Here is a 57,671-nt window from a genome sequence, read left to right on the forward strand (position 1 = left end):
ATTACTCAGAAAATTTTGCAACGGTAAATAATGTGGTTAATACGCTTTACGATGTGGTTTCGGGTAAAAAAGATGAAGAACGTGATTGGAAACTTTTTAAACTTTTGTTTCACCCAGATGCCAAATTAATTACAGCAGGAAGGAATAATGAAAGAGAATTTCAGGTGAAATTTATGGGTGCTGCAGACTATATGAAAAGTTCTAGCAAATGGATTGCTTCTAATGGTTTTGTAAAAAAAGAAATGCTTAGAAAAACGGAAGAGTATGGCCGTATGGCGCATGTTTTTAGTAGTTATAAAACCTATAATACCGAAGATGAAAATAAAGAAGATTCTGAAATGCGAGGCATTAATAGTATACAATTACTGAATGATGGCGAGCGTTGGTGGATTTTGAATATGTACTGGACTCAGGAAACTTGGTTAAACCCGATTCCTAATAAATATTTAGATTAATTTTTTACACCATTTAAATGAGTGATTTTACACCGAGCATAACTCCTGAAATTGAAGATTTTATTAAAGCTCAACATATATTTTTTGTTGGCACAGCGGCCAGTGATGGACGCATAAATATTTCGCCAAAGGGACATGATTCGCTACGGGTTTTATCGCCTAATAAAATAGTTTGGTTGAACTTAACAGGTAGTGGCAACGAAACAGCTGCTCACCTATTGCAACAAAACCGAATGACTATTATGTTTTGTGCTTTTGAAGGTAAACCTTTGATTTTACGTCTTTATGGTAGTGCCATAACCTACCATGAGCGCGATGCGGAATACCAGGAACATATTGGTTTGTTTGAGAAAAACACAGGCTCTAGACAAATTATTGTTATGGATATAGAATCTGTACAAACATCTTGCGGCTACTCTATTCCTTTTATGGATTTTAAGGAGGAACGCGGTATGCTGAATTCTTGGTCGGAAAAGCAAGGTAAAACCCGTATTGAAAACTACTGGAAAGAAAACAACACCCAAAGTATTGATGGTTTTGATACCAAAATTTTAGAAGATTAAATTCCTTTTGTACGTTCCCACAGATTCGAGATAGCTGCTTTAAAATCTCTCGATTCTGGCTCGAAAGGTATCATGTTTAGTCGGTCGCCTTCTTTAAAAAGTTTCATTTTAAATACTGAAGAGTTCGGATCTTTGTCATCTAATAATGGATAACGCAAATCGTTGTATTGATAATTATTGTCCTCCATTTTATACACACTATAATAACCATTACTAAACCAAGCTAGATCTTTTATATCTTGATAAGCTTCAGGTTTTAAATCGCGTTGTTTTGGCAATTCTACAAAATTAATAAAGCTACTTTTAGTGTCTAAAAGTGAATAATTAGCGATAAAATAACCCGTTTTTGTTTCTGCAATGCCATACCATAATATATTGTTTAAAAGTGCGGGGTTAGAACTGTAACGGTAATATTCTATTTCTTTTTCTGCCAAAGAAGTTCTAAAAACCGAATCGATATACAATTTATTGACCACCGTAAAAAGCATATAAACTGAACTGATCCCTATACCCCATTTTAGCCAAGTTATTCTTTTTATTGACGTGCGCTTAAAAAACATTAAGACAATAATACATACCAAAAAAGGAACTGTATACAACGGATCGACCACAGCAATATTATTAAAGGCTACTCTATAATTACTAAATGGTGCAAACAATTGCGTGCCATAAGGTGTAAAACAATCTAATATGGGATGGGTTAAAAGCGACCAGAAAAACAAACTTACCCAATCGCTTTGGCTTGTTGTATCGATACGTTTTTTGGTGTTATAGACCTTAAAAACAAACCAACCCAAGAAAAAAGCAGCCAAAACAGAAAATAAAATAGAGTGCATAAAACCACGATGAAACAGCATAGCATCAATTTTATTTTGATGAATTAAGCCACCAACAATAACATCCAAATCGGGAATTGTGCCACCTATTGCACCAAATAACAGTGCTTTATTGCCTATTTTCTTACCTAAAACAGCTTGGCCACATGCAGCACCTAAAACGATTTGAGTTAATGAATCCATATTATTTTTTGAATTGAATGGCAAAAGTAAGGAAGTATTTCTATTTGCATACATTCAACTAAAATCGTAACATTACGGTACAAAATTGATAGCATGCACGACGACAAGAATATTTCTGAGATAAAAGCAGACCATGAAACAATTATTGAAAACTCAGAATTGAATATTTGGGAAGCTTTAATTCCTGTAATTCTTCTAATGGGTTTATTGTTTTACAACATCACTTATGAAGATGGCGAATGGTTTGGAGAATATTCTAATCAATTTATTTTGCTTATTGGTGGCGCAATTGCTGCTATAGTTGGTTTTTACAACAAAGTATCTGTTAACCGCATGGTTACCGAAGTTTGGGCCAACCTAAAAAGTGTTTTTGTCCCTATTATGATTCTTTTTTTAGTTGGTGCTTTAGCAGGTACTTGGCTTGTTAGTGGCGTAATTCCTGCTATGGTTTATTATGGTTTACAAGTGCTTAGCCCCAATATATTTTTACCGGCATCTGTTATTATTGCTGCTGTAATCTCTATTGCAACAGGAAGTTCTTGGACCACATCGGCTACCGTAGGTATTGCTTTAGTTGGTATTGGTACGGCTTTAGGTATTCCTCCAGGTATGATTGCTGGTGCTGTAATTTCTGGCGCTTATTTTGGAGATAAAATGTCTCCTTTAAGTGATACCACTAACCTTGCTCCTGCTATGGCCGGAACAGATTTATTTACGCATATTAGGTACATGACCATTACAACCATACCTACCATAATAATTACCCTAATTGTTTTTGCTATTTTAAGCATGAATGTTGATACTACCGGAAGTGCCGATGTTTCAAGTTTATTAATCACTATTGCTAGTACATTTAATATTACACCTTGGTTGTTTTTGGTACCAGTTACTGTAATTGCTTTAATTCTATTAAAAACGAAACCCCTTATTGCTTTAGTAACGGGTGTTTTATTAGCGGCTGTTTTTGCTTTTGTTTTTCAACCAGAAATCCTTAATGGTTTGGGAGATTCTAAAATTTCAACCATCACAACTTCTATTTTAACCGATACCCAAATTACTACCGATAACGAAAAACTAAACGAGCTCTTTTCTGCTGGTGGTATGAAAGGTATGCTTTGGACTATCTATTTAATTACTTGCGCCATGATTTTTGGTGGCATTATGGATGGCATTGGTGCCTTGGCAAGAATTACAAAAGGTTTGCTATCTGTAGCAACCTCTGTATTTGGTTTATTTGCTAGTACAGTAATTAGCTGTTTAGGTTTAAACATTATAGCATCCGATCAATATTTAGCTATTGTAATTCCTGGTAAAATGTTTAAAAAAGCTTATGAAGATCGTGGTTTAGCACCCGAGAACTTAAGTAGAACGTTAGAAGATTCTGGTACGGTAACTTCAGTACTTATCCCTTGGAATACCTGTGGAGCTTATCAATCTGGAGTTTTGGGTGTTGGCATATCAGAGTATTTTATATATGCCATTTTCAACTGGTTAAGTCCGTTTACTACATTGTTGTTTGCAGCCTTAAATATTAAAATTAGACAACTCACTTCTAAATAGAATTAAATTATCAATAAATTTTATTTCAATAGACAAAAACTATTCAATAATAAGAAATTAAAATTTCGGATTTTACTAAAAACCTTAAATGTGTTTTATATTTGTACCCAGAAAACAATTAACAAATAAAAACATAAACACATGGCATTAGTAGGAAAAAAATTTCCAGATTTAAACGTTGACGCAATGAACGATATGGGCGATACTTTTAAAGTAAACGTTCTTGAAGAAGCAGTTAACAACAAGAAAAAAGTAGTTTTATTTTGGTACCCAAAAGATTTTACTTTTGTATGCCCAACAGAATTACACGCATTTCAAGCAGCTTTACCAGAATTCGAAAAACGTAACACTATTGTTATTGGTGCATCTTGCGATACTCCAGAAGTACACTTTGCATGGTTAAGCCAAGCTAAAGATAACGGTGGAATTGAAGGTGTAACTTACCCAATTTTAGCAGATAGTAACAGAAACTTATCAAACATCTTAGGTATTTTAGATATCACTAACGAAACATTTGATGAAGAAACTGGAACTGTACAAGTTGAAGGTGATAACGTAACTTACAGAGCGACTTACATTATTGACGAAGATGGTGTTGTACAACACGAAAGTATTAACAACATGCCTTTAGGTAGAAATGTTGGTGAATACATCCGTTTAGTAGATGCTTTAACTCACGTACAAGAAAAAGGTGAAGTTTGTCCTGCAAACTGGGAAGAAGGAAAAGAAGCTATGGCTCCAAATGCAAAAGGAACTGCAGCATACTTAGCAGCTAACTAGTTAACAAAAATAGTTTTAAGGCCTGTTTGTCTCTCATATTTATTTAGGCAGGCCTTCAAAATTCTATTTAAAACAGCAATAGCTATTTCTTTTAGCCATTAGATCGTTTTAAATACACACTCCAAAAAAAATATAGTTATGATAAATGAATTAGACCAAGATAATTTAGGTGAAATCGTTTCGAGTAATGATACTGTAATTGTTCAATATTCTGCCACATGGTGTGGAAATTGTAGAATTATGAAACCTAAATTTAAAAAATTAGCAACAGAAAACGAAGGTGTATCTTTTGTTATAGTTGATGCTGAAAAGTTTCCTGAATCTAGAAAACTAGCTACGGTTGATAATTTACCAACGTTTGCAACCTTTAAAGGCGGCAAATTAGTTAAGCAAGTACAAACTAATAAATTCGATGTTTTAAAAGAATTAGTTAGCGAAGTAATATAATACAAAGTAGAAGACCTTTCCGCGAAAGCGTGATTAATACCATATAAAAATGAAATTACCAGTAATAAAACATTTAACACAATTTATTGAAGAAAACGACGAAGATTACGTTGTTGAAACTATTGAAACACTTGAAGCTTTAACCGAAGTTTCTTCTCTAAAAGATGAAGAATTAGATGTTATTGGCGAGCTTATTTCTAATATGTACGGCGCCATTGAAGTGAATAAAATGATAAAAGAGGGCATGCCGAAAAAAGAAGCTGTAAACAGTTTTATGCAACGTGTGTTGGGTTCTATCGACAAATAATTGAAAAAGAAAAATTTGTATTTATTTTAAAACCATCTTGTGAAAACAGGGTGGTTTTTTGTTTTAAATGATGTTTGTCTTTGTAGATTTTTCTGCTATCTTCGTTGCTCCCGAATTTAATTCATTAACCAGGATTATATTCCCATTATGTTGGGTGATATTTAATAAAGCCAACCAACCAACCAACCAACCATGAATTTTTATAAATTAATAAAACTAAACCATTCTATTAAAAATCATCGCCTCAAATTTTTGGGGATTTATTTATTACATATTACTAAAAGAAGATATTTAGCAGTACACTTTGATCCTATAAATGCTTGTAATTTACGATGTAAAATGTGTTATTTTACAGATAAAAATTACGTCAAAAACCTGAAAGGTATTTTCCCTGAGAATGAAATAGATTATTTAGGAAAATCTTTTTTCAAAAGAGCTATAAAACTTCAAATAGGCTGTGGTACTGAGCCAACATTATATAAAAATGTTAACGAGATTATCAAAACGGCATCAAAATACAAAGTGCCATATATTAGCCTTACTACTAATGCTAATTTATTAACCAAAGAAACAGTTAAAGAATGGGTTGTAAATGGCCTTTCTGAAATAACAGTTTCTCTACACGGTGTAACAAAAGAATCTTACGAGTCTATGATGACTAAAGGTGATTTTGATAAATTTATAAATGCTCTAAAAATAATAACCGAATTAAAAAAAACACATCCAGTAGTACTTAGAATAAATTATACTTTTAATGAAGATAATTTTGAAGAATTAGCCTCGTTTTATACAGTATTTAATGATTATGATATTGACATCTTACAAATTAGGCCCATTACTAAACTAGGAGATACGGAGTACAATAATTTTAGCCTTGAAAAAGTAATACCTTTATATGATAACATTAATAAAATATTGATTGATGAATCTACAAAACGTAATGTTAAATTATTAAGTCATAATCCTAGTCAGTTAAACAATCGTGTTTCCATAGATAGTGTTATTAATAAGTACATATATTGCTACATATCTCCTACTAGCTTGTTTCGAAAAGATTTTAAATGGAATAATGATACTTATGATAGTTATGCTAAAAGAACATTATTAAAAAAGGATATTTTAAAGGATATGTGCTCTTCAAAAGCTGAATTAATGAAACATACAAGTGATAAATTGAATTACGAGATAAATTAATTTATCATATAGAGCCCTATGCTTGACCTGGAACATCATTTATATTCCAATTCAAATCCATTAAACCATAGTTCAATAACAGAACATGAAAACCTACAACCAGATTGCCGATTTACTAAAAGACCTTAATGTAAAAAGCACATCGATACACTCTGGTTTTCATATTTTTAAATTTAATGAAACCTCCAACATCTCGAAAAAAGCACTAAATCCACATTTTAAGACCTTTTTTACCATCGATTTTTATGCCGATAACTTATCTAAAAGACAAATTGGTGCCACAAAAGTTGATGATTTAACCAATGCAATCGCTTTCAATTCGCCATTGCAATTATTCTCGGTGCAAACTTTTGAAGGTAATCTTGATGGTGATGGGTATTCCCTTGTTTTTGGATCGGATTTTTTTGAACCTAAAAAGCATCAATATGAAATTCAGCACGAGTTTCCTTTTTTTAAATTAAACTCCAATCCATCTTACAAATTAGCATTAATAGATTTACCGTTAATTAAAAACCTGTTCGATACCATTTACGAGGAATTTCATAAAGAAGACACACATAAAGTCGAATTAGTTCGCTCCTATCTTACAGTGCTATTACTTCAAATAAAACGCGTTGCAGGTAATGCCAGTGGCACTATTCCGCTTAAGCGCTACCAAGAAATCACGGCCGATTTTGAAGAATTAATTCTACAAGAAACTTCTAAATATAAAACCATTGCCGCTTACGCAGAAGTATTACACGTCACTCCTATTTACTTATCGGAATGTGTAAAAAAAGCAACAGGCATCACTGCTAAAAAAGTATTATCGAATTACATGACGTTGCGTGCCAAAGCCTTATTGCAGCAAACCACCAGCTCTGTTACCGAAATTGCATACGCTATGGGTTTTGATGAACCTACCAACTTCGTCAAATTTTTTAAAAACAACGAAGGTATCACGCCTGCCGTTTTTAGAAAACTACCTTAAAAAGTATCATTTTCTATGAGTTACTCACCTTATAAATGGTTGTGATCTTTGGTAATTTTGTTCTATATAAAATTAGAATATCACAATGGACCATATAGAACCAAAACCTTTAAGTACAAAATTGCTATTTATTATGGCAACTGCCATAGCCGCAACAGCAGCCAATTTATATTACAATCAGCCATTAATACCATCCATAGGGAAATCGTTAGAATTAAGTGATGGTGTTTTAGGTTTTATACCATCGGCATCACAAATAGGTTACGCTATGGCTATTTTCTTTATTTCCCCTTTAGGCGATGTCATGAATCGGAAATTACTAATCAGAAATCTTTCTATAACCTTAGTAATCGCTTTACTTGGGGTGTATTTAGCACCAAATTTTGCCGTTTTAATAACCGCCACTTTTGTGGTTGGTTTAGGAGCAAACATCACCCAACAATTAATACCATTAGGCGCATCTTTATCAACTCTTGAAAATAAAGGAAAAGTTATGGCGACGTTAATGACGGGTTTAACAACCGGTATTTTATTATCGAGAACGTTAAGTGGTTTTATAGCCGAACATTTTGGCTGGCGTGCTGTATTTTTAGGTGCAGCTATTATTGCTGCTATTATTGGTGTGGTTCTACAAATTGCCTTACCATCCAACAAACCTACGGCCAATTTAAAATACACGCAACTACTCGCTTCTATGTTTACTTTGGTTAAAACAAAACCCGTATTACGCGAAGCTGCTTTTGTTGGTGCGCTTTGGTTTGCTGCATTTAATGCTATGTGGGCTACTATTGCGATTCATGTTATGGACGCGCCTTTTTTACTATCGGTACAACAAGTTGGGTTATTAGGTTTTGTTGGAGCTGCTGGTATTTTTGGAGCCAAAATAGCAGGAAAATGGGTTGATAAAATTGGAGCTCGAAAAGTAATGACAGTCTCTATTTCTCTAGTACTATTAAGCTTTGTAGTATTAGCTCTCGGGCAAAATAATATGGTAGTACTCTGTATTGGTATTATACTATTAGATTTAGGTGTTTTTGGATCTCAAATACCAAACCAAGTTCGTGTATTTGCCATAGATGTAAACGCACGAAGCAGAACAAACGCTGTCTATATGTTATTTTACTATATAGGAGCTGCAGTTGGTTCAGCGGTTGGTGTATCGGTAATTAGTAAATATGGTTGGACGGGTTTAACCATTTTCGGATTTACTCTAGCAGCCATTGCTTTAACCTTTCATGTTACAAGAAAATCAAAATAACACGTATCTCATCTAAAGATCGCATTTTAATAGAAGTAAAAACTTAATACTATACATTATGAGCATTCTAGAACATACCGCATTACAAGACGCCCTAAGCGCAAAACAAGCCGGTTGGGAAACCAAAGCCACAGATGCACAAAAAGCAATGACAACCGAAAATCTTGAAGCTATAATTGCAACTCATTTTAAAGAAAGCGCTATTAATGTTGGCGATAACATGATAGATTTTACCTTAAAAAATGCTTTAAGTGAATGCACAAATTTACAAAACACCTTAGACCAAGGTCCGGTAATACTAACCTGGTATCGAGGTGGCTGGTGTCCGTATTGTAATTTAACCTTACAGTTTTTACAAAACAGCTTACCAGAATTTAAAAAATATAGAGCAAATTTATTAGCCTTAACTCCAGAGTTACCAGACAAATCTTTGTCTACTAAAGAAAAACACAACTTACAATTTGAGGTGCTAAGCGATGTTGGAAACAAAGTAGCCAAGCAATATGGCCTATCGTATAAATTAACAGACGCTTTAGCCGAAGTTTATAAAAACGGAGTAGGTTTAAAAAACTATAATGGCGATGATAGTAGCGAATTACCAATTACAGCAACGTATATTATTGATAAAACAGGACTTGTGCAATATGCATTTTTAGATGCCGATTACCGCAAAAGAGCTTCAATTTCAGAAATTTTAGAGGTATTAAAAACACTTTAAGAGTAACAGTTGAAAATAAATTAGCATTTACGAAATACCACCTTGCGGAAGCTTGGCGGTTTTTAGTTTTAATGAGCACTTGCCCTTAAATCAATTTCAATTATCTTCGTTTTTCACAGGTTAGAACCTACACTCTACTTTAAAGCACAACCATGAAAAATTTGCTAAACTATATTCAATCGCGATTTACTTTAACTGAAACTGATATTCGTTTAGTAGAACGGTATTTTATTAGCGAACAAGTCTCAGCGCAAACCAAACTGCTAGAAGCCGGAAAAACGGAACGCTATGTTTATTTTTTAAGTGAAGGTATTGTAAAAGGATATCAAAACCTAGATGGCAAAATTGTAGTACAGCATTTAGTACCAGAACAAGATTTTTTTACCTCATTAGATAGTTTTATGAGCGAAACGCCTGCTCCAGATTACTATGAAACCATTACCGATTGCAAACTATTGAAAATTTCAAAACCCGATTATAACCTATTACAAACCGAAACTGACTTTTGGAGCGATTTTATAAAAACCGTTACAAACGAACATTTAAATTGTAAGCTCGAACGCGTTAAAGATTTTCAGATATTAACGGCAAAACAACGTTATGAGAAGTTTATAAAACAACATCCAAATCTAGCTTTAAACGTTTCTATAGATAATATAGCATCCTTTTTAGGCATGGAGCCACAATCGCTAAGTCGTATTAGAAAACAAATCACTTTCTAACAAATGTTATTTTTAAAACATCAATAAGCACAGACCTTTGCTCAAACAAAAAATAAAAACATGAGCAAAGATAACATTGAAAATACAAAAAAAGATATTGCATTAGTTACAGGCGGAAACGGCCATTTAGGCAATAATTTAATCCGTTTACTACTTTCAAAAAATCAAAATGTTAGAACCACAGTTAGAGATATCAACAACTCTGCTCCTTTTGAGGGTTTAGATTGCGATGTGTTACAGGCCGACCTTTTAGATACAGCCTCTCTAAAAAAAGCATTTAAAAATGTAACCCACTTATACGCCGTAGCGGCAAACTTTAGCATGTGGGCCAAAGATCCTAAAACCGAAATTTACGATAACAATCTAAAAGGCACCCAAAACCTATTCGACGTTGCGAAAGCCTGCGGTATAAAACATATTGTTTACGTAAGTTCGGTAGCCTCTTTAGATTTTACCACCTTGCCCGCCAACGTTAATAATGGTTATAACAAAGACCGTAGAAATTGGTATTATAATTCTAAAAACGATTCCGATAAATTAGCCTTAAAATTAGGGCAAAAATACGGTATTAGAACCGTACTCATTTTACCATCCGCCATGATTGGTAGTCATGCTCACAAATTAAGTTATTCTAACCATTTGGTGCATCAAATTTTAAAAGGCGAAATTCCTGTAGATACCAACGTAACCTTAAACTGGGTCGATGTTAAAGATGTCGCCTTTGGCGCTTACCAAGCCATGCTGAAAGGTAAAAATCAAACCCGTTACATTCTATCGAATCCTACACACACCACCTTACAAGACAGTGTGAAAATTGCGGCTAATTTGTATCCCGAATTAAAACTAAAAACCCCAAAAACAGTTCCAAAATGTCTATTATACGCCGTTGCTGGGCTTATGGAATTTAGTAGTAAAATAACAGGAAAAGAACCTTTACTCCAAAGGCATTATCTCGATATGTTTTATGGATTAAAACAAGATTATGATATTAGTGCTTCTAAAAGCATTTTAGGTTTTAACCCAAAACCATCTAAACAAGCCTTAGAAGAAGCTCTTCGATATTTAAAAGAAAATTGGAACGCTTAATAATGCATTTCAATATCGATAAACTACACAAAGCCCAACTTTTTGGGCTTTTTTTACGCCTTTTATTCTACAATTACGGATACCCGTAAAATTGATTGATTGGACTGTTATAATTTGCATTCAGTTATAGCAAAACACTAATTAATTAACTATAAACTAGGTTAAATAAAATCAAATAAATAACAATGTCTGAACAAGCCAAAAAGAGACAAAAAAAGAAGTAGGCAAAATTAAAACCCCAATAAATGAAAAAAATTATTTTAATTCTAGCAGTTACTGCTGCATTTACATCTTGTAAATCACCGAGTTTATACTCAGGAGGCTACCAACAACACAACCAAACTCAAACCGTTTTAACAAGTTCTAATTTCAATGTATTAGGTAGCTTTTCAGGAACAGCTACAGAGAAAATAATGACTGGTAACATAACAAACAAAGAAGGCATTGTTTCTCAGGCAAAAACAAATCTACTAAAAAAAGCAAAGTCTGCAGGTGTAGAATTAGTTGGCAGCAGAACTCTTATTAATGTATCTGTAGATATCACGGAAACAAAAAAGAGAATTACAGCAACAATGTCTGCAGAAATTATTGAGTTTAAATAATCAAAGTTGCTAACCATTTCACAAAACTCTCAAAAATGCCTAAAAGTCCCTCCTTTTAGAGCATTTTAATCTCCTTTCCTCCTACTCTTTTTATAATAAAAAAGCATCAAAGCCCTTTTCTATAACTAAAAGGCCTCTTTTACTTAATTTTTATTCTACAATTACGGAAACCCGTAAAATCCATTAAACAAACTTTTGTAATTTGCTATGGTTAAAGAAAAATACGCAGTTATACGTATTGATTCTTTTACAGAAACAAAGTAAATTCGTTGCTTATGTTTTTTAAATATGAAGAAAACATAAAATGAAACAGATGAAGATATTAAAACACATTATACTCGTAGCAACCATTTCCTTAGGTTTTAGCTCTTGCACCGAAGAAGAAGGCGGTTGCGAAACAGAAACCGTTTGTTTTGGCGCAGGAAATTGTATTGAAAGACCTATTGCAGGTTCTTGCTTTTAGTGTTGTTATAAGCTGGATATGATTAATAGAACTGAGTATATATAATAGTTGTACACAATATGAGAAAAACACTCTATCTGATTTTAATAGTACTAATTTCAAGCTGTGCGAATAAAAAGAAAATGACTAAAGAAGAATATTTAGAAAACGGAAAATATATCTGGCAGAACTTTGTTCCTAAATCTGGACAAGCAGAATTTGTACAAGGAGAGTTATTAAGAGCAATCGAAAAATTGCGTGATGAAGCTCATCGAAATGGAAACGGAAATTTTAATGAAAAATGTCACGGAATTCTTATCGGCTTCTTAAGAGAGAAACTAGCCGATAAAGAGCTTTTTGACAAAAACACAATTGAACAAATAAATAGAGATTTAGACAGATTGAATATTGAAGACCAACCATATACTGATGACGATATTTATGACCGAATTGACGACCGAATCGTGGACTGGTATTTATATTATGGAGATGAAATTAAACACGAAAAGAACTCTGAATTATACTGTTAGTGGAAAAAAATACTGTGTACAACAATGGCTATAATTAATACGGGCTTTGGTGCTTAACTCTAAGTTTGAGTATATTTATGAAGTCCCCCAAATCTTTTGGATTTGGCTTTTAAAATGAAAAGATAAAAACAAACAAAAAGATTCGGCTATTTGCTTAAACGGAAACAAAAGTGCCTTTTTATTCCCGTACTAATCATAGCCGAGACCGTTGTGCGTCATTTACCAAAATCGTGTTGAAAGAAAAATAAGCTAAAATCAATGAAAGAAAAAATTACAGACGAGAGGTTTGAAGAAATATTAAATGACCTTATTATAGAATATGCAAAAACGACTACACCTACAATTTGGCATCAAATGGCTATGGAATGGAATTGGGACAGTTCATCCGTATTTTTGAATTGGCTTACTGATAATCCATTAACTGATAAAGGAACCGCATTAATGATATATTGGAAATCGGCACCAAGATATTGGAAAAAATTTAAGGACAAAAAAGACTTAATTTCTAAAGAAAAATATTCCTTGAATGACTTTGAATTTACGGAAAAAATAGAAGGAAATTATTTAAAAAACTTTTATAAACAAAATATATTTGAGTATAATCCCAAAAGTGATGAACAAGGCTACGATTGGACAAATGACTATTTAGATGAGAAAATCGTTAGAGATATACCGAAAATAATGTTCGAAAAAGTGGAAGGTAAAAAAGTTGATGAACCGAAAGATTTTATAGAAGGGTTTCCACCTGAACTTGATTTACTAAAACAAGGAATTTTTGAGAAATACGAAATAGAATAAAAAACGAACGCACAACATTGTATAAAAATAATGCTTAGTTTAGTACCTAATCAAGAGTAAATGCGCGTTTGCTTGCTTATGATTTTCCTTCGGAAAATCCACGCACACAAACAACGCACTATCCTTATACGTAACCGTTGTGGGTAATTGAAAAAATGACGAATAACAATCAAATAATTGAATTTTGCGAATTAGTAGAAAAACGATCTGAAGAAAACAAATCAGCTGTTGAACTTTTGTTTCCTCAAGAAATGTATGGTCAAGTTATTTCTATACTTAGACAAGAATTAGACTCAATGGTTAGGTGTATTTATCTGCTACATCAAGACCAAACTGAAAGAATAAGGTTAATCAATAGAACATTTAATGGAGAAAGATGGAGAGAAGAGAATAATAGACTGATAACGGATAGAAAAATGGTTGACTTATCAAATGAATTAAAAGGTTGGACTAATTCTGTCTATAAGTTTGGTTGTGGTTTTATTCACTTATCAAATTATCATAACCCTGAGAATAATGACCCGTTTCAAGATTTACCAGCTATAGAACGACAAAATATCAAGCAGTTTATGAATGGTTATCACCAATTTGATTTAGATGAAGATTTGAATTTTAGCAATGTAAAACCATATTTACACAAGGTATTTATTAAAATATACGACAATTTAAAATGTTATGTAAATGACTTAAAAGAAGATAAAAACTACCCACAAAAATGGCTATAAGTAATTGCTTGTTCTCGCCTACTCTGAAAAAATAAACTTTCGATGCATAAAAATTATCAAATAGAAATCCCAAACGGAGAAAAGTTTTTGAAAGAACTAAATACAAAACCTTTTGTTCAAATTGATGGGGCCAATATTTTTGAACCAGGATATGATTGTAAACCATTTGCTGAGTTTAATGAAATAGAAAATTTCCCAAACTGTTGTGAGTATCATTCTAGTGTAAAAAATCAATTAGATGATTGGTTTTTAAACTTTCCAGACTGTTGTGAATCTCATAGAGAAATTGCTAAAAAAAAATGGTTTAAAAAAGAGAATTACAACAACTTGCCTGTTAAAATACTAAAGCATTTTGAATATACTGAAAATTTCATTTCAGAATCAATAGAAAAAGAGAATTGGTTTAAAGAAATAACAGATTACATTCAATACAATATTGACAGTTTTGGAATCCCAAATATTGGTGGAACTCAATATTATTCAAGCATCAAAAATTGGGTAAAAAAAACAAAACCAACTAGTTTTGATTTTCCTAATTGGAAAAGAAAACAATTATTAGAGTTTTTAGAAAATCTTGCTAATCCGATTTCAAAACCAAAAACAGATTTGAATATATTGTATTCAATATTTCAAAAATGGTTAAAAACATTTCCAAGTCTTCCCTATTTTATTAGACATAAAGAAAAATTAAAGGGTAAATTTCCAATAAACTATTTTCTTTATGAACCAGAATTTAATCGATTTTCAGGCGAAACAAAATTTAAATGCAGAACACAAGGAGAATTAGTTGAATTATTGATTTTAATCACTAAAGAATCGTTAAAATCAATTAACACACCTGAGTTACTTGAAAAAAAACTAATTTCAAGTAAGGATAAATATGAAATTGATTTACTAAATCAAGAACATATTCTAACCCAAAATAAGCTCTTGACCGATTATTCAAAGAGAGAAGCCAAGTATTTTAAAATTATAAAAAAATGGTTAGCCAACGAAAAGAAATATATAAAATTACTCAAACCTCTTTTAGCTAATAATCAAAACTTAAGCTTGGAAAATAATCCTAAATCAAAAAATGAGGTTTTTATTACTTATAGTTGGGACAATGAAAATCACAAAGACAAAGTTCTTTCTCTTAATAATTTTTTAAGAGATAATGGATTTAATTCTGAAATAGATAGATTCAAAGCAGAACAAGAAACAGCATTAGATTTTAGAAAAATGATGCACAGTATCATAACAGATTATCCGAAAGTCTTAGTTCTTCTTTCTAAAGGCTATAAAGAAAAAGCAAATAATTTCAAAAGTGGTGTTGGAATAGAATATGAAATGATTATTAAAGATTTTGACAATTCACCCAACAAATATATACTAGTTTCTTTTTGTGACTTATCTGATGATATAATACCTGTATTTTTCAGAGAGAAAGAAGTTCTTGATTTAAGACAAAAAGAAAATCAAAATATCTTGTTTTCAAAATTAAAAGATGAAAGTATTATTGAGTTTTCAAAAGTAGCCGAAAAAAAGCCAGTTATTAAAAAGAAGAAAGTAGAAAGTTTTAATGATTTAATAAATAAGCCCGAATAATAAAAACTACCCACAACACCGTGTATAATTAATTGCTTGGTCACTGCCGACTTACGAACATTCCTGCGGAATATTCTATCTGTGATTTATTTGCTAAATTAGGTGCTTAACCACGCAACTAACCATACACATCAACGTTTGTTACGTTAGAACCTTGAATGCAGCTGAATGAAAGTCAATAAAGATAAAATAATAGGAGCAGTATTTTGTATTCCCTTATTTATGCCAAAAGATGATTGGAAACTGAAAGTGAAACTGACAAAAGATGATTTATCTAAAAACTTTGCGTTTGGAAGAGTCATAGAAACAAGTTCTTCTGTTTTAGTGGAAATTTTCAACTACATCGGTTGTGCTAATTCAGATTTAAAACAAGTAATAAATTCTGGAATTATGTATTCACCTATTCAAATATTCTGGGATGGAATTATTAAAAAAAGGTGGAAAATAATCGAACAAACTGAAAACTATGATAAATATAAAGACTCAAACTACAATAACCTTAAAATGGTATTTGGAGGTATCGGATTTAGATTGAGAGATTTTAGTACAAAAAAAGAAACTCCAATTACAAGAGAGGAAGTAAAACTTAAAGAATATGAATTTTCAACTGTATGGTTTCCTATTGATTTAGAAAATAGAATATTAAAACGACTTGAAGAAAGCCGAACGCACAACAAAAGTACTATGGTAAAAAACAAGTAAAACCCAATAATTTTTAGCTAAAGACCTTCTCTAAAAACCATCAAAAAATAGTATTGATTTATAATTTGTAAAAGTCCTATTTCAATCTAATTTTATAAAAATTAAATTCTCCCTCTAAAAATTACAAACTAAAAACATGCATAAAATATTATTAATAGCCATAATTTTCATAACCAGTTTTGGATATACTCAATCTGAAAAAATTATAATAAAATCGGATCAACTTAATGAAGCTAACTATCTAACAGCCGATGATTTCTATTTAACACATTATCTCTATATTGATTTATTTTTACGAGAGAATTTGTTTCCAATGGCAAGTACTGAAGATGTTTTGTCTATATTGAAAGCTATAAAAACGTATGTTTCAGTAGAGATGCCTTTGGAAATTGAGATTGAAAAACCAGGAGATAGAAATTATTTAATAAAAATGGCTATTCTTAAAACAGACGATGGCCATGAGCTTTTAGTGGCATATACAAACTGGAATACAAGAGAACAACTATTTGAAAAAGAAATAGACATCGCGAATGATTCTTATACGCGATGGTATTTTCTAAATGGCAACAAAATGACTTATAGACTAAACATGTCTGATAAGAGTGATTATTCAGCTAAATCTAAGCCTAATTTAGCCCAAGCTTATTTATTGGATGAATTACCAGAAAACGACGGAAAAATAAAAAGTACCATTGATGATATTCTAAAAGAAAAGAACTTAAATATTTCGGACAAAATATTAGCTAATTTGGTTCTCTTAAAGTATCACATGTATTTAAGAGATAGTAGTAGCGTGATGAAACAAGCCAAATACTTGAATGAACTATTTGCAGAACATCCACAAGAACCAAGCATACTAGGTTTAAAAATGGCTTTTAATGCAGCAGAATTTCAAATAGAATTAATGAAGTAAACACGTCTTTTTTTAATAACAAAAATGGAGATTAAAACCAGCCATCACTAAAACTAAATGAAAATCAGATACGTAAGTCTTGAAGATATTGAAAACTTAAAGCGATTGGAAAACAAATATTTAACGAGACTTATGCTTGGGTAAACAGCGAAGAACATATATCCGCATATACACCAATTAATATACACTAAAAAAAGAACAAATTGGCTAATAAAAAGACACCATCTAAAACACTCAAAGAAACAGAACTGCAACCAAAGCCTAAACGCATACGTAAACCAGCTACAGAAGCACAGCTAAGCAATCCGTTTCATGGAGTAAAACTAAAACAGGTTTTAGAGCGTTTGGTAGCACATTATGGTTGGGCTTATTTGGGAGAACGCACTAATCTTCGCTGTTTTATCTACAACCCTACTATGAAATCTAGTCTTGGGTTTTTAAGAAGAACAACTTGGGCAAGAGAGCATGTTGAAGACCTTTATTTAGATATGCTAGACGAAAGAAAAGAAGAAAAAGAAAAAGAAAAAGAAGAAGCGAAATAGATTTAAATAGAATGCTATAAAACATAGTCATGAAGTTAAAAATCCACTTCTATCGCTTAAAATTTATTTTTTAATTGTTCCACAATTTGGTTGCCTCTATAAATGGCACCTTCCATATAGCCACCATAGCTTGGTGATGTTTCTGAGCCAGCAATTATAAATTTACCATTTAAATAGGCTTGTTGATAGACTGGATGGCCATTGTTTGCATGTGGATTTAGAAAAGTAGTATGATCTACATGTAGTAAATCTTCTTTACTCCAAACTTTTTCATCATAATAAAGATAATTTTTTCCAGCTTCACCAAAGAACTTAAAAAGTTGAGCTCTTATTTTTTCCTCTCTGTACGCTTTGGTTTCGTTAGCTAAACCTGCGTTTAAAAAGCCCATTAATGCAAAATGACTATTCTCAAAATCAGAATGGTCATAGATTTCTGTAAAAGGACCTACATTACTAAAACCAACTCCAGACAGTCCTTTTTCTTTCCAAAAAGGAGTTTTATAAACCAATGCAAATTTAATGGAATCTTTCATCCAAGTATGCGTATTATTTGCAATTTCTAAAAGATTGAAGTCTAATTGAGAAGAAAAATGAACCGTATTAACTAAGAGTTTTGGTGGCATTGTAGAAATAACCATATCTGCAGTAAAAGTTGCATTTTCAGTGAGTACGTGTATTGAATTTTCTTTATCGTCAATGCGCACAACCTTCTGATTGCGTTGCAATTCATCTTCGGAAAAATCGTTAGACAGTTTTTCTAAAATAGTTGCCGTTCCGCCAACAATTCTATAACTAATTTCTTGGTTTCCTGGCAATTGAAAACGTTCTGGTAAATTGGTATTTGAAGCTTCATATAAAGCATCACCTTTCGTGTTTTGCTCAAATAAAGAAATTTGTAGTGTAGCACACAACTTTATAAGTTCTTCATTGTATCTCCAGAGCCAAGTAGCGCCTAATTCTACTTTTGTATGATCATTTTTTTTGGTAAAAATTCTTCCACCAATTCTATTATTCGCCTCTAGAATTTGGATAGAGAAGCCTTCTTTTTTTAATTTATATCCTAAATACAAACCGGAAAGTCCACCTCCAATAATTACTATTTTTTTCTTCATTAGGTCAAAGATAAGTAAGATACCCTAAAAAAAACTGAGTTAAAAAAAACTTTAACAACCTTAATTCTAAACTCAGTTTTTAATTTTAGTCAACGTTTCTGCTAAGTTAAAAGCGCAACCATTTCGGTAAACTTCTTTTCTTCAGCGTAAGCTAAAGCCGTTTTTCCTGCGTTATCTTTTATAGTTTTATCAGCATTATGCTCTAAAAGTAGTTTAACAATGTCTACTTTGTTGTATTGTGTAGCAAAGGTTAACGCTGTGGTTCCGTTGGTATTCACTTCGTTTAAATCGGCGCCGTTTTCAATTAAATATTTAGCAAAAGCCACGTTACCTTTAAAACTTACACCAATTAAGGCCGTGTTTCCTGAGGCATCTTTGGCATTAATAGGTGCTTTGTGTTCTACCAATGTTTTTGTTGCAGCTTCGTTATCAAAATAGGTCGCTAAAATTAATGGTGTAAAGCCACGCTCATCAGTAGATTCAGCTAATTTAGGATTTTCTGATAGTAAGTTTTTTAGAGTTAAAATATCTCTGTTTTTTATGCTTTCAAATAAGTTATTAATGTCTTTCATTTGGATTTTTTTTATAAAAAAAGGAATGGTTATAAAAACCATTCCTCTAAAATCTATGTTTAATATTATTATTTTATATCGAAACGATCTGCGTTCATCACTTTTGTCCAAGCAGATACAAAGTCTTTTACAAACCTTTCTTTGCTATCGTCTTGAGCGTAAACTTCCGCGTAAGCGCGCAAAATAGAATTTGAACCAAATACTAGATCAACACGAGTTGCGGTAAATTTAACTTCGCCAGTTTTACGGTTTTTAATTTCGTAGATACCATTGTTAAGTGATTTCCATTCGAAAATCATATCCGTTAAGTTTACAAAGAAATCGTTTGTTAAAGCGCCTTCATTTTCTGTAAACACACCATGTTTAGTTCCTCCATAGTTGGTTCCCATAACACGCATACCTCCTACTAAAACCGTCATTTCTGCAGCTGTTAGGCCAAGTAATTGTGTTTTATCTAGCAACATTTCTTCTGGGCTAACCACATACTCTTTTTTCTGCCAGTTTCTGTAACCATCTGCAAGCGGCTCCATAGACTCAAAAGATTCTGCATCTGTCATCTCTTGCGATGCATCGCCTCTACCTGGTGCAAAAGGAACATCTACAACCATACCGGCTTTTCTAATCGCTTTTTCTACACCAACATTACCAGCTAAAACAATAGTATCTGCAATGCTAATACCAAATTCTGCAGCAATAGGTTCTAAAACAGACAATACGTTTTGTAATTGCGCTGGCTCGTTACCTGCCCAGTTTTTTTGTGGCTCTAAACGAATACGTGCTCCGTTTGCTCCACCTCTAAAATCCGATCCTCTAAAGGTTCTTGCACTATCCCAAGCGGTAGATACTAATTCTGAAATACTTAAACCTGTAGCAGCAATTTTAGCTTTTACAGCTTCAACATTATAATCGTAATTTCCTTTTGGAATTGGATCTTGCCAAATTAACTCTTCTTGTGGTACATCTGGTCCAAACCAACGATCTTTTGGTCCCATGTCACGGTGCGTTAATTTAAACCAAGCACGTGCGAATGTGTCAGAAAAGGCATCAAAATCATTTTTAAATCGTAATGAAATTTCTTTATATATAGGATCCATTTTCATGGCCATATCAGCATCTGTCATCATTGGGTTATGCTTAGTCGTCATATCCTCAACATCTACAGGCATATCTTCTTCCTTAATGTTTACAGGTTCCCATTGGTGTGCTCCTGCTGGACTTTTACGTAATTCCCAATCGTGGTTAAATAACATTTCGAAAAAGCCATTATCCCATTTTGTCGGGTTCGTCGTCCAAGCACCTTCTAAACCACTAGTAACCGTATATCTACCTTTACCAGATTTTGTTGGGTTAGACCAACCTAAACCTTGCTCTTCTACATCTGCACTTTCCGGATCTGGACCTAAAATACTAGCATCTCCATTTCCGTGTGTTTTTCCAACGGTATGTCCACCAGCTGTTAAAGCCACTGTTTCCTCATCGTTCATGGCCATACGCTTAAACGTTTCTCTAACTTGTAGAGCCGTTTTTAATGGATCTGGCTTACCGTTTACACCTTCTGGGTTTACGTAAATTAATCCCATTTGTACGGCTGCTAACGGATTTTCCATAGTATCCGGATGGTTTACATCTGTATAACGCTCATCACTTGGTGCTAACCATTCTTTTTCTGCGCCCCAATACACATCTTTTTCTGGATGCCAAATATCTTGACGACCAAAGGCAAAACCATAGGTTTTTAATCCCATGCTTTCGTAAGCAATGGTTCCTGCCAAAATAATAAGATCGGCCCAACTTACTGTATTACCGTATTTTTTCTTAATTGGCCAAAGTAGACGTCTCGCTTTATCTAAACTGGCATTATCTGGCCAAGAGTTTAAAGGTGCAAAACGTTGGTTACCTGTACCACCGCCACCACGACCATCTGCTAATCTATATGAACCTGCTGCGTGCCATGCCATTCTAATCATTAAACCACCATAGTGTCCCCAATCTGCAGGCCACCAATCTTGGCTATCTGTCATAAAATCGTGTACATCCTTCTTTAAAGCGTCTACATCTAATTTTTTCAGTTCTTCTTGGTAATCAAAATCTGCACCTAACGGATTTGTTTTTGTATCCTGTTGGTGTAAAATGTCTAGATTAAGTGTGTTTGGCCACCAATCTGTTACTGTTTTTTCGGTTGTAGTAATTGCGCCTTGCATAAAAGGACATTTACCCATGTCACCGCCGTTGTTATGATCCATATTATATAAATTTTTACGTTTTAATTTTTGATAAAATTACTCTATTAGCGAACCTGAAAACGATAAATAAAATTGATTGTTTTTATTTTATCATAAGTAATTCTTATACCGAGTTCCATTATCTGTCTCTAAATTTACGCAAACCTAACTTATGGAACAAAAAAAAGCCACTTCAGTTTTGAAGCAGCTTTTCCATATAATCTTAATAAATCCCTAGTAAATTAAGATAATCGTAATATTATAGTACTAATTAATTCGATTTTATATTCCTCTTATATTGAATGTATTATAATTATTGTTTCCTTAAACCCCAATTATATACTTTCTCCTACATGTACGTAGCTTAGTCGTAATTGGTTTAGATTAATTTACGCTTTAACACTTTATTAACGCTTAGCTATATACATTTATTTGATTTGTAGTGATTTAATCATGGGCATAAGTATTAAAAAAAGATTAAACAAATAGTTTAAACATCTTATTATTCTTAATTTTACAACACAATTAATAAAACATAAAATAATGGCAACAGTAACATTAAAAGGTGGTGCAATACATACATCAGGAAATCTTCCTGCAAAAGGAACAAAAGCTCCAGAATTTGCTTTAACAGCAAACGATTTATCAATAAAAAAATTAAGCGATTTTGCTGGTAGCAAAGTAGTTTTAAACATATTCCCTAGTGTAGATACGGGTACTTGTGCAACATCTGTTCGCGAATTTAATCGTGAAGCTAGCGAACTAGATAACACTAAAGTATTATGTGTATCTCGTGATTTACCATTTGCTAATGCGCGTTTTTGTGGTGCAGAAGGTTTAAATGATGTTGTAAGTTTATCCGATTTTAAAACAGGAGACTTTGGTAAAGCTTACGGTTTAGATTTTATCGATGGCCCATTAGAAGGTTTACACTCTAGAAGCGTTGTTGTTTTAGATGAAAAAGGAACTGTTTTGTACACAGAACAAGTTGCAGAAACTACAGAAGAGCCTAACTACAAAGCTGCTTTAGAAGCTCTTTTAGATGCGTAACAAAAAGGAATCTTTTTTAGTAAATAGATTAAAAAGTGTTGGCTTTGCTTTTAAAGGTGCTGTATTGCTCCTTAAAACCGAAGCCAGCATTAAAATTCAATTTACACTCGGTGTTATAGTCACTATCGCTGGGTTTTACTACAATATATCTACTACCGAGTGGCTTATTCAACTATTGGCCATTGCTTTAGTGATGTGTGCCGAAGGTGTTAATACGGCCATTGAAGCTATTGCCGATTTTATTCATCCAGAGCATCACGAAAAAATAGGTTTAATAAAAGATATTGCGGCCGGAGCTGTATTTATTGCAGCCATCTTCACCTCTATTATTGGTCTTATTATTTATATTCCTAAAATTTTCTAGACAATCATCTTTTAAAATTGAGTTAATTACAGGTTTGCTCTGCAATTTTTTAAAATATAGTTTCGTTAACGTTAGTAATTTGTATTTTTGTGTCGTTATAAATATAATGACATCTTTGAACTCGCTTCAAGACCTCAATCATGAAATCTAAACGCATTAATGGCGAAAAGTAAAACTAAACCTAAAAAAGCACCTTGTAAAAAAGCAGAACTACCTAGTTTTAAATTGTCTAGTCAACAAAAACTAGTATTAGGCAGCTTTTTAATTACGCTTGGTATAAGCCTAGCTATTTCTTTTATATCATTCTTTTTTACAGGAGAAACAGACCAAAGCAGCTTGTCTCATTTTGCAGATCGCGAGATCGAAACGGAAAACTGGTTAAGTAAATCTGGTGCGTGGTTAAGTGATTTCTTTATTCAACGTGGTTTTGGCTTGCCTTCATTTATATTTGCCGGTCTTATGTGCCTATCTGGTGTGTACGTTTTAATGAACATCAATAAAGAAAAACTAAGAAGACATTGGTTTTGGGGTGTATTAATCATTATTTGGGCGTCCATTCTTTTAGGGTTCTTCGGAAATAAAAACGCAATTCTTGGTGGTACTATAGGTTTCGAAATTAACAGCTACCTACAAGATTATATTGGTAAAATAGGCGTTGCACTCCTACTCCTTTTTGGTTTAATTACTTATTTGGCTATTCGTTTTAAAGTGACGTTTGAAAGTATTGCGAATCAATTTAAATCGGCTAAGAGCAATTTAAAGAGCGAGCTATCTGATATGAAAGAAGATATTATCGTGCCTTTGGATAATAATTTATCTGAAGAAGCCGAAGATTTCAAATCTGCTTTTAATATCTCTGTAGAGGAAGAAAAACCAATTGAAGCACCACTAGAACCAGTTGAAGTTCCTGTAAGGCCTAAAGTAGAAAAAGTTACAGTTGAAGATAAAACACCTCTTGTAGTTAAAGTTGCTGAAGAAGAAGTTGTAGAGGAAGATTTAGAAATGAAAGTGGTTGAAGTAGCTGAAGAAGGTTCGGAAACCGACAACTTAGCGAATAAACTCGTTGAAGATTTTGGACAATTTGACCCTACTCTAGAACTTGGTAAATATCAATTTCCGCCTTTAGATTTATTAAAACAATATGATACTGGTGGTATTACCATTAATCAAGAAGAATTAGAGGAAAACAAAAACAAAATTGTTGAAACTTTAAGTAATTATAAAATTGGTATCGCAAGCATTAAAGCGACTATCGGACCCACAGTGACCCTTTACGAAATTGTACCAGAAGCTGGTGTGCGTATTTCTAAAATTAAGAATTTAGAAGATGATATTGCACTATCTTTAGCCGCTTTAGGTATTCGTATTATTGCTCCAATTCCTGGTAAAGGTACTATTGGTATTGAGGTACCAAACAAAAACTCAACCATAGTTTCTATGCGATCTGTTATCGCTTCAAAGAAATTTCAGTCCTCAGAAATGCATTTACCAATTGCTTTAGGTAAAACTATTAGTAATGAAACCTTTGTAGTCGATTTAGCCAAAATGCCTCACTTGCTTATGGCCGGTGCTACAGGGCAAGGTAAATCGGTTGGTTTAAATGCCGTTTTAACCTCATTACTTTATAAAAAACACCCTGCGGAAGTTAAGTTTGTTTTAGTCGATCCTAAAAAAGTAGAGCTTACACTTTTTAACAAAATTGAACGCCATTATTTAGCAAAACTTCCAGACGATGGTGATGCTATTATTACAGATAATACTAAAGTTATCCATACGCTAAACTCATTGTGTATAGAAATGGATAACCGTTACGAAATGCTGAAAAATGCACTTTGTAGAAATATAGCAGAATACAACGTTAAATTTAAAGCTAGAAAATTAAACCCTAATGATGGGCATCAATACTTACCTTACATCGTTTTGGTTGTTGATGAGTTTGCCGATTTAATTATGACGGCTGGTAAAGAAGTAGAAACGCCAGTTGCTCGTTTAGCGCAATTAGCACGTGCCATTGGTATTCACTTAATTATTGCAACGCAACGCCCAAGTGTAAATGTTATTACAGGTATTATTAAAGCGAATTTCCCTGCGCGTATAGCCTTTAGAGTATCTAGTAAAATCGATTCGCGTACTATTTTAGATGCCGGAGGAGCCGACCAACTTATTGGTCGTGGAGATATGCTATATACACAAGGAAATGATATGATAAGGATACAATGTGCCTTTGTAGATACTCCAGAAGTTGAGAAAGTAGTAGACTTTATTGGTGCGCAAAAGGCTTATCCTGAGGCTTATTTATTACCAGAATTTGTTGGTGAAGAAAGTGGCACAAGTCTTGATATAGATATATCAGATAGAGATAAACTCTTTAAAGATGCTGCTATAGTTATCGTTACAGCACAACAAGGTTCTGCTTCGTTATTACAACGAAAATTAAAATTAGGATACAATCGTGCCGGCCGAATTATAGATCAATTAGAAGCCGCAGGTATTGTTGGTCCGTTTGAAGGTAGTAAAGCCAGACAAGTGTTAGTAACCGATTTAATAGCATTAGATCAGCATTTAGAAAATGAAATATAATTTAAAATGAAAATGAAGAAAATTATTGCACTTTTATTAATTACCCTTTCAGTTAACGCCTTTGCTCAAAACAAAGGAAAAGCACTGTTGAATGAAGTCTCTCAAAAAGTAAAAAGTTACGATAACATTTCAATAGATTTTAAGTATGTGTTAGAAAACACTGCTGAAGATTTAAAACAAGTGACTAAAGGCGACGTGATCATGCAAGGTGATCGCTATAAATTAAACATTTTAGGTATTACCCGTTTATTCGATGGTAAAACATTGTACAGCATTAGCCCAGAAGATGAAGAAGTAACCATCTCTGAAGAAAATGATGATGAGAATGATGCCATTACACCAAGTAAAATGTTATCTTTTTACGAAGATGGCTATACTTACGCTTTAGATATTGAACAAAACATGAATGGTAGAAAAATTCAATACGTGAAATTAACGCCTATTGATTCTAGTTCTGAAATTAAAACCATTTTATTAGGTATAGATTCTAAAACTAAAAACATTTACAATTTAATTCAAATCGGAAAAAATAATACGAAAACGACTCTTACTGTTAATTCTTTTAAAACAAACGAGACTTTATCGAAAACCTTATTTACCTTTGATGCGAATAAGTATTCAGACTATTATATCAATAAACTAGATTAGGTATTCCATTGAAAATATTAGACCGTTACATACTAACAACTTACCTAAAAACTTTTTTCAGCGTGTTTATTATACTCATGCTGATTTTTGTTTTACAAACCATTTGGCTATACATTAAAGAACTTGCAGGTAAAGACTTAGAAATAGGCGTTATTTTTAAGTTCTTAATCTATTTTATGCCTAAGCTAATACCATTGGTATTACCGCTTACCATTTTACTTTCATCTATTATGGTATTTGGTAGCTTTGCAGAAAACTACGAGTTTGCTGCCATGAAGTCTACAGGTATTTCACTGCAACGTGCCATGTCTGGCTTAAGTGTTTTTATTGTAGGTCTTGGTATTCTTACCTTTTTCTTTGCGAATAACGTTATTCCTTGGGCCGAAGTTAACTCGTACAATCTCCGACGAAATATTGCCAAAATGAAACCTGCCATGTTACTCGCCGAAGGTCAGTTTAATCAGGTCGATAATTACAATATTAAATTTGCTAAAAAACATGGTGATCGTGATCAGTATTTAGATGACGTTACCATCCATTTAAAAGCAGCAGACGGTCGTACAAATGCAACAACTATTAAGTCGAAAACTGGAGAATTGGCTAGTGATCCAGATTCTAATGTTTTAAAGTTAATTTTATTCGACGGAAACTATTACAGTGATATCGCTAGTAAAAATAGAAAAGCCAAAGACAAAAAACCTTTTGCAAAAAGTACCTTTGAAAAGTATATTATAAATATCGATTTATCTAACCTTAATGAGGTCGATATGGACGAGCAATCTCAAACCGATAAATACAGCATGCTTGATGTTGTGGATTTAAATACGGCTATGGACTCGTTAATTGTTAAGCAAAAAAACGAGAATGCTGGTCTAGCTAAAAATTTAATTAATCGCTCTAGCGTTAATAAGGTTTATAGAAATACTAAAAAAGATATTGACACTATTTACACAGGCCCTATTCTAGATGTTTTTGAAACTTCGGATAAAATAAAAATGGTAGAGCTTACCTTAAAAGGTGCGGCAAGTACACAACAAACTATATCTCAAAAAGTAAAATCATATAAAATAGCTAAAACCAACTTTAATAGACACATTATTTCGTTCCACGAAAAATTCGCTCTCGGTATAGCTTGTATTATTCTATTCTTCGTTGGTGCTCCACTAGGTGCGTTAATTAGAAAAGGTGGTATTGGTTTGCCAATGGTAATTGCTATTTTACTGTTTTTAAGTTATCATTTTATTGGTATTTTCGCTACAAACTCTGCCAAAACTGGTGATTTCAACCCTGTATTGGCTAGTTGGTTTTCTACTCTTATTATGCTGCCATTAGGTGTATATTTAACCAAACGTGCCACAGCAGATAAGGGTATTTTCGATTTAGGAAGTATTACGGAACCGCTTAAAAAATTATTCAAAATAAAAGAAAAAGATAGCGTAGATTTTAGATTCTTAGGCGGCTATAAAAACGAAGAGCTTCTTGATGTGGTTAAAAATTATGAAGCTTTAGGTCACGATGAAAACTGCCGATACGAAGCGCTTAATATTTTAAATGAACGCGGACAAAGCATTAAAGAGTTACAAGAAGCTAACAAAATAACAATTGATAGTAAATACGATGCCTCTGAAAAGATTGTAAAAGATTATAAAGACCATAGTAAATTTGCTATTTTTCTTTATGGAACAGGTGCTGTATTACTTATCCTCTTCTTCGTATTTAAAAACAATAAATTATTACCACTCGCTACAGCCTCTATACAATTAAGTATTGTATCCTTTGCGCTGTATACTATTTACTATTTAAAATCTATTTTAAATTTGAATAGTTTTTACAACTATATAAACAAAAAAGCAAGACGTCCTAACGTAGGTTTACTTATTCTAGGATTACCGCTTTACATGATTACTTACCCTTTATTGAATGATAAATTAAAAGAAGACTTAAAACGTTTTTGTTTAGATTCTTTAAAGTAACACTATTTATAAAAAATGATTACAGAACCTATGAGCAAAGCTTCTAATCCAGATATTAAATTAAATACCATTCACGATGCTATTGAAGACATTAGAAATGGAAAAGTTATTATCGTTGTTGATGATGAAAACAGAGAAAACGAAGGTGATTTTCTTGCTGCAGCAGAAAAAGTAACTCCAGAAGTAATAAATTTTATGGCTACACATGGTCGTGGTTTAATTTGTGCACCATTAACAGAAACTCGTTGTAAAGAACTTGATTTAGGTATGATGGTACGCAATAACACAGACCCTATGGAAACTGCCTTTACGGTTTCTGTAGATTTACGTGGTAATGGAGTAACTACTGGTATTTCGGCAGGAGATCGTTCTAAAACGATACAAGCTTTGATTAATCCAGATACAAAACCACATGACTTAGCACGACCAGGACATATTTTTCCATTAGTTGCTAAAGAAGGTGGTGTTTTAAGACGTACCGGACATACAGAAGCTGCTATTGATTTTGCACGTTTAGCAGGTTTAGAGCCCGCTGGTTTTATTGTGGAAATTATGAACGAAGATGGTACCATGGCTCGTTTACCACAACTGTTTGAAATTGCTAAGAAACACGATATTAAAATTGTTTCTATTGAGGATTTAGTGGCTTACAGAATGCAACACGACTCTTTAATTGAGAAAAAAGAAGATTTTGAAATTGAAACACGTTTTGGAAGTTATAGGTTGCGAGCTTACAAACAAACTACAAATAACCAAGTACACATTGCTTTAACTAAAGGTTCTTGGACGGATGGTGAAGCGGTACCAACCAGAATAAACTCTACACTTATAAATAACGATATTTTAGGAACGCTTACTAACAACGTAGATGCACAACTAGAAAACATGTTTAATGTTATTAATAAAGAAGGAAAAGGTGCTATTATCTTTATAAATCAAGAATCGCAATCAATGAATATTTTATGCCGATTAGCTTTTTTGAAAGATAATCAAAATGGTGAATCGGTTACTAAAGCTCCAAAAATAAATATGGACAACCGTGATTTTGGAATTGGTGCTCAAATATTACACGATTTAAACATACATAAACTACTCCTAATTTCTAATACCGAACAAACCAAACGTGTTGGTTTAATTGGTTATGGTTTAGAGATTGTTGATTATGTGAAGTATTAATTTCACAAATTAATTGAACTAAAAAAGGCTTTAAATTTAAAATTTAAAGCCTTTTTTATGTTTGTGTTATTCTATATTGTATTTATAGCTTATAATACACTTTTAATGAGTTCTGCCATCTTATTTGCGCGTTCTTTAACTTCCTCCTCTGTCCATGAAAGTTTTATTAAACATGATATGTTTCTTGAAATATAATGATCAGATTTTTCGAATGTTCTTGTTTGAAGATATTCTAATCCTTCTTTTACTTCTTTAGAGATAGGAAACAACGATTTTAAATTCTTTAGATGATCCCATTTACGAATGTAATGCCAGTTGTTATCAAAATAATTCCAACACGCATCTACTCCTCCATTTTTAAAGGCTTCTATTACTTTTCTAGAAGTTTCTAAATCTGGTAAAAAGAAGTTTAAAAACGCGCAACTTTCTACACCACCTTCTGGAACGGTTCTGAAAACAACTTCTGGAATGGTTGATAAAGCTTCACGTATAATATTAAAATTACGTTTCTGTATCTCTAAAAATTCTGGTAAACGTTTTACTTGAGCTAAACCTACAGCAGCGTGTAATTCTGATATTCTAAAATTGTATCCTAAAAACGGGTGTGTTTCTGCACCACGGTCGCTACCAACGTGATCGTGACCATGATCACTATAATGATCAGCATTGGTATAATATTTCTCGTTATTGGTGATTACGGCTCCACCTTCTCCACAGGTTATGGTTTTCACAAAATCGAACGAAAAACATCCAAGATCTCCAACGCTACCTAATGGCTGTCCGTTAAAAGTTCCCCCAATCGCTTGGCAAGCATCTTCTACTAAAAGTAAGTTATGCTTTTCTGCAATTGCTTTAAGCGCATCCATATTTGCCATACTACCACACATTTGAACCACCATAATGGCTTTTGTTTTTGGTGTAATGGCTGCTTCTACAGCTTCTGGGTTTAAACCTAAAGTATCATCAATATCTGCTAAAACAGGAATAGCACCTAACATCATTATAGCTTCAAAACTAGCTACAAAGGTGAAGGTTGGCATAATAACCTCATCTCCTGCTCCAACACCTGCAGATCCTAAAGCGACCGATACAGCTGCTGTACCGCTTGATACAAGTTGTACGTGTTTAGATTGAAAGGTATTTTGCAGTTCGCTTTCTAAGGCTTTGGCTTTCCAATGCCCTTTACGCATACCATCGAAACCATAGCGCATTAAAACGCCATTGTCTAAAACATCGTTTACTTCTTGTTTTTCTAATTCTCCAAATAATTCGAATCCTGGCATATTGTTATTGTTTTATCTTTTTATTCTATGTTGGACGGTTACTTCTGCGTTAGGGATTGAACGGCTTGTTTGAAATCCTTTTTGTTTTCCTTAAAAAAACAAAAAGATTGAGTAGTGAAAGCCCGACCCTTGCGGTAACGCCCAAAGATATTAAATTTCTATAATGGTTTGGTTAATTGGTTTTCTAACTTTTTTTAGGGTTGAAAACATATCATCGTCGGCGCGATATCCTACGGGAAGAATTAATACGGATTTTAGTCCTTTTTCGCCGAGTTTTAATATTTGATCGTATTGCGCTGGAATGAAACCTTCCATTGGGCATGCGTCTATGTTTTCGATAGCGCAAACCGTCATGAGGTTACCAAGGGCAATATAGGCTTGGTTTTTAGACCAGCTTTGGCGTTGCTCTACAGTTTTTTTCTGCATCATGCCTTGGAGTTGCTCGCGGTATGGGTTTAGGATACTTTCGGGCGTGTTACGTATGGTTTTTATGTTGTTGTAATAGTTGATAACATCGCTATCTTCTATGTTTTCTTGAATGCATATTACTAGTAAATGCGAGGCGTTTACCACTTGGGGTTGATTGTAAGAATGCGGTAACAGGCTTTCGCGAAGTGTTTTGTTTTTTACAATAACTAAATTTAAGGTTTGTAAACCAAAAGAAGTTGCGGTTAAGTTAAAGGCTTCTTTTAACGTATTTAACTTTGCTGGCGTTAGTATTTTGCTAGCGTCGAACTTTTTGGTTGCATAACGCCATTGCAACTGTTTTATAATATCCATTTAGTTTTACTTAATTGTTCTACAAAAGTAAGGTTTTATAAGTTTGTTTTTTTTGAATTAGCTAGGAAATGTTAGTGTTATGGGTTTTGTTGATTATTGCTCAAAATTTATTTTTATTGTTTTAGTCTAAAAATGAATAGGTTATAAAATAGTTTTAAAAATAATTGAAAAAAACTTTATTTTTATTTGAATACATCGAAAAAGGCTCTTATATTTGCACCCGCATTCAGGGAATAACCTGATGAGGCACTCAGGAGAATTGGCAGAGTGGTCGAATGCGGCAGTCTTGAAAACTGTTGAGGGTTACACCTCCGGGGGTTCGAATCCCTCATTCTCCGCAAAGAACCTCGTAAGCTTTATGTTTACGAGGTTTTATTTTTTTATAGTATTATATGAGGTACCGTTAGGTTATTATTTAATACGGTTCTATATTAAAAATAGGTATATAAAAAACCCTCTACTTTAGTTATTAAGTAGAGGGTTTCTATTTTTTATTATTGATTTTAAGACTTTTAAAAATTACTTTCTTCCGCCATTTTTACTACACCTACCGTTAATATTAAATTAGCGAAGCGGCGTTGCTCTCCTGTTTGAATAATTAACGTGGTATTGGGATCTCTAATTTTATCATAGAACGTCCAACGTTCCATTTCATCCCAAGTTACTTCTCCTAATAGTTTTTTATAAGCATCATGTATTTCTGCATTTGCTTCAGCAGGCTTTTCCATAACGATTGCGCCTTGAACTGGGCAAACTTCTAGTATGCCTTCAAGTACTGTAATAGCATCTAACAAGCCTGGTTTAAAGTTTAAATGTACAGTGGTTGAGTTAGGCCCTGTCATGGCACCAACGGGTAAATTACCATCTGCAATGACAACTTGTGCAAAATGTCCCGAACGCGCCAACGCTTCCATAATTGTTGGGTGTATTACTGGCGTTTTTAGCATAAATTATATTTTACAACAATTAGTAATAAGGGTTTATTTTTTTTGATTTAAAATAGAACTACATATTGTAAACACCACCATTGATATCGAGTGTAGCTCCTGTAATAAAACCATCATACTCCGATGCTAAAAATAAAACAGCTCTAGCTACATCTGCTGCATTACCTGCACGACGAATTGGAATACCCGCCGTTGTTTCATCAGCTGATTCTTTTGTTGTATGTGTATTATGAAATGATGTTCCAAGGATAAGCCCTGGAGCAACGGCATTAACTCGAGTTCCTTGTGGCCCTAATTCTGTAGATAGTGCGCGTGTAAACGTTAATATAGCGCCTTTACTAGTCGCGTAAACTAATGAACCTGGATGCCCACCTTTACGACCTGCTAGTGATGCCAGATTAACAATACTACTATTTAGGTTTTTTGCCAAATAAGGTGCTGCAGCTCGCGTTACAAACATCATAGATGTCATGTTGATATCCATTACTTTGTGCCAAAACTCAGCTTCCATTTCGTTCAACATTTTACGTGCAACTAGTGAACCTGCGTTATTAATAAGGATATCTAAACCACCCAATACCTCTATTGTTTTATCAACCAGTGAATTTGCATGAAATTCTTTTGTTAAATCGCCACTAATAGCAACAGCTTTTTGACCTTTGCTTTTAGCGTATTCTACTAATTTGTTTGCCGTATCTGCACTAGAAAAATAGTGAATAGCAACATGGGCGCCATTATCAATAAAATGTTTAGTGATAGACTCCCCAATACCTTGAGCTCCGGCAGTTACGAGTACGTTTTTTCCGCTTAATTTATTATCTTTTATCATATTATTCTTATATTGATTGAGCTGATAATTTTAAAATTATCGTTTCATATATTTTCATTTTAATGTATTCAATACAAGTGCGGAAGTAGAAAAAATAAAGATTTAAATCGTTCTTTTAATCACGAATATTTGTTCTTTATTTTATTCTTTCAGTGTTAACTAACGTCGCAATACTCGTATAACAATTTAAAATGTTCTTTCATTCTTTTTTCGGCTAAATCTGGGTCTTGATCCTCAATAGCGTCATAAATTTCGGTATGCTCTCTTATTCTCAATTCATCTAAAGTATCATAATCTTTATGGTACTTTTTAAAATCTACAATAATCTGAGGCGTTATACCAATCATAATTTCATTCATTGTAACATTTCCACTTGCTTTTGCAATTGCTAAATGAAACAATAAATCTTCTTGAACTGCATCTTCTCTCGCCAATAATTTTGCCTTGTGAGCATTTAAGGCCTTCTTAATTCTTTTTAAATCGGCATCTGTACGTCTATTTGCAGCAAGCCTAACTGTTTTTAATTCTAGTAAAATTCTAGTTTCTACCAATGATTTGAAATTAGGAATGCCTAGACTTAAAATATCTTCTACCATACCATTCATGGCGATAGTACCAATGTTTGCTACAAATGTTCCACTTTGTGGCATTGAGATTAATATCCCATATGATTCTAATTTAAGAATAGCTACCCTTACACTTCTTCGGCTAACATCAAATTTTTCAGCCAATACACGTTCTGCGGGTAATTTGTCTCCTGGTTCTAAATGCTTACTAGTTATTAAATCACTTATTTGAGAGATTAGCTTTTTAACGATACTAGTAATTTCTTGATTTTCATTTTTAGAAAGCACATTTATGTTCATATAAATCAAATTAAATTGGTACACCAGATTGGTTCGCGAAATTATTAAATTTATACCATTTACAAAAACAAAACATATTATATTCTGTATTAGAAAAATAAAAGGTTACCCTTCCCCTTCCACCCTCAGGTCGGGTAACCTAATACAACTAATCCAACACTAATTTCTTTTATTTATAATCTTATAATTTAATACCCGGTGTTTTGAGTAATTACACCATTTGTAGCAGTAATTTCTGTACTTGGAATAGGAAATATATAGTAGTTACTAGAAATAGTTTGTCCCATTTCGGCATCCACAGTTCCTGTTCTAACTAAATCAAACCATCTATGCCCTTCCAAAGCCAACTCTACTCTTCTTTCTTTTTGAATAGCAACATCAACATCAGCTTGTGTTGAAGCTGTACCAACTAAAGTTGTTAGTCCTGCTCTAGTTCTAATAGCATCTAAACCTACTAAAATAGTTGCAGATTGCGCTCCTGTTGCATTTGTAGATTCATTTAAAGCTTCTGCATACATTAGGATAACATCAGACAATCTCATTTCTATAAAATCTTGATCGCTATTACCTCCCGTGTACTTAACACCTTTACCTCCTGTTGCATCAATAGTTAAAGCTTTTCTTAAATCTGTACCTCCGCCAGTAGCACTACTAGCATCGAAAGCAGCTGTTAAACGCGGATCTAAAGGTGTAAGTGATTTTGTATCGTTTCCTGCAAACCATCCAACAAATGTAGATGAAGACGACGTACCATCGGCATTTGGAATTGAAGATGATAATTGAGTTGCAAAAATGATTTCTGAACTTACATCCGTAACAACATCAGCAAAATTAGGTTCTAAAGTTATACCTTCAACTGCGGCATCGCTAATAACCGTTGCTAGCGTTGATGTTGCATTGGTAAAATCACCTCTGTACATATACACTTTTCCAAGGAATGCTTTCGCTGCAATTTGAGATGCTCTACCTGTTGCTAATCCGGAATTAGTTAAACCTGCTATGGCATCTTGTAAATCTGGAATGATAACATTATTGTAAACATCGGCAACTGGTTGTCTTGTTAGATCAACATCAGGAATCTCTACTACAGATGGCTGAGGTGTTAAAATTACAGAAACATCACCAAAAATCATGACTAACTTAAAGTAGGACAACCCTCTTAAAAATTTAGCCTCATTGACTTGAGTAGCATCTAATGAATTTTCAATAACATTATTAGCACTTAAAATTGCTTTATACAAATTACTATAAACTGGACTAAAAAAAGCTCCCGCCATATCGCCTCCTCCTAAATCGGAGTCATAAGTATCTATTGAAGTATGCGGATTTTCTAACATTAGCATATTGTCTGCTCTAAAATCACCCATAACCAATTGCGGCATGGCAACACCTGTTTGATAGTAATATGCTGCATTTAAAACCGGTTCGAACTCTACCAATTTACTTGCCTCTAAATCTAATTCAGGTGATTGTTCCAAATCATTATCACACGCTGTTAGCAACAGCATAGCTGCTAATACTGTATATATCGTTTTTATATTTTTCATTTTCTCTTAATTAAAAATTAACATTTACACCGAAAGTAAAACTTTTTACAATTGGACTTGCCCCTTCTTGGTATCCGTAAGTCGTTGGACCTCCATAACCATCGTTTTCAATCTCTATCCCTTCAGGGTTGAATGATGTATAATCTTTACCCATTACATATAACAAATTGGTAGCGGCAAGATATACTCTAAGTGAACCAACACCCATTTTACTAATAAAATCTGGGTTAAGTGTGTATCCTATAGTTAGGTTTCTTAAAGCGATGTATGATGCATCTTGAATCATTGAACCATGTACATCTCTAGTTTGTAAATAATGCATTCCGTTATTATCAGCAATACCATCGTTACCAGGATCAAAACTAGGTGCTGTAGCATCACGGAAATGAGATTGCCAGTAAATAGGATCTATATTATAGACTTCTGCGCCTTGAGATCCTTGAAATTGGAATGAAAAATCGAAATCTTTATAGTTCATATTACTTGATAAACCCCAATAAAAATCTGGAGTCGCAGATCCTAATTTTACATAATCATCTTCATAAGTAATTTGGCCATCTTCGTTTTGATCAACTACATAATGCACGCCACTGGTATATCCAATAGTTCTTGTTGGATCTTCAATATAAATAGATTCAACTAAACCTGCACTTTCATAACCCCACATTTCACCAAGTTCGCCACCAACATAGTTTCTAAACTCAGCACCTCTTCCACTTGGTCCTCCATAAATTTGACGCGGTAACTCATCAACAGAACCTAAACTTGCAATTTTAGTATCAACCGTAGATAAGTTGGCATTCATACTCCAAGTAAAACCATCGTTTTGGATGATATTTGCATTTAATTCTATCTCTACACCAGAACTTGTAATATCTCCACGGTTAAGTCTAATTGAAGGTGTACCAAGAACTTCAGAAACACTTTGATTGATTAGCATATTGTTTACATCAGAGGTGTAATAATCTACACTAACTCTGAAACGGTTATTTAAAAACCCAGTATCAATACCGTAGTTCGTTTCTTTATTAGTTTGCCAAGTTAAATCTGGATTTGTAACATCCTCAGGAATTAAAAAACCTGTTCCAAAGGCGGTAGGTGTCGTTCCCAAAATACTTAATGAACTATAAGAACCTAAATCTGAAGAGGTACCTAAGGAACCTGAACTAAACCTAAGTTTTAATAAACTTATTGCTTCACTATCTTCTAAAAAAGATTCTTTATGTACATTCCAACCTAAAGATAACGCTGGGAATACTGCAAATCTTTCATTAGATCCAAAACGAGAATCACCATCTCTTCTAACAGATGCCGATAGTAAATAGCGATCGTCGTAAGCATAAGCTACTCTACCGAAAACACCACGTCTTGATTGTGTTTCATCTATTCTGTTCGAAATAACATCTTCAGCATTAAAATAAGAATAGTTTAAAGGATAACCAACTGGTACATTAGTTCCGTTTGATGATAGCCCCGTATATTTTGTATTTACAAATTCCATACCTGCTACCGCAGAAATATCATGCTTATCAGCAAATAACTTGTTATAACTTAAAGTGGTTGTACTTAATATGGTAGATTTTTTTATGTCTGACATATCTAAACTAGATGAAGTAGAACGTTGTTGACCATCTGATAATACACCATGATATTCATACTCATTAACATCACGTAAATCAGCTCCAAAAATAGTTTTCACCTTTAGCCCTTCCATAAGCTCGTATTCTAAATAAGAACTTACATTACCATAAAGCGTTTTCTTATAACGTTGTGAATTATCGAATTTTGAAGCGACACCTGCATCTCCTGTTCCTCCAATACCATTTTGGTTTCTACCATAATGCCAATCGTTTACAACGTCTCCTGGTTGCAAATCATAAATGCTATGCGCATCATAATTTTGACTTAAATCTCCTCTATAATCTTGGTCGAATGATCTACTAAAATTATTATCAGTATAGCCAGCTCCATTGTTGTATAATGCTGCTCTTTTTTGATCCAATTCTTGTACAAAATCGATAGATGCTTGTGTATGGTAAATAGGACTAATACTATATGATCTTAAAAGATCTCTCATTTCCCAAGGTACAATATCTTGGTTACCATAAAACCCATTCATACTTAATCCCGCTTTTAGCTTATCGTTTAAAGTCGCATCAATATTCATACGTCCGTTATATCTTTCATAACCTTGCCCTTTTACAATACCATCGGTATTTAAATACCCAAGTGAAGCAAATGCTTTTATATTTTCAGAACCTCCACTTACACTAAAATCATGACTTGTTGAACTACCACTCTTAAAAAGCCAATCTTCCATACTCACAACATCTGGTGCATTTGCGTATGCATCTAATCTGTATTCCAATAATCCTGGATCAGTTAAAGAAAGATCGTAATCACCGGTTTGTAATTCGTTAGCCCATTCTCCTGCAGTTTTAAGCATGTCGATATCCTTTACATACTTTCTTGAAGTACTTGTATAGGCATTGTAGCTAAAATTTAGTTTACCAGATTTCCCTTTTTTAGTCGTAATTAAAATTACACCATTGGCTCCTAATGAACCATATATAGCAGCAGAAGCGGCATCTTTTAATACCTCTAAGCTTTCAATATCGTTTGGGTTTACTGTTGCTAAATTTCCTGAAATTGGAAATCCATCTACAACAATTAAAGGATCGGAGTTACTTGAAAGCGAAGATCCCGCTCTAATTTGAACTTTTAAATCTGAACCTGGTTCTCCACTTTGGTTTTGAATATTTACCCCGGGAAGTTTTCCTGCTAAGGCTTCATCTACACGCGAAGTTTGCACAGCAGCAACATCTTCTCCTCCTATTTTTGCAACAGCACCTGTAAGATGAGATTTTTTTGTTGTACCGTAACCTACTACAACAACTTCGTCTAGTTGTGCCGAATCTTCAATTAAAACAACATTAAGCGTTTTTTGATTTGTTATGGTAATAGATTGCGAAACATAGCCTACATAAGAAAATAGAAGAACATCTCCGCTTTTAACATTAATTTGGAATCCTCCATCAAAATCTGTTGCTGTGCCTTTTGTGGTATTAGCCACAATAACATTAACACCAGGAACAGGTAAATTAGCCCCGTCTGATACCGTACCAGATAATTGGTACCCGTCTTGTGCATATAATGATATATTGAATACCATTATTAACATTAAAAATAGTTTAGTTTTTAAATTCATTGGTTATTTTATTTAGTTAGTTAAATGCAACGTAAAACACATTGCTCTAGAGAAATTAATTAGATAATTTCTGGCACTTTGGCGGTCATAAATTTTTAGTTTAATTGTTATAATTTTAAGATTAAAAAGCTTTTTTAATTGGTACTCCAAATTGGTGCTCCAAACTGGTGTACCAAATATATATTAAAAAAATGTTACAGCAAAATATAATTTTGATATAATTATCTAAAAATCAGAGGATACTAAAACTTATCTCGTTTTTACTATAAAAAGTTACGCGTACTAAAAACTACGAGTATATAAAAATACCTCGCAAGTTTAAAATTGTTGGAGTAGTCTTAATAGGCTTAAGTTCTACTCCAACGTCTACTATATAACATGAATTAGGCTATCAATTAGTTGTAGTAGTTGTAAATTGAATAACACATAATGATGTTATAAATTGTTTAATCATTTTTTGTAAAATAACCTTCGTTAGAAACAGCAGCATCACTTACAGATATACTTGCTGTTTTAAACCAAACTTCGGCATAATTTCCATCGGCATATTGTTTTTTAATATCACCACCATGAGTTTCTGCACCAGAACACCAATTTTTATTGACTTCTGGAGATTTTCCATTGGTTTGATTGTAAGCACCAAGCTTGAAAAAACAACCCTCACCTGTATATGCTGCTTCACGTTCTACGCCATCTTGACCAATTGGAACAAATAGTTTTTGTGTTTGCTCAGGAATATCTGCAGCTGTTGTGTATTCCGATTCTATTAAGTTTTTTGTAAACGTTTTGGTTTCATGATCTTTACTTGTAAATTTCAAGTTCATAACACCATTCTTAACTTCAATTTCATAACTGAATTCTTCACCTAAAGCAATGCCATCTTTTGGTTCTTCAGGATACGTATTTGCTTCTGTACCAACAACTGAAAAGTCGTTACCCCAAACTGCCGAAGAATAATCCCATCTTCCAGAGTTATCATCTCCTGCTGTATTAATTTCATAATGCCAAAACACAGAACCTTTTGTATGTCCCGGGAATTTTTTGTAGAATATTTTAAGTGGCTCGTTCTCATGCTTATCTGCACTATGAATTTGGCCCACAACAACCGCATGCGAAGCTGCAACGCGAGCATCACCCGTAGCAGAAACATTCATTACTTTTAATGTTGCTGTCAATTTATCGCTAGCTGTTTTTGGGTACCACTTTTTTATTTGTGCTAATTCTGTTCTTGTATTATTCGAAGTTCCATGCGTATCTCCTCCATTAGGCGCCTTAAAAACAATCCAATCATTAGTGCCATCATTAGCTGTATAAAAGAAATCTTTGTTTTCAAAGTTATTTGCAATACCAACATTAGAACCGTCTCCTAAAATTAATTTCCAATCATCAAAAAAAGGAATCACGTCACTAGCGTAAACTGTTTTTATTACTTCTTCTTTAATGGCTTCTTTATTATCTGTTTTAGTTTCATTTTTACAACTATTTAAACTCAGAAAAAAACTAAGAATGACAAGCGTAGCTCCTATTGATATGTTTTTTGTATTCATTTTGATATTGTTTAGTTTAGTTTTATTGGTACTCAATTAAGTATTAGAAATATTCTAAAAGTGCAACTATCCCGTTATATGAAATCAGCAAAGAAAAAAACAATGCCGCATACAACCCGATGTAAACACCTAAGCTCGTTTTATAATCTTTCATGACTTTTTTACTGCTTAACATCAAAATAATACCAAACACAACAATTGGTAACACAAATACATTAAATACTTGAGATAGAATTTGAATTTCAATAGGGTTTGCTCCAAATGCCGGACCAATTAAAGCCACCATACAAGCTACAGCAGTTATTATTCTAAATTGACGCGAATTGGTATCTAATTCTCCCGATTGATAATCTGCAATTAGTAATGGCGCTATTAATAAACACGGAAAAATAGAAGATAATCCTGCGCTTAAGGCTCCAAAAAAGAAAATAGAAACGGCCCATTTACCAGCAACAGGTTCTAATGTATTTGCCATATCCAACACTTGTGAAACCTCTTTACCTTGATAAAATAAAGCTCCTGCCGCTACTGCCATAATAACTGCACTAATCACAAATATTAAAATGGCTGCGGTAATAGAATCTTTTTTCTGTTGATCTAAATTTTTAATAGTCCACCCTTTTCCTTTTACAAACAATGGTCGAGATAAAAATGTAGCCGAAGCCATGGTGGTCCCAACAAACGCTGCAACTAACATTTTGCCGCCAGGAACATCTGGTATAGTAGGTAATAAGCCTTTAACTACATCTATAGAAAGTGGCTGTACAAAACATAATGATAACACAAATGAAAGCCCCATTAAGGTTACAAAAACAACTAATATTTTTTCAAAAAACGTGTACTTACCCACCAACATTAATAAGTAAAAAATAACAATGATTACAATGGCGGTTATTAAAACAGTTTCATATTTATAAGCACTTAATCCTTCAAAATTAATAGCTAATATCTCATAAATAATGTTTGATGAAATCCCTAAGATTCCCATTAATGAATTCCATTGTCCAAACGTAATGCCAACAATAATTAATATGGCTAAAGTTTTACCGAATTTTAGATGTTTTTTAAATCCGTAAAGCGCTGTTTCACTCGTAAGCAATGCGTAATTACCGTAGGCAAACATTAAAACGCCCGAAAAAACACAACTGATTAAAAGTACCCATAATAATTGCATATTAAATTTACTTCCGGCAACAATCATCGAAGTTACACTACCTGTACCTATGGTATAACCGATAGCAAAAATACCTGGACCAAAGCCCAAAACTATGGCTACAATTTTTTGTAATAAAGATTTCTTCTCTTTTAATTCAGACATTATATTTAGTTTAGTATGGTGTATTTAGTTAAAAATGGAGTGGTTAATTCCAGTTGGTATGGTAAAACTTACCCGAATCATCATCGATACGTTGGTAAGTATGTGCTCCAAAATAATCGCGTTGTGCTTGAATTATATTTGCTGAAGAATTTGATGTTGTATACGCATTTAAAAAATTAACAGACTCACTTAAACAAGATGCTGTTAACTCATTCAAAATGCATTGAGAAACCACTTTATTTATTGAAGGTTTCAGAGCTTTCAGTTTATTAATAATAGTAGCGTGTTTTAAAATATTATCATCCGTTTTTAAAATTGGAATTAATTCTACCATAAAATCAGATTTTATAATACAACCATTGGTCCAAATACGAGCAATTTCACTTAAGTTCAATTCCCAATTATAAGTTCTTCCTGCTTCAGAAATCAGTTTAATACCTTGGTAATGATTAATAATTCTAGCAAACTGATAAGCGTTTAAAACATCTTGTATATCTAAATCTAATGAAGATGGTTTTATATTGAAGTTTTCACTAGCCAAAAGCCTTTCTTCTTTATAAAACGAGGTATAACGCGCAAATAGTGCCGACGCTATTAAAGTACTTGGAGCTCCTAATTGCGCTGTGGCTATAGTAGTCCAATTACCTGTACCTTTATTTCCTGCCTTATCTACTATTTTATTTACCAACCAATCGTCTCCATCTTTTTTTCTTAAAATATCTATGGTAATTCCAAGTAAATAACTATCGGCTTCGGGCTTCCGTGATTCTAAAATATCGGCAATTTCATCAGGATTATTTCCAATGGTTTTAAGAATAGTATAAACCTCTGCCAACAATTGCATTTCTACATATTCAATACCGTTATGCACCATTTTAACAAAATGCCCACTACCTTCTTCACCTATATATGTACAACAAGGCAAATTATTAGCATCTTTGGCGGCAATACTTTCCAAATACGGTTTTATTAAATTATACGTCTCTTTATTTCCGCCAGGCATAATAGAAGGCCCTTTTAATGCGCCTTGCTCTCCTCCAGAAACTCCAACACCAATAAAATTGATGTGTTTTGATTTTAAATAATCGTAACGTTCTTTCGTTTTTAAGTAATTAGAATTACCACCATCAATCAAAATATCGCCATCTGATAAAAAGGGAATCAAATCTTCAATAACCAAATCTGTTATCTTACCGGCATTCACCATGAGCATAATTCGTCTTGGTGTTTGTAATGAATTTACAAATGCTTCAATATCAGAATAAGCTTGAGCAGTCTCAAGTTCCTTGTGTTCTTTTTTAAAGTTTATAGCAACATCTTCTTCCGTTCCTTTTTCTTCTCTATTAAACACCGAGATACTAAATCCTTTTTGAGCCAAGTTTCTACTTAAACTCTTTCCCATAACGCCTAATCCAAATAATCCGAATTCTGATTTCATCTTTATTTTATTTGCAATTTTTTCAACAATGTCTTTTGGATTTAAACCAATATTTATAACAAAAGCATTTTCCGGTTCTTCTAAAGTATCAAACTGCGATTGCAATAAATTGGAAGACATAAAATGGTTTTCTCGTTTATTTAATCGCTCTAAAATTTGATTAAAGCTTCCTGTTAAATGAATCCATTTTACTTGATTTTGAATGTCTGTATTTAGAATATATCGGTAAGATTTTTTTAAAGCTGAACAAACAATAATGCAACTATTATCTCGTAATTGACTTTTTGCCAAATCGTTAAGTGTAACTAACCAACCATGACGATCTTCATCATTTAATGGCACACCACTACTCATTTTATCTATATTCGATTGCGGATGAAAATCGTCCCCATCAAAAAAAGGAATTTCGAGTTCTTGAGATAATAACTCACCAATGGTACTCTTGCCACAGCCTGAAACTCCCATTATAAAGATTACATTATTCAAATTCTTAAATGTTTTAAATAAACCTTATATCGTTAAATACTATTATTCTTGATTTGGATCAGTACCCGCTCCTAAAGTTCCATTTCTAAACCAAACTTCTGCATAACATCCATTAGCGTACTGCTTTTCGATGTCTCCATTATAAGTTTCAGATCCTGTACTCCAAACGATGTTATCTTCTGGGTTCTTACCATTAGTTTGGTTATACGCACCTTGCTTAAAATTCTGTAATTCCCCAGCATAAGCATGTTCGCGTTCAACTCCATCACGACCAATTGTTGCGTATAAAGTCCATATTTGTTGAGGAATATCTTCTTTTTTCGCAAAATCAGATTTTAGCAAATTTTTAGTAAATGTTTTGGTTTCGTGACCATCACTCTTAAAAGTGAGATACATAATGCCTTTGTAAACGTTTATTTCATAGCTGAATTCTTCACCTAAAGCAATACCATCTTTTGGTTCTTCGGGTGATGCAGTTGGGCTCGATCCAACAACAGACATATCATAACCCCAAACTGGCGTAGAATAATCCCATCTTCCTGAATTATCATTTCCAGCCGTATTAATTTCATAATTCCAAAAAACAGAACCTTTCGTGTGGCCAGGGAATTTTTTATAAAAGATTTTTAAGGGTTCATTTTCATGACCTTCATTTCCATGAATTTGTCCAACTACCACAGAATATGAAGCGGCAACTCTTGCATCTCCAGAAGTTGAAACATGCATTACTTTTAACGAACCTGTTAACTTACCTCCTGTTTCGGTTGTCCAATGTTCTTTTTGTCCTAATTCTGTTCTTGTATTGCTAGAGGTTCGAGATGTAATACCAGAGTTTGGTGTTTTATAAACTACCCAATCCGTATTACCATCATTTGTAACATAAAAATGATCTTTATGCTCAATATTAGTTAGTTCTTCAAACTTTGTTCCATCGCCGCAAAGAATACGCCATTGATCCATAAATGGTATCACATCACTTGGATAAACGATAGCCTTTGCATTTACTTTCTCCGTTTTTTTATTGGTATCTCTGCAACTGCTAGTTAATACCACAAGGCAAACCATTGAAAGAATTAATAATGTTAATCTTGTAGTTTTAAAATTCATTTTAAGTTCTTTATTCATTGCAACATTCAATATATTAGATACTAATTAGTGAAACTTCCAATTTAATAAATTCAGAAAAAGCAACTCATTTTTATTAAAAAATATTTGGTACACCAATCTGGTGTACCAAATATAGTAATAAATATTTATATACAGTTCTAAAAGAAAAAAAACTCATGAAGTGAAAGAAAAATAAAGTAAAAAATATTAATATGAACAAAAAAGTATAAAGCGCGACTTACTGAATTCACTACTATCTATAAGCCTTATCAAGCCTAGAATAATAAAGATTACGCGAAGTCTTTATTCGCATAAAAAAAATCCTTAATTTTATACTTATCCCATTATATTGATTAAGTATTACTTAATTAACATTGAGTTTTAATAGGTTTAAATACAAAAACTTGCTTATTCCCCAATGCAAATAATCTCTTTTAAGGTTCGGTGATAGATGTGACCATTAGCAAAACTTAAGGTGTTTACGGTCCATGTTTTTCCTTTTTCACCTAAATCATTGATCGAAACTAAAGCGCTCTTATCAAAACGTTCCGCATTAGCATCTATAACATAAACCATTCCTATGGCATTTGTAAAATAGATGTAATTATTAATCATAACCGGAGATCCTAAAAACGAACGCTGAAAGCCATCGCCCAAAACGCGAGCATCATTACTATGCAATTGTCCTTTGGAATTCAAACCATCATTAGTTTGTGGTGTTTTCCAAATAAAACTACCATCAGTATTTTTTTCATTAGGTAATTCTAGATGTTCATTTTTACCAGTTACCATATTATGGCGCGCAATAAATGGCTTATGCATAACCATATAAAAGGTATAATCGTCTACAGCCATATTGCAATGGAATTCGTTTTCAGAATTTTTAAGCACAACACCTTCATTTAAATGATAGGTTTTATCAGCTTCATCATAAATATATTGATCTACAATATTTAAAGGCTTTTGGCTCATTAGCTCTCCAGTATTTGAGTTTACCGTTAAATTTTCTTCACATTTATAAATCCACGATATTTTTTCGGTATCCCAATGTTGGGTATTTAAAGCACCATAACCCGATAATTTATTAGGTGCTTCGGGCTCCCAATGCCATAAAGCTTCACCAGCATTATTTTGCTCTAAGCTTATTAAACTCAAACCAACAGGACGTTCTGGCACACCATGCGGACCACCACGCGCTATTAAAATTGCTGGTTTTCCTTCAGAAGTTTCTCCAATTACGGGCGTATTATAATGCGTAATAGCTGCTTGAGTTGTCCATTCGTGATTTCCGGTATTCTTGTTAAAAGCGTGTAGATAATTCCAATCCTTTATTCGTGTGGAATCACTTTCAAGTGGTGGTTCTACGTTAAGAATAATATCTTCAAACAACACCGAATCGAACTGTTTATTAAACGGCCTCCCCACGGTAGGCATCCAAGTCCGTTCCCAAACCAAATCACCTTTTAATGAAAAACAAGCCATACCACCACTGGCATTAATAGCCCAAACAAACTCACCGTCAGTCATAGGGCACGGCGTTGTGGCATCACTAAAGGCATAATTATAATCGCTAGGTAATAATCCTTTTACAGTACGCGTCCATAGGGTTTCTCCTGTATTGGCATCCATACAATAAAGAACAATATCTGTCCCAACAGGTCTGGTTTTTAAGGCTTTTTCAGCTTGTTGAAATTGATTATAACTGTTTAGAACCCGATCAGATTTTAAATTCACATAATCAATCAGTTTTTTATTGGCTTCGGAAAACATACGGCCTTCCTCACTCCTATTTAGCAATCGGTTATAATTGACTTTCTTTTTTTCAGAAGATAATTTTTGATAATTTTCATTTGAAATCAAAAAGGTTTCCCAAGAATTCTCAGCTTTCTTTTTTAACTTGAAAACCGTTTCAAAAGCAGACGCTCCTTCTTTTTTTAAAAGCCTTAATTCTTCAGTATAAATAGCATCGTAATTAGATTTAGCTTCATTATAATTACTTTGTAACTCAGAAAAAGTAGGTGTATCTAAAGGCGGATTAATAGTGAAAAATAATTTATCGTCCCAAACAGCAATGCCACTTTGGCCACCAGCAGGAAGTGCTTTCTTCCATTTGATATTTTCGTTATTTCGAACAGACCATTCTAAAGGAACTTTTAAATCTGTTTTAATTTTATAACTTCCATCAGGTCCACCAGACATGGGCCATTGGTTGTCGCTATTTGCAACTTTTACCACGCTTCCGCCTTCCTGTTCACAAGACACTAAAAATACAAGTGTCGTTAATAATAAAGTCTTAAAAAATGGGTTGAAGTTTTTTAGATTAACATTCATATTAAGAATTACTTACCATTGTTTTTATGCTACTATAACCGTAATAACCAACAAAGGCTAATGATAATGCAGGTAGAATAAACGATAAATTAACCTCAGGTATATAGCCTAAAAAATTAATATCAGCTAAACCATCGCCACCTAAATCTAAAATAGCGGCCTGCACAATAGGCATAAGCGCTCCACCAACAATTGCCATAACCAATCCGGCTGAGCCAATTTTAGCTTCATCGCCCATATCTTTTAAAGCAATACCATAAATAGTTGGAAACATAATAGACATAAAAATGGAAATAGCTACTAACGAAATTAACCCAGCCATTCCAGGTAACACAATAGCGCCTACACTTGCTAAAGCTCCACCCAATCCAAATAACATGAGTACTTTTGGTGGGTTTACTTTTTTCATTAACGCCGTACCAATCCATCTACCAGACAAAAACAAAACCATAGCAGCCACATTGTAATTAGTTGCTGTAATATTACTTCCGGTAGTTTCATTTAAATTATCAACATAATGAAAAATATAGGTCCAGCACATAATTTGAGAACCAACACATGCCGCTTGAGCCAAAACACCTTTTAAATAAGTTTTGTTGGCTTTTAATTTTTTTAATGAATCCGATAGACTCATTTTATCTCCTACAGCCGTTTTAGGGATTTTTGTAAACACAATAATCGCCATAATGATTAAAACTAAAACTCCTAAACTTAAATACGGAATACTAATAACACTTAAATCGTTTTCACGAATAGCAGCCAATTCTGTTGATGCTAAAGCACTGTAAGCTTCCGCTGAATAATCATCAGAACGCAAAGCTTGGAGTACGAATACTTGAGCGATAATCATTCCGGTAAGCGAACCCACCGGATTAAAAGCTTGCGCTAAGTTTAAACGCTGTGTCGCTGTTCTTTTATCACCTAAAGCAAGAATTAATGGGTTTGCGGTGGTTTCTAAAAAAGCCAATCCGCAGGTAATTACCCATAATGAAATTAAAAAATAATTATATTCTTCATACTTAGCCGCTGGATAAAACAAAAATGCGCCAATAGCATAAAGCGATAAACCTAACAAAATCCCCGATTTATAACTAAAACGTCGGATAAATAAAGCCGCCGGAAACGCCATAAAAAAATACCCAAAATAAAATGCAAATTGCACTAATGAAGCTTGAATATTAGATAACTCGGGCATTACTTTTTTGAAAGCAGATACCATTGGGTTGGTTAAATCGTTAGCGATTCCCCATAAAGCAAACAAAGAGGTTATAATGATAAAAGGAAATAATAATTCTTTACTTACAACCGGAATTCGCTCTTTTTTATTCATCTATTTAGTTTAGTTTGTTATTAAAATTTAGTGTGGTATTTTTTAAAGAATTGAAGGTAATGGCCCTGTACTATCCGAAAAACTCTCGGTACGTACATCTACTTTGTTTAGCATGCTTACAAACAAATTAGACAGTCGTACTTCCTTTTCATTGAATTTAGTATAAGCGCCATGCTCAACCCCCAAATTAGCACCTCCCGCCAAAATAAGCGGACAGTTTCTAGCATTGTGCGTAGAACTACAAGCACTTCCATAAAGAATTAGCGAGTTATCTAATAAAGATCCGTGTGCATCTTCTGTAGTTTTCATTTTATTAATAAAATAAGCAAAATGCTTAGCGTACCATTGATCTAAGCGTCCCCAATCCTCCCAATGTCCAGTTGTTTTATCGTGAGAAATACTATGATGTCCTTTTAACCCTAAAGCTATTTTAGGAAAATTATCACCAAAGCCCATACCATCTTCACGCGCCATCATATAAGTCATAACACGTGTTGAATCTGTTTGAAACCCAAGTACCATTAAATCCATCATGGAGCGTACATAATCATCTGGAGCCGAAACGGGATCTACATCTAAATTAATTAAGCTCGCATCAAAATCGTCCATGGGCACATCTAGCCATTTTTCATTTCGTTTTACCTGTTGCTCAACTTGATTAAGGGATGTTAAATATTCATCTAACTTCGCCTTATCATTAGCACCCAAACGTTTTTCTAGGTTTTTACTATCTTCTAAAACTAAATCGACAATCTTCTTACCTTGGTTTAAACTTTTACGCCTTTCTGTTGTTGAAGTACCACCACTTGGAGAAAAATAACGCTCAAAAATTTCACGCTGTCTATGCTCTGACGGTAATGGTTTTCCTGAAGAATTAAACGACAATGTTGATGTTCTAGATTTATACCCAACACCGCCATCTGTAGATAATGCTAACGATGGAAAACGGGTGTACTTACTAAGTTTCCCTGCTGCATATTGATCAACAGAAATACTGTTTTTATATTCACCACGTAAATCACCTCCAGTTAACCAAGAATCGCCTGCCATATGCCCTAAAACATTACGACTGTATGGATGACTTAAGCCGCCCATAATAGATATATCATCACGATAAGCCGCTAAGGGCGATAAGGTTTTGGTTAACTTATAATCGCGTCCTTCATTCACAGGAAACCAACTCCAGTTTTTATGTTGAGCACTTTCTTTTGGAGGAATTCCAACACCATTTGGAAAGTATAGAAAACCTAAACGTTTTGGTATTTCTGGCTCTATAAATTTTGAAAAACTACTCATGGCCATACCTTCAAAATATGGAAGCATACAGGCTACTCCCAATCCTTTAATAAACGTACGACGATCTAAATGCCAAGGTTTTTTGCTCATGATCCAAATATTTTGTTAAACCAACTTTGTTCTTTTTTATAGAATGACGGACTTAAAACCACTTGTTCTATAACCGTTTTAAAACGATAATCATCTTCTATAACTTCTTCTACTATTCTATCAATTTCTTTTTGATCGGCGAAACTCACATCGCGCCCTAAAGCGTAAGCATAAATATTTTCTACTAAGGCACGTGTGAAATCGTCTTGCTTCATTCTTAAAATATAATCTTTAATACCCTGTACACCTTCAATTTCAGTCCCATCAGGTAATTTAGATTTTACATCAATTGGCTTTCCTTTGGCTATGGTTTGATATCTTCCAACCGCATCATAATTTTCAAAAACAACTCCAAAGGGATCAATTTTATGATGACAATCTAAACAAGACGTTTTATTTCTATGTAAAAACAACTGTTCTTTCAAAGTCATTTTTTCAAAGCCAGGCGTATCGGTTGCCAACTCTGGTACATTTGGTGGTGGCGGTGGTGGTGAATCGCCCAATATTTTTTCTTTCAACCAAACCGCTCTTTTAATAGGATGCGCTTGCACCCCATCGGAATGCCCATTTAAAAATGAACCTTGAGACAGTAAACCACCTCGATGCTCTTCTTTTGGTAAAGTTACCGGTCTAAACTCATTTCCTTTTACACCATCAATACCATAAAATTCGGCTAAGTTCTGATTCAGCATAGCGAAATCTGAATCAATAAAATTCATAATACTTAAATCGTTTTTTAATATATGCTGAATAAACTCGTAGGTTTCTTTAAACATATCTTCTTTCACAAAACGTGTATAATCTCTATACATGCCCACATCGGTATCCATACTTTTATGGCGATCTAAACGAAGCCACTCATAAGAAAATGAATGAATCATTCTTGTAATTCTTTCATCATCTACCATACGCTCAATTTGCTCTGATAACTCATCATATAAATCACCTGTAGATGCCAAATTATTTAGTTTTTCATCTGGTGGTGAATTCCATAAGAAATACGATAATTGCGAGGCTAAATAAAATTCATCTGTAGATTTTTTAGATTTATCGTCCTCAGGAACCTCAGGTTCAAACAAATATATAAAATTAGGTGAACAAAGCACAGCAACCATAACTTCCTTAACGCCATCTTCGTAACGCTCAAAATCATCTTTAACACTACGCCAAAAATCCATATATCTATTTAACTCACCATCATTAAGCGGACGTCTAAAAGCGCGTTCCATAAAACTGGTTAGCACTTCTTCTGTATACAATTCTGCGTTTGCTTTATTCGGTGAATCGAAAAATAATTGTGTATGGCTATTTGGTGGCCAAACTGGATTATATGGTGCTTCAAACTCTACAGATTTCACTAATAATGGCGGACCATTAAAACTACCATCTTTAACCAAATGATTATTCCAAAGACCGACGGTGAGTATGTTTGCCAAATCGCCACTTACTTGTGCACTACCTAACGGAATTGGTAAATTCTCTAACCTGCCTTTAAATTCAAACATTTGATACTCGCCCATGGAAGCGGTAACTTCAACCGATTGATCAAAGGTTTTATAATCCATACCATCATCGGTTCTTGCACCTGCAAAAACTTGAATAGATGGATTAACATCGGCATATTTTAAATTATTTCTATCTGCTTCTTCAGCTAGTATTTTTGGTAATGGATCATCTTCTGGTAACGGTGTAAGTACAATATCGCTAAAGCCTACAAAAAACTTACCACCAATATAAGCTTTGTGTTCCCCTTCAGATAAATATGCTAAAGTTACAGGCGTAATAATTTCATCTGTATCTACAAGACTTTTATCCATGTATAAACGCTCACCAACACGTCCTTCCTTATTATTTCCTAAAAGACTTAATTGATACGATGGCATAGCATCTTCTGATACATATGGATGCACTAAATCGACTTGATAAATACCCGATTTTGGCACATGATACGTAAACTGAGTTTTTACATTAGTGGCCACATTTTCTGCTACCAACCAACGGTTATCTTTCAAAATAAAACCTTTTGCTTTTTTAATATCCTTAGCGGAAATACGAACTGCTTTTGGAGTTTGTCTAGCAGGTTCATCTTTTCTCAAATCAATTAAACGTTCTACAGATACTGAATTATATCCTTTTGAAGCTTCTACACGAAAAACAAAATCGCCCGTTCTAGGAAAATCTTCTTTTACTAATAATTTTAAATTTGGTGAAGGCCCTTGCCAAGATTTTGGAGTAACCTCTCTTGCTGGTAAAGCAGAATTTAACAACATACCTTCTTCAACAACACTGTACCTGTTGCTAGCAGATCCACGCATGCCAATACCTATTTTGTTTTTTAGGCGTTTTATACTGTCTTTGGTTTTATTTGGACCCATTTTAACAGCTCTTCCCTCTTCATCCAAAATATCTACTTGCAAATCTTTATTGCTTATAGCAGCTGTTTGGTAACCACCATATTCAGCACCTGTTTTGCCATCTCCGATATTTTTCCCTAAGGTTACTTTGTAACGTTTAGCTTCTGGTTTTTCTCCAAAAACAACGGCCTTATCTAATGCTTCACGTGCAATTTTTTGATAATAATCGATATGCAGTGCCGATGTTTGAAGAATACTTCCATTATTACTATAACCCATTTCAGACTTTCCATCATCTGGTAACACATCACCAAAATTAACGTTTACACCAAGCAATTCATTAAGCGTATTGGTGTATTGCTTTTTGGTTAACCTGCGCATAACACCTTTATTGGCGTTGTTTTTTGCTATGGCAGCTTTCTCTAAATTCTGCGTCATCCAATCTACAACAGCGCGACGCTCTTCATCACTTAGTTGTGGCTCATCCTTTGGAGGCATTTCACCAGAATTTATCATATCTAAGGCAGAGTGCCAGCCTTCTGCATCGTGACCATTTATCATATCCCAATGCAAAATATCTAAGCGCACATCACCTTTTTGCTTATCAGCGCCATGACATTCAAAACAATAGGTTTCCATCACAGGTTGAACTTTCGTTTTAAAATCTACAGCTTCTTGTGAAGTCGAATCACTTTCTGTATTAAGCGCAATGTAGTCGCCTTCGCTTCCATCGACACCTAATACGGCTTTTAAACCAGATGGCATGTGTTTGGTTAAATACGTCGATCCGTGCGTTAAAGAACCTCCATAATGCCCTGTTAAAGACAATAGAACAACATTTATAAATAAAAATATTTTATAAGATTTGGATACTTTATTTTCCTCTTTATTAACAGATTTTTGTCTTACAACAAGCAGCCAAACAGCTATAAGCGCCGTAAACCAGCCTAACCATTTATGAAAACCTAGTACGTCCTCATTATAATGCCCTGAAGAAGCTAAAAGAAAACCTAAAATTAGGGTTGGAATAATACTAAAAACCGAAAACCAAAGCAAAAGTTTACATGCTGAATCTAGATTTAATTCTGGACGGAAACTATTAATAATTTCCATAAAAAACAGCACAATTAAAGCGCCTATTGGAAGATGAAGAATTATAGGGTGAAATCTACCCAAAAAGAATACAAATGTATTTTCTACTTCACCGTCTAGCGGAATTAAGAAGAGTCCGAAAAGGACTATTGTGAAAACAATTGCAATTAACAACGTGCGTTTCATAAAAGTTATAGTTGGTTGGTTTTATAAAAAACAATTTTACCCATAATATAAACACTAATCTTCCAAAATCTCAACCAATCATGATACTATTTTTGCAAATCAACACAAAAACTGTTCGTAAATTAAAAAATCAGTAAAAAAACGAGCTTAAAAGTAAAGATAAGTTGTTTTTAAACTGATTTTATTAATAATATCTATTTTTAAGTTATGACTTATATAGCAGATGGTTTTAGTATTATTTCTCATACTAATACTAACTTTATTCTCTTGCTTTTAAATCAAAATTAGGCACGGGGTATTCATAAACTTCTGTATACGATTTACCTTTTTTAACACCATAATAATTGATATCACTTTTAGAATTTGATATCACAGAAATTATTGGTTCTACAGCTTTGTTTGAAGCTAAAACTATAGATTCTCCTTTTTTAAGTACTATTTGAAATTCGCCATTTTCAACCTTAATAATTTCAATTTTTGAACCTTTAGAAATTTGTATGGCTTTTTTCCAATCACTCACTTTTAATGTACATATATTTCCTGCTAGACTTTCAATTTTTACAAATTCAGTTATACCAGCCTTGCGCGATGCACTTACTAAAAAACCACCTTCTGCTCGTAAATCTTTAAAACTTACATCCTGAAAACTATTAGGTGTTGCCGGAAACACTCTAATTTTATTTCCCCAACTTTGTAGAAACAACTCCATAATACTCGAAGCCGCACTTAAAGGTGTTTCTATAACAGGGTTAAGTCCACGTCCTTCCATGTAAAATGTATTCGGTAATAACATCGCACTTTGTATATTACCATCTAAAAATTGTTGAAGCATTTTATTAGCATCATCTCCTCGACCTAAAGCTGCGTATAATGAAGCTCCACCGGTATAAGAATAACCCACTAAGCCTTTACTATTATCAATTTGATGCCAATGCACTACAGATTTATCAACTAAAGTTCTAACTTTTGGATCGTCTGGATTTAATTGAAATAACGGATATAAACCTAATAAATGAGAATAGTGTCTATGAGAAATATCAACAGGTTGATTACTTCCAATCATTAATCCATTTTCATCTTCAGGATACGAAATTAAATCGGCTAAAAGCCCTTTCCATTTTTTAACTTCATTAGTATTTAAATCATGAGTTTCACTCGTATTTATTAAAGTATTTAATACCCAACGTACTAAAGCTAAATTATAGTTTGTATTTGGAAATGCTTTAAAACCTCCATATTCTGGGGAACCCATTGCAGTTAATTCAATTTTGTTATCCGCATTTCTAATCATTTTAGTTTCATACACTTCGGCTATTTTCATAGCTTTTGGTAACCACTTATCTCGAATAGCTTCGGCATCGCCTCTGTAACTATAAATTAACCAATAATTGTGCATTGCCCAAGCAAAATCACCAAAGTTTTTACCACGTTTACTTGGCAACATCATATCAAAATTATCGTCTATCAAGGTTATAAAGTTCTCGGCAATATCTAAATGATTACTTGCATTAAATGGCCAATACGTTAACTGCACATTTAAATTCCACCATAAACCTGGCCAACTTGTGTTTTTAAGAAAAGGTCCCATTAAATCTAAAGCAGGACCATCGGCACGCGAGCAAGTTGCCATTTTATATATTTGAATCCAATAAAAAGATTCCATGCGCGCATCTGGAATAGACAAAAACGATTTTTGAAAATAGTTATGCCACCAAGTTCTATGCTCTTCTTCAATAGTTTTCATTGAAGTGATTGCGGCATCTGTAACCGTTTTTACAGCAACTTTTGCCGAAACATAACTTGCTGGAATTTCATTAGCGACAGCAATATACATGGTAGATTTGTTACCATCAGAAGGTTTATCCGTCCAAGCTGTAGCATAATCACCTCCCGCTAATAAAGATTGTTCGCAAACATTAATACCATCTACCATTTTTATATCTGGTTTCGGGTTTAATGCGTAATCTTTTTCTTTTAAAGCAGACGGCTTAGCAATAATTCGAGGTGAAATAGGCAAACCAGCTAGCCACTCCCAGCTATAATCTACGGTTTTACTCGATTTAGTTTCGGTAGAATGTACTTCAACAACATTTAACATTCTATTGTAAGGTGTAAATGCTCTAAAAGTAATTTCTCCGAGGTCTGTAATTATAGTTCCGCGAATTTCGGCGTTCCATAAATCCTGACGAACTTTAATATCCAATATTTTCCCCGCAGGTCGAAGCACCATACTTCCAATATCAAGACGAGAATAATCGAATAAATTAGCACCTTTTACGCCCATAGAAGTCTTCTTATTAGGCGCTTTTCTATGATCGGTAACATCTTGACGACCAACATGAAAATCTAATCTATTATCATCTAAATTGGCATAAATCATCATACCAACCTGCCCGTTCCCTACAAAACCACCTTCGTTCCATTGCTTCGGAATTTCTTCCCAAACCAAATCGTGTTGTGCCATAAATTCTGGCCAATTTATATCTGATACAATCTGAGCTTTACAAATAAGAACTGATAATATAAATGTAATTTGAATTATTTTTTTCATTAAAAACTTATTTCGTTATTTCAGTTTTTACTCTATCACCAAGCGTTTCGGTAATTTTTATCTTCGGAAGCGTTCCTTTTAAATTTTCGATACTTATGGTTTGTACTTTACCATCTTTTAAGGTTACCGTAATTTCATTTTCAGAAGCAGATTCTATTTTTTTTATAGAAGATTCCCCTTTGTAAGGTTCAATTACACTCAGAAAAACAACTTCTTTTTCGTTTACACGAACACCATAAATACGTCTATCCGGATTATTTCGAATACGGCGTTGCTTGCCGCCATTCGGGTAGTTACTAATTACAATTTCAGATTTTTTAGGCCAAACTGTATGAACATCGAGTTTATGTTCGCCCTCAACGAACTCCACTTTTGCTCCTTTTTTAGAGGTATACCACTGCGCGTTTTCAAAATATTTATAAGGTGAATTATCGTCTGCACTTAATTTTTCAAGTGTAACTCCTTTCTTTCTAACACCTTCAATGGAAGAAAATCCTACGGGATGGATTAGCCAATCGTAATTGTGTTTTTTATCCGATTTCATATAATCGGCAAGAATTACATAATCGTCTGTAACGATAGAAATTCTTCGTTGCTGAATAGGATTAAAACCATTAGCATAATCCGTATCGTCCCATGGTGGAAACTTTTCAGCATTCCAACGTGGAATTTGTCGCCATCTAGCATTCGTTTCGACAACCGATGCTTGCATGATATCGCCTTTATAAAACAGCAATTGCTCGGAAGGCACAGCCTCTTGCTGAAGTTCGTCAACAATAACCATATTATGAGTTGCAGAAGTTTGTACGCACTCTTTATATCCTGGATTTCCGTAACCATACCAAACCATTTCGGAACCAAAATATTTATGTCCGTTACGGTCTAGAGCCGCTAAACTTGCCCTATCAAATTGCCCGTGCCAACCGCCATGCGTACCATATTTAAGAAAGGATTGAATTTGATTTTCAGGAGTCTCTTTTTGGCCTTGCGAGCGCAATGCTACCAAACCAATATTTTCCCTAAAATCTGATCCTGTTCTAGGATCTTTCACTTCGGGAAGTTCAGGAACCCCATACATTAAAGATACCCACGAATCGCGTTCTGTTTTACTAATAACCCAAGCTAAATCGTTGAATTTATATTCGCGATACGCCAGTTCGTAAAACTCATTTGGTGCTTTTAAATCCGAATCGTTAGTCGATACCAAGTACGCATTTTCATCCATAAAAGGTACGTAAGGCATAACCATATCTTCTAAACCTCTTGTGTTTTTTCCGGTTGGTCCCCAATTGTCAAATTTCATTCCAGTGAAACCTTCTTTTGAGTTTTCGAAATCTTTACTTTTGAATTTAGTAGGAAATCGTCTGTGGTATAAATCCATACCATAATTCTCAAAAGCTTGGGCCACCAAAGTATAACGTTGCACCACTAAATAACAATAATTCCCGGTACCTTCAAACCACCAGCC

Annotated in this window: 48 protein-coding genes and 1 tRNA gene (2 of these 49 running past the window's edge); 28 read left to right on the plus strand and 21 right to left on the minus strand. The window is 33.6% G+C overall.

Going from position 1 to position 57,671, the window contains the following annotated elements:
* Together V6246_RS04110 and V6246_RS04115 are read left to right on the plus strand one after the other, a co-directional pair.
* Positions 1 to 455: the 3' portion of a hypothetical protein gene (locus V6246_RS04110; RefSeq protein WP_341559078.1), read on the plus strand. It extends 115 nt beyond the left edge of the window; the window shows 455 of its 570 coding nt (coding positions 116–570); its start codon lies beyond the left edge, outside the window; the stop codon is at positions 453 to 455.
* A gap of 17 nt (positions 456 to 472) precedes the next feature.
* Positions 473 to 1,018, plus strand: a complete 546-nt coding sequence (locus V6246_RS04115; RefSeq protein ID WP_341559079.1) for a pyridoxamine 5'-phosphate oxidase family protein — start codon at positions 473 to 475, stop codon at positions 1,016 to 1,018.
* Here the strand turns inward: V6246_RS04115 and V6246_RS04120 are convergent.
* Entirely contained in the window at positions 1,015 to 2,037 is a 1,023-nt protein-coding gene (locus V6246_RS04120) for a metal-dependent hydrolase (protein ID WP_341559080.1), read from the minus strand. The genes V6246_RS04115 and V6246_RS04120 overlap by 4 nt on opposite strands.
* 93 nt (positions 2,038 to 2,130) lie before the next feature.
* Here V6246_RS04120 and nhaC point away from each other — a divergent pair, with 93 nt between their 5' ends.
* From nhaC to V6246_RS04215, 19 genes are all read left to right on the plus strand, one after another.
* Positions 2,131 to 3,597: a Na+/H+ antiporter NhaC gene (nhaC, locus tag V6246_RS04125; RefSeq protein ID WP_341559081.1), complete on the plus strand. Its 1,467-nt coding sequence runs from the start codon at positions 2,131 to 2,133 to the stop codon at positions 3,595 to 3,597.
* 141 nt (positions 3,598 to 3,738) lie between these two features.
* Positions 3,739 to 4,377 carry a peroxiredoxin gene (locus V6246_RS04130; RefSeq protein ID WP_042498751.1) on the plus strand — a complete coding sequence of 213 codons (639 nt, stop codon included), beginning with the start codon at positions 3,739 to 3,741 and terminating at the stop codon, positions 4,375 to 4,377.
* Between the two features lie 138 nt (positions 4,378 to 4,515).
* Positions 4,516 to 4,824 (plus strand): thioredoxin family protein, encoded by a 309-nt coding sequence (locus V6246_RS04135; RefSeq protein ID WP_042503454.1) that lies wholly within the window; start codon positions 4,516 to 4,518, stop codon positions 4,822 to 4,824.
* Positions 4,825 to 4,873: 49 nt separating this feature from the next.
* The gene (locus tag V6246_RS04140; protein ID WP_133966124.1) at positions 4,874 to 5,131 is read left to right on the plus strand and encodes a DUF6952 family protein; all 258 of its coding nucleotides are present in this window, start codon (positions 4,874 to 4,876) and stop codon (positions 5,129 to 5,131) included.
* A 192-nt stretch (positions 5,132 to 5,323) separates the two neighbouring features.
* Positions 5,324 to 6,325, plus strand: a complete 1,002-nt coding sequence (locus V6246_RS04145) for a radical SAM protein (RefSeq protein ID WP_341559083.1) — start codon at positions 5,324 to 5,326, stop codon at positions 6,323 to 6,325.
* Between the two features lie 85 nt (positions 6,326 to 6,410).
* Positions 6,411 to 7,295 carry a helix-turn-helix transcriptional regulator gene (locus tag V6246_RS04150; protein ID WP_341559084.1) on the plus strand — a complete coding sequence of 295 codons (885 nt, stop codon included), beginning with the start codon at positions 6,411 to 6,413 and terminating at the stop codon, positions 7,293 to 7,295.
* An 85-nt stretch (positions 7,296 to 7,380) separates the two neighbouring features.
* Entirely contained in the window at positions 7,381 to 8,553 is a 1,173-nt protein-coding gene (locus V6246_RS04155; protein WP_341559085.1) for an MFS transporter, read from the plus strand.
* A 58-nt stretch (positions 8,554 to 8,611) separates the two neighbouring features.
* A complete protein-coding gene (locus V6246_RS04160) occupies positions 8,612 to 9,271 on the plus strand; it encodes a peroxiredoxin-like family protein (protein ID WP_341559086.1) in 660 nt (219 codons plus the stop codon).
* A 152-nt stretch (positions 9,272 to 9,423) separates the two neighbouring features.
* On the plus strand, positions 9,424 to 9,993 hold the full coding sequence (locus V6246_RS04165) for a Crp/Fnr family transcriptional regulator (protein WP_341559088.1): 570 nt from the start codon (positions 9,424 to 9,426) through the stop codon (positions 9,991 to 9,993).
* 60 nt (positions 9,994 to 10,053) lie between these two features.
* A complete protein-coding gene (locus V6246_RS04170) occupies positions 10,054 to 11,079 on the plus strand; it encodes an NAD-dependent epimerase/dehydratase family protein (RefSeq protein ID WP_341559090.1) in 1,026 nt (341 codons plus the stop codon).
* Between the two features lie 245 nt (positions 11,080 to 11,324).
* Positions 11,325 to 11,681 carry a DUF6567 family protein gene (locus V6246_RS04175; protein ID WP_159020519.1) on the plus strand — a complete coding sequence of 119 codons (357 nt, stop codon included), beginning with the start codon at positions 11,325 to 11,327 and terminating at the stop codon, positions 11,679 to 11,681.
* A gap of 313 nt (positions 11,682 to 11,994) precedes the next feature.
* Positions 11,995 to 12,144 carry a hypothetical protein gene (locus V6246_RS04180; RefSeq protein WP_193743950.1) on the plus strand — a complete coding sequence of 50 codons (150 nt, stop codon included), beginning with the start codon at positions 11,995 to 11,997 and terminating at the stop codon, positions 12,142 to 12,144.
* Between the two features lie 122 nt (positions 12,145 to 12,266).
* Positions 12,267 to 12,653 carry a hypothetical protein gene (locus V6246_RS04185; RefSeq protein WP_341559093.1) on the plus strand — a complete coding sequence of 129 codons (387 nt, stop codon included), beginning with the start codon at positions 12,267 to 12,269 and terminating at the stop codon, positions 12,651 to 12,653.
* Positions 12,654 to 12,911: 258 nt separating this feature from the next.
* Positions 12,912 to 13,451: a DUF4274 domain-containing protein gene (locus tag V6246_RS04190; RefSeq protein ID WP_090841142.1), complete on the plus strand. Its 540-nt coding sequence runs from the start codon at positions 12,912 to 12,914 to the stop codon at positions 13,449 to 13,451.
* 155 nt (positions 13,452 to 13,606) lie between these two features.
* A complete protein-coding gene (locus V6246_RS04195) occupies positions 13,607 to 14,176 on the plus strand; it encodes a hypothetical protein (RefSeq protein WP_341559096.1) in 570 nt (189 codons plus the stop codon).
* A 42-nt stretch (positions 14,177 to 14,218) separates the two neighbouring features.
* Entirely contained in the window at positions 14,219 to 15,763 is a 1,545-nt protein-coding gene (locus tag V6246_RS04200; RefSeq protein ID WP_341559097.1) for an SEFIR domain-containing protein, read from the plus strand.
* 168 nt (positions 15,764 to 15,931) lie between these two features.
* The gene (locus tag V6246_RS04205; RefSeq protein ID WP_341559098.1) at positions 15,932 to 16,465 is read left to right on the plus strand and encodes an Imm26 family immunity protein; all 534 of its coding nucleotides are present in this window, start codon (positions 15,932 to 15,934) and stop codon (positions 16,463 to 16,465) included.
* Positions 16,466 to 16,601: 136 nt separating this feature from the next.
* Positions 16,602 to 17,378, plus strand: a complete 777-nt coding sequence (locus tag V6246_RS04210) for a hypothetical protein (RefSeq protein ID WP_341559099.1) — start codon at positions 16,602 to 16,604, stop codon at positions 17,376 to 17,378.
* A gap of 203 nt (positions 17,379 to 17,581) precedes the next feature.
* Entirely contained in the window at positions 17,582 to 17,920 is a 339-nt protein-coding gene (locus tag V6246_RS04215) for a VF530 family protein (RefSeq protein ID WP_341559101.1), read from the plus strand.
* A 56-nt stretch (positions 17,921 to 17,976) separates the two neighbouring features.
* Here V6246_RS04215 and V6246_RS04220 read toward each other — a convergent pair whose 3' ends face one another.
* From V6246_RS04220 to katG, 3 genes are all read right to left on the minus strand, one after another.
* A complete protein-coding gene (locus tag V6246_RS04220) occupies positions 17,977 to 19,032 on the minus strand; it encodes a flavin monoamine oxidase family protein (RefSeq protein ID WP_341559102.1) in 1,056 nt (351 codons plus the stop codon).
* A gap of 101 nt (positions 19,033 to 19,133) precedes the next feature.
* Positions 19,134 to 19,604: an ankyrin repeat domain-containing protein gene (locus V6246_RS04225; RefSeq protein ID WP_341559104.1), complete on the minus strand. Its 471-nt coding sequence runs from the start codon at positions 19,602 to 19,604 to the stop codon at positions 19,134 to 19,136.
* A gap of 68 nt (positions 19,605 to 19,672) precedes the next feature.
* The gene (katG, locus tag V6246_RS04230) at positions 19,673 to 21,847 is read right to left on the minus strand and encodes a catalase/peroxidase HPI (RefSeq protein ID WP_445818984.1); all 2,175 of its coding nucleotides are present in this window, start codon (positions 21,845 to 21,847) and stop codon (positions 19,673 to 19,675) included.
* A 522-nt stretch (positions 21,848 to 22,369) separates the two neighbouring features.
* On the opposite strand from katG, the gene tpx reads away from it, so the two are divergent.
* The 6 genes from tpx (at position 22,370) to ribB (ending at position 29,617) form a co-directional block, all read left to right on the plus strand.
* Positions 22,370 to 22,876: a thiol peroxidase gene (tpx, locus tag V6246_RS04235; RefSeq protein ID WP_341559105.1), complete on the plus strand. Its 507-nt coding sequence runs from the start codon at positions 22,370 to 22,372 to the stop codon at positions 22,874 to 22,876.
* Positions 22,869 to 23,240, plus strand: coding sequence for a diacylglycerol kinase (locus V6246_RS04240; RefSeq protein ID WP_042498714.1), 372 nt, complete (start codon positions 22,869 to 22,871; stop codon positions 23,238 to 23,240). The genes tpx and V6246_RS04240 overlap by 8 nt, the downstream gene beginning before the upstream one ends.
* Before the next feature lie 159 nt (positions 23,241 to 23,399).
* A complete protein-coding gene (locus V6246_RS04245; protein ID WP_341559107.1) occupies positions 23,400 to 25,820 on the plus strand; it encodes a DNA translocase FtsK in 2,421 nt (806 codons plus the stop codon).
* Between the two features lie 12 nt (positions 25,821 to 25,832).
* Positions 25,833 to 26,468, plus strand: a complete 636-nt coding sequence (locus V6246_RS04250; RefSeq protein ID WP_159020531.1) for a LolA family protein — start codon at positions 25,833 to 25,835, stop codon at positions 26,466 to 26,468.
* A gap of 8 nt (positions 26,469 to 26,476) precedes the next feature.
* Positions 26,477 to 28,441 (plus strand): LptF/LptG family permease, encoded by a 1,965-nt coding sequence (locus V6246_RS04255; protein ID WP_341559109.1) that lies wholly within the window; start codon positions 26,477 to 26,479, stop codon positions 28,439 to 28,441.
* Between the two features lie 15 nt (positions 28,442 to 28,456).
* A complete protein-coding gene (gene ribB, locus V6246_RS04260) occupies positions 28,457 to 29,617 on the plus strand; it encodes a 3,4-dihydroxy-2-butanone-4-phosphate synthase (RefSeq protein WP_445818985.1) in 1,161 nt (386 codons plus the stop codon).
* Positions 29,618 to 29,706: 89 nt separating this feature from the next.
* Here the strand turns inward: ribB and V6246_RS04265 are convergent, their stop codons facing one another.
* A complete protein-coding gene (locus V6246_RS04265; protein WP_341559111.1) occupies positions 29,707 to 30,900 on the minus strand; it encodes a DegT/DnrJ/EryC1/StrS family aminotransferase in 1,194 nt (397 codons plus the stop codon).
* 150 nt (positions 30,901 to 31,050) lie between these two features.
* Positions 31,051 to 31,680, minus strand: a complete 630-nt coding sequence (locus V6246_RS04270; RefSeq protein WP_341559114.1) for an NAD(P)H-dependent oxidoreductase — start codon at positions 31,678 to 31,680, stop codon at positions 31,051 to 31,053.
* A gap of 253 nt (positions 31,681 to 31,933) precedes the next feature.
* Here V6246_RS04270 and V6246_RS04275 point away from each other — a divergent pair.
* Positions 31,934 to 32,018, plus strand: a tRNA-Ser gene (locus V6246_RS04275).
* A 174-nt stretch (positions 32,019 to 32,192) separates the two neighbouring features.
* Here the strand turns inward: V6246_RS04275 and V6246_RS04280 are convergent.
* The 15 genes from V6246_RS04280 to V6246_RS04350 form a co-directional block, all read right to left on the minus strand.
* The gene (locus V6246_RS04280) at positions 32,193 to 32,627 is read right to left on the minus strand and encodes an RbsD/FucU family protein (protein WP_341559116.1); all 435 of its coding nucleotides are present in this window, start codon (positions 32,625 to 32,627) and stop codon (positions 32,193 to 32,195) included.
* Between the two features lie 58 nt (positions 32,628 to 32,685).
* On the minus strand, positions 32,686 to 33,456 hold the full coding sequence (locus V6246_RS04285) for an SDR family NAD(P)-dependent oxidoreductase (protein WP_341559117.1): 771 nt from the start codon (positions 33,454 to 33,456) through the stop codon (positions 32,686 to 32,688).
* A 155-nt stretch (positions 33,457 to 33,611) separates the two neighbouring features.
* Positions 33,612 to 34,322 carry a FadR/GntR family transcriptional regulator gene (locus V6246_RS04290; protein ID WP_159020537.1) on the minus strand — a complete coding sequence of 237 codons (711 nt, stop codon included), beginning with the start codon at positions 34,320 to 34,322 and terminating at the stop codon, positions 33,612 to 33,614.
* A gap of 188 nt (positions 34,323 to 34,510) precedes the next feature.
* On the minus strand, positions 34,511 to 35,869 hold the full coding sequence (locus tag V6246_RS04295) for a RagB/SusD family nutrient uptake outer membrane protein (protein WP_341559119.1): 1,359 nt from the start codon (positions 35,867 to 35,869) through the stop codon (positions 34,511 to 34,513).
* A 10-nt stretch (positions 35,870 to 35,879) separates the two neighbouring features.
* The gene (locus V6246_RS04300) at positions 35,880 to 39,077 is read right to left on the minus strand and encodes a SusC/RagA family TonB-linked outer membrane protein (protein WP_341559121.1); all 3,198 of its coding nucleotides are present in this window, start codon (positions 39,075 to 39,077) and stop codon (positions 35,880 to 35,882) included.
* 446 nt (positions 39,078 to 39,523) lie between these two features.
* Positions 39,524 to 40,624: a polysaccharide lyase family 7 protein gene (locus tag V6246_RS04305; protein ID WP_341559123.1), complete on the minus strand. Its 1,101-nt coding sequence runs from the start codon at positions 40,622 to 40,624 to the stop codon at positions 39,524 to 39,526.
* Between the two features lie 43 nt (positions 40,625 to 40,667).
* Positions 40,668 to 41,942 carry an Nramp family divalent metal transporter gene (locus tag V6246_RS04310; RefSeq protein ID WP_341559124.1) on the minus strand — a complete coding sequence of 425 codons (1,275 nt, stop codon included), beginning with the start codon at positions 41,940 to 41,942 and terminating at the stop codon, positions 40,668 to 40,670.
* A 43-nt stretch (positions 41,943 to 41,985) separates the two neighbouring features.
* Positions 41,986 to 43,866, minus strand: coding sequence for an NADP-dependent phosphogluconate dehydrogenase (gene gndA, locus V6246_RS04315; protein WP_341559126.1), 1,881 nt, complete (start codon positions 43,864 to 43,866; stop codon positions 41,986 to 41,988).
* A gap of 42 nt (positions 43,867 to 43,908) precedes the next feature.
* On the minus strand, positions 43,909 to 44,991 hold the full coding sequence (locus V6246_RS04320) for a polysaccharide lyase family 7 protein (RefSeq protein ID WP_341559128.1): 1,083 nt from the start codon (positions 44,989 to 44,991) through the stop codon (positions 43,909 to 43,911).
* 390 nt (positions 44,992 to 45,381) lie between these two features.
* On the minus strand, positions 45,382 to 47,304 hold the full coding sequence (locus tag V6246_RS04325; protein WP_341559129.1) for a serine/threonine protein kinase related protein: 1,923 nt from the start codon (positions 47,302 to 47,304) through the stop codon (positions 45,382 to 45,384).
* A gap of 1 nt (position 47,305) precedes the next feature.
* Positions 47,306 to 48,634: an L-fucose:H+ symporter permease gene (gene fucP / locus V6246_RS04330; protein ID WP_341559131.1), complete on the minus strand. Its 1,329-nt coding sequence runs from the start codon at positions 48,632 to 48,634 to the stop codon at positions 47,306 to 47,308.
* A gap of 42 nt (positions 48,635 to 48,676) precedes the next feature.
* Complete coding sequence (locus V6246_RS04335) at positions 48,677 to 50,020, minus strand: DUF1552 domain-containing protein (protein WP_341559132.1); 1,344 nt, start codon at positions 50,018 to 50,020, stop codon at positions 48,677 to 48,679.
* A complete protein-coding gene (locus V6246_RS04340) occupies positions 50,017 to 53,652 on the minus strand; it encodes a DUF1592 domain-containing protein (protein ID WP_341559134.1) in 3,636 nt (1,211 codons plus the stop codon). The genes V6246_RS04335 and V6246_RS04340 overlap by 4 nt, the downstream gene beginning before the upstream one ends.
* Before the next feature lie 259 nt (positions 53,653 to 53,911).
* On the minus strand, positions 53,912 to 56,203 hold the full coding sequence (locus tag V6246_RS04345) for a glycosyl hydrolase family 95 catalytic domain-containing protein (RefSeq protein WP_341559136.1): 2,292 nt from the start codon (positions 56,201 to 56,203) through the stop codon (positions 53,912 to 53,914).
* Between the two features lie 7 nt (positions 56,204 to 56,210).
* Positions 56,211 to 57,671, minus strand: the 3' portion of a protein-coding gene (locus V6246_RS04350) for a hypothetical protein (protein ID WP_341559137.1). It continues 1,053 nt past the right edge of the window; 1,461 of the gene's 2,514 nt are visible here — the last part of the coding sequence; its start codon lies off the right edge, out of view; the stop codon is at positions 56,211 to 56,213.

It is taken from the genome of Algibacter sp. TI.3.09 (genome assembly GCF_038154905.1).
GTDB lineage: Bacteria > Bacteroidota > Bacteroidia > Flavobacteriales > Flavobacteriaceae > Algibacter.

Excerpts from the sequence above, each read along its gene's own strand:
- V6246_RS04115 (WP_341559079.1), top strand. The coding sequence starts at position 473 with ATGAGTGATTTTACACCGAGCATAACTCCTGAAATTGAAGATTTTATT.
- V6246_RS04120 (WP_341559080.1), bottom strand. The coding sequence starts at position 2,037 with ATGGATTCATTAACTCAAATCGTTTTAGGTGCTGCATGTGGCCAAGCT.
- nhaC (WP_341559081.1), top strand. The coding sequence starts at position 2,131 with ATGCACGACGACAAGAATATTTCTGAGATAAAAGCAGACCATGAAACA.
- V6246_RS04130 (WP_042498751.1), top strand. The coding sequence starts at position 3,739 with ATGGCATTAGTAGGAAAAAAATTTCCAGATTTAAACGTTGACGCAATG.
- V6246_RS04135 (WP_042503454.1), top strand. The coding sequence starts at position 4,516 with ATGATAAATGAATTAGACCAAGATAATTTAGGTGAAATCGTTTCGAGT.
- V6246_RS04140 (WP_133966124.1), top strand. The coding sequence starts at position 4,874 with ATGAAATTACCAGTAATAAAACATTTAACACAATTTATTGAAGAAAAC.
- V6246_RS04145 (WP_341559083.1), top strand. The coding sequence starts at position 5,324 with ATGAATTTTTATAAATTAATAAAACTAAACCATTCTATTAAAAATCAT.
- V6246_RS04150 (WP_341559084.1), top strand. The coding sequence starts at position 6,411 with ATGAAAACCTACAACCAGATTGCCGATTTACTAAAAGACCTTAATGTA.
- V6246_RS04155 (WP_341559085.1), top strand. The coding sequence starts at position 7,381 with ATGGACCATATAGAACCAAAACCTTTAAGTACAAAATTGCTATTTATT.
- V6246_RS04160 (WP_341559086.1), top strand. The coding sequence starts at position 8,612 with ATGAGCATTCTAGAACATACCGCATTACAAGACGCCCTAAGCGCAAAA.
- V6246_RS04165 (WP_341559088.1), top strand. The coding sequence starts at position 9,424 with ATGAAAAATTTGCTAAACTATATTCAATCGCGATTTACTTTAACTGAA.
- V6246_RS04170 (WP_341559090.1), top strand. The coding sequence starts at position 10,054 with ATGAGCAAAGATAACATTGAAAATACAAAAAAAGATATTGCATTAGTT.
- V6246_RS04175 (WP_159020519.1), top strand. The coding sequence starts at position 11,325 with ATGAAAAAAATTATTTTAATTCTAGCAGTTACTGCTGCATTTACATCT.
- V6246_RS04180 (WP_193743950.1), top strand. The coding sequence starts at position 11,995 with ATGAAGATATTAAAACACATTATACTCGTAGCAACCATTTCCTTAGGT.
- V6246_RS04185 (WP_341559093.1), top strand. The coding sequence starts at position 12,267 with ATGACTAAAGAAGAATATTTAGAAAACGGAAAATATATCTGGCAGAAC.
- V6246_RS04190 (WP_090841142.1), top strand. The coding sequence starts at position 12,912 with ATGAAAGAAAAAATTACAGACGAGAGGTTTGAAGAAATATTAAATGAC.
- V6246_RS04195 (WP_341559096.1), top strand. The coding sequence starts at position 13,607 with ATGACGAATAACAATCAAATAATTGAATTTTGCGAATTAGTAGAAAAA.
- V6246_RS04200 (WP_341559097.1), top strand. The coding sequence starts at position 14,219 with ATGCATAAAAATTATCAAATAGAAATCCCAAACGGAGAAAAGTTTTTG.
- V6246_RS04205 (WP_341559098.1), top strand. The coding sequence starts at position 15,932 with ATGAAAGTCAATAAAGATAAAATAATAGGAGCAGTATTTTGTATTCCC.
- V6246_RS04210 (WP_341559099.1), top strand. The coding sequence starts at position 16,602 with ATGCATAAAATATTATTAATAGCCATAATTTTCATAACCAGTTTTGGA.
- V6246_RS04220 (WP_341559102.1), bottom strand. The coding sequence starts at position 19,032 with ATGAAGAAAAAAATAGTAATTATTGGAGGTGGACTTTCCGGTTTGTAT.
- V6246_RS04225 (WP_341559104.1), bottom strand. The coding sequence starts at position 19,604 with ATGAAAGACATTAATAACTTATTTGAAAGCATAAAAAACAGAGATATT.
- katG (WP_445818984.1), bottom strand. The coding sequence starts at position 21,847 with ATGGATCATAACAACGGCGGTGACATGGGTAAATGTCCTTTTATGCAA.
- tpx (WP_341559105.1), top strand. The coding sequence starts at position 22,370 with ATGGCAACAGTAACATTAAAAGGTGGTGCAATACATACATCAGGAAAT.
- V6246_RS04240 (WP_042498714.1), top strand. The coding sequence starts at position 22,869 with ATGCGTAACAAAAAGGAATCTTTTTTAGTAAATAGATTAAAAAGTGTT.
- V6246_RS04245 (WP_341559107.1), top strand. The coding sequence starts at position 23,400 with ATGGCGAAAAGTAAAACTAAACCTAAAAAAGCACCTTGTAAAAAAGCA.
- V6246_RS04250 (WP_159020531.1), top strand. The coding sequence starts at position 25,833 with ATGAAGAAAATTATTGCACTTTTATTAATTACCCTTTCAGTTAACGCC.
- ribB (WP_445818985.1), top strand. The coding sequence starts at position 28,457 with ATGATTACAGAACCTATGAGCAAAGCTTCTAATCCAGATATTAAATTA.
- V6246_RS04265 (WP_341559111.1), bottom strand. The coding sequence starts at position 30,900 with ATGCCAGGATTCGAATTATTTGGAGAATTAGAAAAACAAGAAGTAAAC.
- V6246_RS04270 (WP_341559114.1), bottom strand. The coding sequence starts at position 31,680 with ATGGATATTATAAAACAGTTGCAATGGCGTTATGCAACCAAAAAGTTC.
- V6246_RS04280 (WP_341559116.1), bottom strand. The coding sequence starts at position 32,627 with ATGCTAAAAACGCCAGTAATACACCCAACAATTATGGAAGCGTTGGCG.
- V6246_RS04285 (WP_341559117.1), bottom strand. The coding sequence starts at position 33,456 with ATGATAAAAGATAATAAATTAAGCGGAAAAAACGTACTCGTAACTGCC.
- V6246_RS04290 (WP_159020537.1), bottom strand. The coding sequence starts at position 34,322 with ATGAACATAAATGTGCTTTCTAAAAATGAAAATCAAGAAATTACTAGT.
- V6246_RS04295 (WP_341559119.1), bottom strand. The coding sequence starts at position 35,869 with ATGAAAAATATAAAAACGATATATACAGTATTAGCAGCTATGCTGTTG.
- V6246_RS04300 (WP_341559121.1), bottom strand. The coding sequence starts at position 39,077 with ATGAATTTAAAAACTAAACTATTTTTAATGTTAATAATGGTATTCAAT.
- V6246_RS04305 (WP_341559123.1), bottom strand. The coding sequence starts at position 40,624 with ATGAATACAAAAAACATATCAATAGGAGCTACGCTTGTCATTCTTAGT.
- V6246_RS04310 (WP_341559124.1), bottom strand. The coding sequence starts at position 41,942 with ATGTCTGAATTAAAAGAGAAGAAATCTTTATTACAAAAAATTGTAGCC.
- V6246_RS04320 (WP_341559128.1), bottom strand. The coding sequence starts at position 44,991 with ATGAATAAAGAACTTAAAATGAATTTTAAAACTACAAGATTAACATTA.
- V6246_RS04325 (WP_341559129.1), bottom strand. The coding sequence starts at position 47,304 with ATGAATGTTAATCTAAAAAACTTCAACCCATTTTTTAAGACTTTATTA.
- fucP (WP_341559131.1), bottom strand. The coding sequence starts at position 48,634 with ATGAATAAAAAAGAGCGAATTCCGGTTGTAAGTAAAGAATTATTATTT.
- V6246_RS04335 (WP_341559132.1), bottom strand. The coding sequence starts at position 50,020 with ATGAGCAAAAAACCTTGGCATTTAGATCGTCGTACGTTTATTAAAGGA.
- V6246_RS04340 (WP_341559134.1), bottom strand. The coding sequence starts at position 53,652 with ATGAAACGCACGTTGTTAATTGCAATTGTTTTCACAATAGTCCTTTTC.
- V6246_RS04345 (WP_341559136.1), bottom strand. The coding sequence starts at position 56,203 with ATGAAAAAAATAATTCAAATTACATTTATATTATCAGTTCTTATTTGT.